This window comes from Bacillus sp. AFS015802 (assembly GCF_002561455.1).
Classification (GTDB): domain Bacteria; phylum Bacillota; class Bacilli; order Bacillales; family Bacillaceae_B; genus Rossellomorea.
Window position 1 is genome coordinate 1 of sequence record NZ_NTUP01000010.1, and the last position, 57,671, is coordinate 57,671.

Genomic DNA, 57,671 nt, shown 5'->3' on the forward strand with positions numbered 1-57,671 from the left:
TCAGTTTTCAAGGTTCAATAAGAGGTAATAAATTGGAGCGGGTGAAGGGAATCGAACCCTCATCATCAGCTTGGAAGGCTGAGGTTTTACCACTAAACTACACCCGCATATGAGATTTTGATGGTCGGGAAGACAGGATTCGAACCTGCGACCCCTTGGTCCCAAACCAAGTGCTCTACCAAGCTGAGCTACTTCCCGTCAGAAAAGCAATATGTATACCGTGAGTACGACACTCGCTAGTAGAAACAAGATGGCGCGCCCGAGAGGAGTCGAACCCCTAACCTTTTGATCCGTAGTCAAACGCTCTATCCAATTGAGCTACGGGCGCAATATGTCTTTGTATTCTTTTGGTGCGGCCGAGAGGACTTGAACCTCCACGGGGTCGCCCCCACTAGGCCCTCAACCTAGCGCGTCTGCCATTCCGCCACGACCGCGTCTTTTAAGCGACAAACACTATTATATCGAGGTGAATCTATTTTGTCAATAACTTTTTTAAAAGAGTTTAAAAGTGCGGGTGAAGGGACTTGAACCCCCACGCCTTGCGGCGCCAGATCCTAAGTCTGGTGCGTCTGCCAATTCCGCCACACCCGCATGAATCTGTACTATTTCGCTCTCGCGAAAATGAATGATAAGATATTCTGCTAATGCAAAAAATCTTTGGTGAGCCATGAAGGACTCGAACCTTCGACCCTCTGATTAAAAGTCAGATGCTCTACCAACTGAGCTAATGGCTCGCTATGGCTGGGCTAGCTGGATTCGAACCAACGCATGTCGCAGTCAAAGTGCGATGCCTTACCGCTTGGCTATAGCCCAATACTTTATTAAAAAGTGACGAGGTTTTAATAATAACATGTCTACCCCGGTGAAGTCAATTACTTTTACGAAAATAATCTGGCGGTCCGGACGGGACTCGAACCCGCGACCTCCTGCGTGACAGGCAGGCATTCTAACCAACTGAACTACCGGACCAGTGTTATAGGCGATGGCATGGTAATGTGGTTCATTATCAGCATCGGCATAATAATAGAAGTAAAAAATGACCCGTACGGGATTCGAACCCGTGTTACCGCCGTGAAAGGGCGGTGTCTTAACCGCTTGACCAACGGGCCACGATCGCAAATGGTATGGCGGAGAAGGAGGGATTTGAACCCTCGCGCCGGTTGCCCGACCTACACCCTTAGCAGGGGCGCCTCTTCAGCCACTTGAGTACTTCCCCATCATAATGGCTCCGCAGGCAAGATTCGAACTTGCGACCGATCGGTTAACAGCCGATAGCTCTACCACTGAGCTACTGCGGAACGTGAAGTGATTTTACGCTTAACTCGTCTTATCGACTCTTTAGATTATAATGACTCATGGTTTTCTTGTCAACTACTTTCAGGTACTTTTTCACAATCAAAAAACGCATGGGACGGCATCATCTTCAGGACTGACGTTCTTCTGACACGACTTCTTTAACTAATCGAAGTTTCCCTCTGCAGCGGCCACACACATACTTGCTCGTATTGATCCTTCTTCTTCTTTGAAAATTCAACCCACACGTATTGCAGACATAGACCAGCACCCGACTTCTTCTGCTTGCACTTGATAATGAAGAACAGTGCCTGGGTCCCCCCACCTTGTTGAGCAGGTTCTTAAAATCCCGGTCCCCATGTTTATAGCCTTTTCCTTCTATGTGCAGATGATAATGACACAGCTCATGTTTGATGATTCCGATTAATTCATCCATGCCGTGCTCGTCTAAATATTTACGGTTGATATCGATGTCGTGGCTCCCGAGCATATATCTTCCGCCAGTGGTTCTTAACCTCGGGTTGAAATACGCCTTATGAAGGAAAGGCTTCTTGAATGATTGCATTGAAATTTTTTCAACTAATTGTTGAAGCTCGGCATTCGTCATATAAAATCCTTCTTTCTAAATGAGAACATGACAACCCATTATAGCATAAAATAGGTATCACCCTTAATGTTTAAACCTTTCAAACTACTCAGGGAAATGCCATTACAACTGGTACTTCCTTAGAGATAAGGAGGTTCATCCATGCCTAATTGGCTTGTCAATCAATTGAGGAAAGCTTATCTTGAGAAGGATCGCTATCAAATCAAACTTCTCAATCAATGCTGGTACTTTTATCGTAAGAAGAACTGTTCTTAATGATTATCTACCATTCGCGAATCCTTCCATCACATATAAAAAAGAGCTGACTTCTGATAGCTCCCTATCAACCCGTCAGCTCCCATCATTTTTTACTGAATCATCGTCAGAGCGACTCTTCCTTTTTGGACATCCACACTATCTACCCAAACGGTCACCACATCCCCGACAGAAACCACATCCAATGGATGCTTCACGAAACCGTTTCTCAGTTTTGAAATATGGACAAGCCCGTCTTGTTTCACACCAATATCCACAAATGCTCCAAAATCCACTACATTCCGGACAGTCCCTTGTAACTCCATTCCTTGAGATAGATCCGTAAGTTTCAGGACATCCTTCTTCAGTAACGGTTTGGGGAACTCATCCCTGGGATCCCGCCCAGGCCGGATCAGTGAATCGACAATATCTTTCAGAGTCAGTTTCCCTATTTCAAGTTCTTCGGAAACCTCGTTTAAGTTCAATTGATTCAATGCCTGCTTTAATTCTTCTGATCCTATTTCATTGACTCCCATATCGACTTTATGAAGGAGCTTCTTCACGTCACCATAATTATCAGGGTGAATCGGCGTCCGATCAAGGATTTCTTTTCCGTCTACGATTCTAAGGAACCCGATGCATTGTTCGTACGTCTTAGCTCCAAGCCTCGGTATTTTCTTCAGTTGGGCTCTCGATTGAAACTTCCCATCTTCTTCTCTCTTTTTCACAATGTTGTTTGCCACAGTTTTCGAAAGGCCGGCAACATATTGCAGTAAAGAGGGTGAAGCTGTGTTGACGTTGACTCCTACCTGGTTTACAGCTGTTTCCACGACGAAGGTTAGTGATTCATTTAACTTCTTCTGTGAGACATCATGTTGATACTGCCCCACTCCAACAGATTTGGGGTCGATTTTCACTAATTCTGCTAAAGGATCCTGTAATCTTCTCGCGATGGAGACAGCACTTCTCTCTTCAACCTGAAGATCCGGAAACTCTTCTCTTGCCACTTCGGATGCAGAATACACACTCGCTCCCGCTTCGTTGACAATCAAATAAAAGATATTTTCATCCATTTCCTTTAACACATCAACAACAAATTGTTCTGTTTCCCTGGAAGCAGTTCCATTTCCGATGGCCACTACCTCAATGGAATGTTTCTTCATAATCCCTTTGATTACTTCTTCCGCCTTCGCTCGTTGAGATTTAGGAGGATGGGGATAGATCACGTTTATATCAAGGGTTTTCCCTGTTTCATCGATGACAGCCAGCTTACATCCCGTCCGGAAAGCAGGATCCACACCCAGCACCATCCTTCCTTTCATAGGAGGCTGAAGCAGTAGCTTCCTTAGATTTTCAGAGAAGATATGAATGGCTTGGTCCTCTGCCTTATCCGTTAACTCATTTCGGATTTCCCTTTCCACTGATGGTTGGATAAGCCTTTTATAACTATCCTCCACTGCTTCTTTCACAAGCGGGACGGAAATGGAGTGAACGTTTTTAATGACCTGCTTTTGAAGATATTGTTGAATTCCTTCTACATCAGCCTGGATATTCACCTTTAATATGTCTTCTTTTTCCCCTCTATTCATTGCCAGTACGCGGTGAGGGACTACTTTGTGAATAGGTTCCTGATAGGAATAATACATTTCAAAAACCTTTTTTTCATCTTGTTCTTCTTTTTTGACTTTCGACTCTATTAACCCTTTTCGGAATGTGTGTCTTCTTATGTAGTCCCGGTAAGCTGCTTCATCGGATATATACTCGGCAATGATATCCTTTGCTCCTTGCAAGGCTTCTTCAACTGTCGTCACTTCTTTTTCTTCAGAAAGATAGTGAGAAGCTTCTTCTTCAAGGTCGCCTGCTGTCGGGAAGGTAAGGATCCACTCCGCAAGTGGTTCAAGACCTTTTTCTTTTGCAACGGTCGCCTTGGTTCTTCTTTTCTGTTTATAAGGGCGATATAAATCTTCTACCGTTTGGAGCTTATCGGCGTTCTGAATGGCTTTCCTTAATTCTTCCGTTAACTTCCCCTGTTCCTCAATCAAACGAACAACTTCTTCTTTACGCTGTTCCAGGTTTTGCAAATAGTTCCACTTGTCCATGATATTTCGAATCTGGACTTCATCCAGGGCACCGGTCTGCTCTTTCCGGTAACGGGCAATGAAAGGAACCGTGTTCCCCTCCTCCAGCAGCGAGATGACGTTTTTCACACTTTTTATGGACAGATCTAATTCTTTGGATACTCTGTTAAGTAGTGGTTCTTGATTGGTTAATGTTGCGGTCATTCATCATACCTCCATGAATAGGATTCTTTACTATTTTATCATAACCATCCTTTGGGATTGAAAAGGCTCTGTTGATCAACAGCCTTTAGGACAGGGCTTGCAAACAAAAAAACTTACCCTAAGATTGTTAGAGTAAGTTTCCTATGATATATGTTGTATCGTCTGATGTACCGTCGACAAGTGATTGAATATCACCCAGTGCCCCATGGAGCGTCGGGTACCGTTGAAGGATATTCTTTACACCGGAGATACTCAGACCATCCGAGTGAATGAGGAATCTTGAGTTTGGATCATATTTAAATCGTTGGGTTTTATACGTTTGCGGTCTTCCGGATAAGTAACCCGTAACCGGTAAGGGATACGTCATCTTTCCTTCAGGTGCATACATATAAAAACGGATATTTCCTACACAGCTATACACAAATTCTTTGGAGTGGTAATAGGCTTTGATGATCGCCACTGCAGCGCCGCGTTTTTTCTGAAGAGCCTCATTACAAAGACTCATGAGGGTTTCAACATCCTCATGATGATGCTCTTCTACAATTTCCACGACCACCTGTGACGATTCATAAGCGAACTTACCACTGCCTAAACCATCGGCGAGGACACAGATAAAGTAATCGTTTGTGGATGTATAGAAGTAACTGTCTCCACAAAAAGGATTTCCATTTTTCGATACTTGTTCTGCATAAAGCTCTATATCATTTTGTTGAAGATAAGCCATTAATAATGACTCTCCGAATCGCTCATCTCTTCTTGAATGGCTTCCCTGAGCTTTTTAATCGCTCTTCTTTGCAGACGGGAAACATGCATCTGTGAAATACCGAGCTTTTCACCAGCTTCTTTTTGGCTTAAATTCTCTAAATACGTATGTTGTATAATAGCTTTTTCCCTATCGGAAAGAACATGAAGGACTTTCTCCAGTACGAGTCTCTGATTGACCTTCTCATACCCCTCATCCTGATCTCCTACGATATCCAATATCGTTACCGTGCTTCCCTCCGAATCAGCCTCGATGGAATGATCGACAGACAACGCCTGATAACTTCTGCCCATTTCCATCGCTTCCAGGACCTCTTCTTCACTCACTTCGAGATACTCGGCAATTTCATGGACCTGAGGGGAACGTTCCAAGCGATTGGTTAACTCTTCAACCGTTGATTTGATTTTCGGACCAAGCTCTTTAATTCTCCGGGGAACATGTACACTCCATGTCTTGTCCCTTAAGAACCTTTTAATCTCCCCGATGATGGTCGGTATCGCGAAGGCCTCGAATGATCTGCCGAAGGATTCATCGTATCTTCTGATTGCACCAAGAAGCCCGATCATCCCTACCTGGATAATATCCTCGTGGAAAGACCTTCCCTTTGAATATTTCCTTGCGATGGACTCGACAAGGTTTTGGTAGTGAAGGATCAGTTGACTCTGTGCATCATCATCTTGATTTTCCTGATAGTCCTTGATCCATTGAAGTACTTTTTCTTTTTGGGCCTGCTGGTTAGGTTGAGATAGTTTTTTCATCCCTCTCCACCTGCTCCCCTGATAGGAATTTAGTCATGAAGACTGTCACTCCCTCCTTGTGATGCACTTTTACATCATCCATAAGGCTCTCAATAAGGTAAAGACCTAACCCACCTTCTCTTAAGAACTCAACGGAATGATCGGCATGATAAGGACCAACAGCACTGCGAATTTCTTTAAAATCAAAGCTTGCACCGTGATCTGCCACCATTACTTCCAGACGATCCTCATACAGCGCAAATCCAACGACAACTTCTCCGTCATTGTCCTTGTACGCATGCTGTACGGCATTGGTAATGGCTTCACTTGTAGCAATCTTCAAATCCTCAATTGCATCATAATCAAACCCCATACGGCTTGCAATTCCCGAAAGCGTCAAACGAATGACCCCGACATATTCCGGCTTTGCGGGGATCTTCATCTCGATGTAATCAAAAGCTTGCATCATTCCACGCCACCTTCTACCTTGGAATTAATATTCATAATATCCCCTAAACCTGTAATATCAAACAATCTTTGCAAACGGTCGGATAGTCCGATTAGATTAAGCTGTCCGCCGCGCGCCTTAACGGTTTTGAAAAGACCGACGAATACACCCAATCCGGTACTATCCATATATGATACCTCTGAAAGATCGACAGTTATATCTTTATTATCGGCTTCAGCAGATGGTTGAAGCGTTTCTTTAAGCTTTGGAGCTGTATATGCATCAATTTCACCGGCCACTTTAACGAGCAGCTCGTTTTCTTTCTCTTTCATATCTATTGATAAGTTCATAAAAAGACCACCTTTTTGGCAACATTATAATAAGTCTCTATACATTTACCCTATTTGAGATAAAATTAAACTTTTTTACGAATTTCTTTTTATGATGATCAAGGTGAAATCGTCCCTGAGCTCAAAATGCTGGAGCTTCTCAAGTTGCTTATACACATTGTTAACGATCTCCTGTGTGGGAAGATGCGTATATCGGCTGATTAATTGGACTAAATCCTCTCTCTCAATGAAGCCTTCTTCCGTGCGGCACTCCGTCACCCCATCAGAAAGGAGGATGATCATGTCCCCGACTTCCACCCGTCTTTCATACTGTCTGTACTTCGCTTTCTTATCGACGCCCAGCAGAAGGCCCTTGGCATCAAGGTCCTCATATTCATTGGTTGATGCCCTATAAAAAAAGCCAGGTTCATGCCCAGCTGATGAGTATGAAAACAGATGCTTCTCAGTATTATATACACCGTAGAACATCGTGATGAACATACTTGCATCCACGTTTTGTTCTACTACCCTGTTCAAGCTTTCCAGCACCGCATTCGGTTCATGGCGATACTCCGGTAAACTGTCCATCGCGTATTTGATCATGGACATACAAAGGGCCGCCGGTATACCCTTTCCGATTACGTCGGCGATAGCAACACTTACGCTGTCATTTTCATCTTGCACAAAGTGATAGTAATCCCCGTTCATCTTCTTGGCGGGGACACTCACCGCTCCTATATCCAATCCTTCAACGGCAGGGATGACTGTCCCGAGAAGGGTCTGCTGCATATTGGATGCTACATCTATCTCGTTATTCAATTCTTGTTGTTTGGTTCGCAGGCTTTGATGTTCACGATAGGCAAAACCGTAGCCTATCATGACTTCCAACAGGATGTCGAAAGAGTGCAGCACCTGATGTGGTATGTCCGGTTCCATTTCCAGAATGACGTTCTTATGGAGACTGATGATCTCTTCCGGAGAGACGAAATGCTCAATCGATTTACGGCTGAATTTCTGCCCTAAATAAAGAGCCTTCTCATCCTGGTCGTTTAGGTAATGCTCAATTATTTCTCTATATTTAGAATCCATCAAATCTCTGAAATTCATTTAACTCCCCCTAGCGGAGCCACTTAGTCGCTCTTATATCTGTCCCTTCACCCGGTACAGATTCGACGTTAAACTCGTCCATTAAACGTTTGACTCCAGGCAAACCAGCTCCTAATCCGCCTGATGTGGAATATCCGTCTTCCATTACTTTTCTGATATCGGCAATCCCGGGACCTTCATCCAAAGCGATAATACGTACGCCTTTTTTCCCGGCATCGAATAATTTTTCAATGCATATCTGACCATAGCCAGCATATAAATAGATGTTTCTTGCTAATTCGCTGATAGCCGTAGTGATACGAGCTTGGTCAACTGTGCCGAATCCGAGCTCTTTCGCTACATTCCTCCCTAACTGGCGGGCAGCAACGATGTCCCATTCATTCGTGATCTTCACGCAGGATTGGCTATCCATACCTAGTCCCCCAGTTCCAATTGTAATTTCTCCAGACCTTTTTCCAGGTCCAAAGCGGTTAGGACGTCCTCTAACCTGATTCCGAGCTCGATCAACGTAATCGCCACAGCCGGCTGTATGCCTGTGATGACCACTTTAGCACCCATCAATCTGGACATGTTGATTACATCTCCAAGCACTTTGGCGATAAAAGAATCTATAAAATCAATGGAAGTAATATCGATCACCACTCCCCTTGCACTCGTTTCATGAATCTTCTGAAGAAGATCCTCTTGAAATTGAAGGGCTGTTTGATCATCCAGCTCCCACTGAATGGAAATCAACAAACAATCATGCAGCTTTAAAATTGGTATTCTCACTCTAATCCCTCCGCCGAAACTATTTTTCGATTTGTCATTTCAAGAGCCTTTTCGATTCCTTTTCTTAATGTACTATTTGTACTGAACTGGTTAAGATCAATTCCTAAATTGACGATCGTCTGGGCAATCTCCGGTCTGATTCCCACCAGCATGCACTTCGCCCCGACCAGACGCACAGCTTCTGCTGCCTGGATGATATGATGGGCGACCATTGTATCCACTACCGGAACCCCCGTAATATCAATCAGGACGACCTCCGCCCTGTGCTTCACCACACCATTTAACAGGTTCTCCATGATCAGGCGGGCACGTTCCGTATCGATTGTGCCGACAAGGGGCATGATGGAGATTTTTTCAAACACCGGAATGAGAGGTGCAGATAACTCCTGTAATGCTATCTTTTGAAGAGAAACCGTTCTTTCCCATGATTCTGTATAAGCTTTCACGACTCTGTTATACATCGGTGTCAGCCATTGATCAAACTTCTCAACCTGAGTAGCATGATTTTCATCTGTGATCAACCGATCCTTGGTCATACCTTCGTAAACCACTTTACCAAATGTGCCTAGAGCCGTCGTGACAAATGTCAGGGGCCATCCTAATCTGACAACCTTCTCAGCGAAATCTTCCAGGCGGCTGTTGAATTCTTTCGAATCTCTCAAGTTGGCAGCAATCATTTCTACAAACTCATGGCTTGTCCTGGTAAAGACCTGATCTGAAACGACCTGAAGAAACTTCTCGTCCGCTTCATTTTTCATTCGATCCATCCAAATACTAGTGATTTCTGATTTATTGTCCTGAATATAAGCCGTGACTTCACTAAACATTTAGTTCTCTCCATTCTATCATATGAAATTTATCTTCAGTATTTATGCCGCGTCCTGTAACCCAATTTTAACGTAGTTTACATCTATGGCCGAAAATGACGTAATTACCCTAATAGTAACAAATAAACATGGAAAAGAAAAAGTCTATGCCTTTTTGGGTATTTTTTGTTTCTTTTCCCATTATAAATTGTTTACCTTGTTTTGTCATAAAATTGTCTATATTTCCATTATCCAGATTCTTCATTGAAGGGTGTCGGATTCCTATGATACATAAAAAAGGCAAAACAAAAAGGCTTAATGATCAAAATGGTGTTGATCAGCAAGCCTTCTGGTTTGCAGTTATATTGTCCCTATTGTGAACGTGATCATGGATGAACACAATGATCATTTAAAACTGGATCAGACCCACACTGATTTGCAGGGCGTCATCCACCTTCTCCATCATTTCATCATCCAGATGTGTAATCTTATCGGTAAGACGTTGTTTATCAATCGTTCGAATCTGTTCAAGCAAGATAACGGAATCACGTTCAAAGCCATAACGTTTTGCATCAATTTCAACATGAGTAGGCAGTTTTGCTTTTTGAATTTGTGCGGTAATGGCAGCTACAATAATTGTGGGACTAAACCTGTTCCCTATATCGTTTTGAATAACAAGTACCGGCCGAACTCCGCCTTGTTCCGATCCTACAACAGGAGAAAGGTCTGCAAAATATACGTCACCACGCTTTACAATCAAAGGATTAACCCCCGCTTACTAAGCGTTCGACTGTATGTTCTGCCTCATATTCTGCTTGAATCGCTTCAGAAGCGATCGCGAGATTAATCTTCGCCATTTCCATATAGCCGCGTCTCATAGATTCACGTAATTGTCTCTTCTTACGCTCTCTTAAATACATTTTGGTTGCACGATAAATAAACTCATTGCGATTCACATTTTCTTGATCTGCAAAGCCGTCTAATTCTGTAACGAGCTGTTGCGGTAGACGAATTAAGATTTCTGTTGTTGCGCTGGATTCAGACACAAACTACACCTCCACAATCACTACATACCGTTTCGTTCATTAACATATTTATCATACCATCAAATAAGGGGAATGAAAAGTTAATTTATCAATCTCTTCTATTATCCACCATTTAAAATACTAATTATTCATCCGGTTGCCCGTAATTTTCCTTTGGCACGTGAACCCCTGAAGGTAAAAGCTTATTCGACACTTCCGCCGGCTTCCCATTCCGTATATAAATACGGGGCACCCTTGTGGAGATGATACAGGGGATCTCATAGTTGATTGTATCAAGCTTTCCAGCGATTTCATCCATGGTGATCTCCTCCTCTCCCTGTTTGCCGATTAACGTGGCACGGGTACCGGTCGCACGTAATCCCGGGAGACGTATCATGCATTGATCCATGCAAATCCTTCCAACAATTGGAACTCTCTCTCCGTCCACTAATACGTCCTGACCTTGTAGTTTTCTCAGCCAGCCATCAGCATATCCGATCGGAATCGTCCCGATCCACTCCGGTTCGCCCGTTTCATACGTCGCTCCGTAACTGACTTTCTCTCCCGCTCCGATTTCCTTCGTATGAATAAGTCTGGAATGGAGGGTGAAAACTTCCTTCAACGGAAATGGCAGTTCCGGTTTCATCTCGATGGATGGAGTCAGGCCATACATGGCAATCCCTACCCGAACCGCATTAAAGTGGGCTTTCTTCTTCCTTAACGTGGCGGCACTATTGGAAGAATGAATATAGGCTGGAAGTGACTCCAATTGTTCAAGCATTTGTTCAAACCGCCGCAATTGTTCATCAAGATAATCATCGTTCAGCTCATCCGCAGTGGCAAAATGGGTAAAGATTCCCTCAAACCCGAATTGGGGTTGATTCATGATGTACTCTTCGATACCCTTTAATTCTTCCACAGTGCGAATGCCTATCCGCCCCATCCCGGTATCACACTTAACATGAAGATTCACATGATCTCCTGTTGACAACTGTCGTTCTGCTTCCACAAGCCATTCCTTCTGAAAGACCGTCAACGAAATGTCCAATTGGGCGGCAATCTGCACATCTTTTGGACGCGTAGCCCCCAATACAAGGATCGGGGCGGTGATACCGCCTCTCCTTAAAGAAATCGCTTCATCCAGGAAGGCAACGGCCAAAGCGTGGGCCCCTGCAGCGAGGGCCGTCAGAGACGTTTGTACATCCCCGTGTCCATAAGCATTTGCCTTTACAACCGCAAATACCTTTACATCATCCGGGAGATGACTCTTAATATTTTTTACATTTTCATATAAATGATCCAAATTGATTTCAGCCCATGTATCACGAAAAAATTGCGTCTGGGTTTCCACTCTGTTCACTTCCTCATATCTTTACACAAAACATTGTCATTCTATTCAAGAATACCATGGATTATTCATATTATCATTGATTGTGGTAAATAGAATTTCGGGGGAGGGGTGCCGTGTTTTACAATAGAGGGAGGATTTACCTTCAAATGAAAAGAGGCGGACCTTATAGGCCCACCCCGATCATTGACTTATTTCACCATTGAACCTTGTACGGACTGTGCCACCATCACCATTTCTGATGGAGTCAGATCGTTTGAAGCAAGCATGTAATCCACGCCATTATTCGTCCACCTGATCGATTGATCGGTCATGGCCGCTACCGTGAAGCCAAGATCGACCAACTCACCTTTCAGTGAAGTGGACACGGTCATCGTAGGGACGACAGCAGATTTCTCTTGTACGATCGTGAAGGATTTTTCACCATCATATGTCAAGATGACGCGTTTACCTGTATCCGTCGCCATTTCTTTTTCCTCTATTAACTCAGTCCCTGTGATTTCTGACATTGGATAAAGGACGGTGAACTCTGTATCCTGTACGTTCGCTGTCACTGGAACCTCAAGCCGGGCACCTGTCATATTTTTCTTCATGTCGAAGTCCTTCTTATCAAACGCCGCTTTCATATCCATCTTAGAGAACTCTACTTTAACAAGTGGATTTTTATCTGAATCCAATACATTTACGGATGCCGGAGTCAGGTCTTTTTTGTTAAAGGCAATCTCCTGAGTTGGAAGCATTTGGCTGTTTTGATAACGTGTTTTCGTCGTGAAGACGTAGTGACTCTTCGTTTCTTTGAAGGTGGCTTCTTTGTCTTCCAGCACATCTTTCACAAGCGATTCATACAAGTATGCCTGACTGCTATTTTCAGGCCAGTTACTCTGGAATCGGAAGCTTTTGTTCAAAGCCGGGGTGAGGACGAACACTCCCTCATCATTCCGCAGGATCATCTGGCTTTGATCCTTCGTAGCGTTCTTCAAAGCTACACGATAGTAATTAGGGTCATTATGCCATACTTCCACATCATAGGTCTGGGGTTCATCACCCACCTGCAGGGTCATTTTCGCATCTGCTTTATACCCTTTCATATCTTCTACCTTTGCCTTAAGGTCCTTCGTAACATCCTCTTTCGATTTCTGTCCACACGCAGCGAGCGCAAACACCGCTAACATGGCCATCACTAGTATCACTAGCTTTTTCTTCATTTTTTCAACCCCTTTTGTCCCAGGATATACGTAATTGAGAGAGGGGAAGGCCAGCCGTCAAAGAATGGACGATCCTTGAAAGAATGCCCGTTTCCATTCGCCAACGAACCGCGATTGTTAGACAACCGGCCTTGTCTCTCCTATTGCACTACTGAATATATGAGACAACCTGAGGGATTATGCTAGTGAAGATGACAAGCTTGAAATTTAATTACTCTTCGATGATGACCTGGGCAGCCGCAAATTCCCGGCTATGGGTGATGGACAGATGAGCCGTCTCTCCCTCCGGCTTTGAAAAATAAGGCTTGCCGTTTCCATCCTTACTGATTTCAATATCCTGAAACGAAAGCGCCGTCCCAATCCCGGTCCCATTCGCTTTGGCGTAAGCCTCTTTCGCAGCAAAACGCCCCGCCACATATTCAACCCTCCGCCGTTCATTTAATGAAAGGGACGCATCCTCTTCCCTGTCCGTCAGGATTCTCTTCACGAACTTCGGCTGCCGTTCCATTAATTCCCGTATGCGCCCGATCTCCACAATATCCAATCCTATTCCTTTAATCATATGTGATTCCCCTTCTACTCTTGTCCTATCTTGCATAATTTAATATTGGACCCCACTCGAGATTTTTTGCATTTTCTTATACTATAGTACTAACCGTGTTTTTCATAAAATGATTTATAAAAAGTTCCAGCCTATCTAGGAGGATACAATATGTTTGTACGGACTGAAAGTTTTTCTCAATTTTTGCGGTTCTATCCTATTATTTCCTTGATTGTACTGATTCATATCGTCCTTTTCACAGTGAGCACCCTCCCTATTTTCCCTCAGTTGTGGGTGTATGAACAGCTGGCAGGTGTGAATGTATTCATCAAAGAGGGGGAATGGTGGAGGTTGATCACCCCGATCTTCGTCCATATGGGATTCGCCCACCTTTTATTCAATTCGTTTTCCCTTGTATTATTCGGGCCGCCACTGGAAAAACATCTCGGAAAAGCAAAATTCCTTGGTCTTTATTTAGCAAGCGGCGTGTTTGCGAATATCATCACGTATATGATCAAACCCCTCACTTATAGCCATGTGGGCGCATCAGGAGCCATATTTGGATTATTCGGCTTTTATATCGCCATGATCGTCCAGAAAAATCATTTCATCACCAGGGAAAGTCGACAGATCATCCTCCCTATCGTCATCATCGGGGTTGTGATGACCTTTATGCAATCAGGCATTAACATCACCGCTCATATCTTTGGATTGATCGCGGGATTTGTCATCGGATGGATCTCGGGTAGGAAGTAACGAAAGAAGCGGCCCGCATATGCCGGCCGCTTCTTCTCTTACTTACCATGGGAAAACCAGGAAGCGATCCTTTGTACATCGTCTTGATCAAGATCCCTGACAGGACTCGCATAGCCCGCAACTCCCGATTTCACTGTGGTCGTAAGACTCCCCAGTTCTTTTCTCTTTTGGAACCAGCTCACTTTCGCATCCAGTGACTGAATTCTGCTTTTTTTCATATACATGGTATTCTTCAGGACGCCTCTATAACGTAACGTTAATTGTCCTCCATCAATCCTAAAGCCTCCTGCGCGGTATTGAAAGTAGCCGAGAACACCAAAGGGCAGGGCCAATAGAGCCGCCCAAAGGCCATATGGCCAATAGAAATAACTCAGAGCGGCGGTAGGCACCAATACCCATGCGGTTTGTCTAAACACATACCTTCTCATGGAGTGTCCCGGCAGCCCCTTGAAATCATTTTCAATGATATAGTCAGGAAACAAACCTGCTAACAACTCAGGTACCCGCTCCTTCTTTACAATCGGGAATAACTTTATACTCATGCTATCTTTCTCCAAAACAGATCCGCCTGCATTTTCAATATGCACGGTACAATAGCCGATCAGCTGCCTGACCGGATTCTCCACAATCCTGATTCCCTGAACCCGATTAAGGGGAACCGTCACCTGCTTCTTCTCAAGGAGCCCCCTGGTGATCACGATATGATCATCGACTACCCTGATCTTAAAATCACCATAAATAATGAATGTCCAAATGATCGATAGCAACCAGGCAAGAAGCAGTCCGATAAATGCAGTCAATGCGACAATGAAAATCCCGCTTTGGATAAAAACGGACACTTCTTTATACACGGCCTCATACGGAATAAGTTCATTGAATTGCGACAGGAAGATGGCTACACCCGAAATGATGACACCTACTCCACCCGAGGTCGCCGCCAGTACCCAGATGTCTTTAGTCCCCAGAGTGAAAACGGGTTTCTCATTCCGCTTTTCAGGTTGTTCTACCGGAAGATCCCCTGTAACCTTTTGGCCCTTTTTCTCCTGATAAATCATCTTTTCTAAGTCGGCTGCTTCTTCTTTTGAAATGGCCGTCAGTTCTGCTTCTGATTCCCTGGAGTTTGAAGAACCGGCTGTTTCAACCTTCACCTTTACAAGACCAAATGGACGATGAAGCACGCCCTCGGAGAAATTCAGGCTCTGGATCCGGTCAATCGGGATATACCGCTTTTTCTTTACAAAAAGCCCATATTCAATCCGGAGCTCACCCTCTTCTACACGGTAAGTAAATCGCAGCCATTTAATGATCCCGAATACGAGGACGATGACGAGAACGACAGCCATGGATAAAAGCGGGAGATAGTCCCAAAACCCGTTCTTCTCTCCCCGGTTGTTTATGACAAACAGAAACACGAAGGGTACAATCAAATCCTTTAATTGCTTAATGAAACTCGCCACTGCCGAAATGGGATGAAGACGTTTGTGCTCAGACATCATCTTCCGCCACCCTCGCCAATTGTGAGATTGAATTCCTCAGCTCATCCGCTTCTTCCATATTCAATGCCGGAATCTCATGAACGGTGGCTGCCGTCGATATCGTAATCGTCGAGAGCCCATACCTTTTTAAAATCGGCCCCTGCACGGTATCCACGTGTTGAACCCTCACCATAGGAACCAGCGTACGCTTTACAATGAAGATTCCTCGCTGCAGTTCAATTTCCTGCTCCCTCACTTCATAGCGCCATCTCTTCCATTTTATCTGCGGCAGCAAATGAGCAAACACATATGTAAAAATAATGAAGACCGATACTGCTATAAACGTTACCCACCCGGGCCACTCAAATATGTAAGTGAGGACAATGGCCCCTGCTGCAAGCAACGCCACCACCAGCGATTCCAACACCCCATAAATTCTCCATACCTTCAAGGCCATGGGTGATATTCTCTTTTGCGGTTCCCCTATCATTTAAATCCCCCTCACGTCTCTCTTACTAAATCTTACAGTATATATATACGATTTGGAACAGAGATGGTTTCAGAGAATGTCATCAGCTATTTTAAAATAAAAGAACTCTTATCGAGCCATTCGATCCCTTCCCTCCCCTGTAAATCTTCCACCAGCCTGAACAAGGCGTCATCCTTTTGTTTCGCTTCGATCATACAATCGATTTCTTCGACCGATCCCTTTATTCCGTGAAGGAAATCCAAAAACATCCGTGAATCAATATAATCCGCATGAGCTTTGTATTCTTCTCGGGACCTGGGACTGGATATATGCATCTTCACTGGGAGCGGGGACTCACTCCACGTCCCAATCACTCTTTCCCAATCCAGTAACCAGTCCCTTTCGTGATAGGCTAGATGATGATGATAATCAAATACAAGGGGGACCCCTAATTTTTCACACAAATACAGGGCATCGGCGGCACTGAACACCGTATCGTCATTTTCAAGGATGATCATCCGCTGAAGAGAGACAGGCGTCAGCCCCCAATTGTGGATGAATTGCTCAAGTGCCTTTTCTTTATCCTCATACGCCCCGCCCACATGAAGAACACAGCGGTGGGTCGGATCGATCCCCATCCCTTTCAACAATGCTTCGTGCATATTAAGCGTTTTAAGCGTGTTCTTCAACACATCCACATCACTGGAATTCAAGAGGACAAAATGATCAGGATGAAAATCGACCCTCATGGGGTGCAGGGTTAAATACTCTTTTATTTCATTGAGCTCTTCCTTTAAAGGAGAGATGAAATCCCATCCCTTTAAGTCCGGATGATTCGCAAGGGGAATTAATTTTGAACTGAATCGGAAGAAGTGGATGTCATTCAGGACATTATGTTTTAAAAGACGCAGGCAATTATTTAGATTCGACCGGGCAATCCGCTCTAACTTATGGATTGCTGCTTCCCGATCCTTAATACCGGAGAATTGCTTATAGGTCATCGTTTGGGAGGGTGAGGCATTTTGCAGATTCACGCTCATGGCCACATAGCCGAGTTTTACGAGTGTCATGGGTGGTGGACTCCTTTTTTGGGTTAGTATGTGCGCTCTTGCTGGGAATTATCTTGTGGTTTTTGAATAGATGACCGATTTTGTGCATCCTTCGGTTTGGAGCTGAAAGGATTTCAATAGTTTGTAGGCTGTGTTTCTTGAGTGCAGGTGGAGGAATTTTCTTAGTTCGCTATTGGTGAGGTGGCTGTTTATCAGTAAGAAGTATTCTTCAATTGTTGTGATGTGTGCAGTCTTAGAAGAGTGGCGGCACTTTGAGCAGGACCAGGATGCACTGACACGGATCATGGGGATGTGGCAGCAGTTATCGCAGCGTACACCGGTGAGAATGTCGCTTTTTGTGAGGGAGTAGGCCGTTAGAATATCTATTTCGGGTTCTTCGTGCTTTTTTAGTATGAGTCTTTTTAGCTTTAAAAGTTCTTTATCCGTAACGGTTGGGGTTTGGTTTTTCTCATTCAATTCCTTCATCTTAGCGATGATATTTTGAGCATGGATAATCTGTTTGTAAGGATCGTCCGGTGCAGGGTATACAGTGTAATTCAGTGTGGTTGAGGGGTTGCTGAATACGACGAGGTGTTCGATTGGCGGATGCTTTATTTTGTGGGTAATGAACCATTTTTGGAGTAATAATTTATATCTTTGCACTTGGGATACCGGGTCGACGAATCCTTCTGTCACGCCTTTATGAGTCCGGGTTAGCTGTTTGATGATCGGATCGATGGTCACTGTTCCTGATATGTTTTTTACTTCGATGATCAAAATATAGGATGGAGTGAGGATGAGAAAGTCCATTTGGAAATGGTTTGATAAGATGGGGAGTCTTACATTATGAAAGACCTTGTATTTTTTGTCCTTTAGAAAGGTAAGGTGGTAGTAAACCGTGGATTCTCCATTGTAGCCTGCCCTTCTTTTTCTTAAATCTTTTTCTATGAGGGGGATCTTGGGATGATGATAGACGATCCGAACTGATAATGCTTCGGTTTTTTCAAGAATAATCGGGATTTTTAGCTCTTTGCAGATCAATTGATCACTCTCCTTTTAGCGGTCTTGGATATTTAGTTCTCCTCAGGTTGAGAAATTCCTTCTTCAGATTGGAAATATTAGCATATTAATATTAATTGCGTCGTTTTGGGGCCTGATTGCGTCATTTTCCGAATAATTGCGTCGTTTTTTTATTTATTGCGTCATTTTAAGTGATAATTGCGTATTTTTACATAAATTGGAATTTTAATTCAACACCCCACCCCTTCCAAACCCATCCCAACAAAAAAACACGACAACCCAAAGGTCATCGTGTTCCATTCAATCATGAATTGTTATAAGATTTACGTTTGCTTGATGATTGTGGTCTGCCGCCGCCAGTACGGTTGCGATCTCCGCCACGGCTTCCGCCTCCGCGATTTCCACCGCTGCTGCGTGGTGCTCCACCACGGCTGCCGCCTTTACCACTGCGTGAACCGCCTTTGTATCCACCGCCGCGATTTCCGCCGCCGCGATTTCCACCTCTTGATGGTAATGGACGCTCTTCCGTGATTTCAACTGGTGTTGTATCAGGCTCTTTTGTCAATACACGGATCGCTGCCGCTACTGCTTGAACAGGATCGTGATCTCCAAGGAATTCTTCCGCTAATGGATAGTAATCTTTAAGATCACTTTCCTTTGCTGCTTCAACAAGCTTCTCTAATGCCAGGCGCTGCTGGCCTTCAAGAGCTTCGTTTAAGCTAGGTGGCTTAAGGGCCGTCATTTTCTTCTTCGTTGTTTGTTCAACAATCTTCAGGTAACCCATTTCTCTTGGTGTGACAAAAGTGATGGACATACCCTTCTTACCTGCACGACCTGTACGTCCGATACGGTGAACGTAACTTTCAGGATCTTGAGGAATATCAAAGTTGTATACATGCGTTACGCCGGAGATGTCCAGTCCACGGGCTGCAACGTCTGTTGCGATCAGGATATCGATGCGGCCTTCTTTGAACTTCTTAAGGACCGTCATACGACGGGCTTGAGAAAGATCTCCATGAATACCTTCAGCAAGGTAGCCGCGGATGCTTAAAGCACGTGCTAATTCGTCCACTCTGCGTTTTGTACGGCCGAATACAATCGCAAGTTCAGGTGATTGTACGTCGATTAAACGGGAAAGTGTATCGAATTTTTCTTTTTCGCTCACTTTTGTGAAGTATTGTTCGATATTTGAAACCGTTACTTCTTTTGATTTCACCTTGATGACTTCCGGCTCTGTCATGAAACGGTTCGCAATGCGACGGATCGGATCCGGCATTGTGGCAGAGAATAGAAGTGTTTGTCTTGTGCTTGGAACAGTCTCAAGGATGCTTTCGATGTCTTCGATGAAGCCCATGTTCAGCATTTCGTCCGCTTCATCAAGTACAAGCGTTTCAACGTTTTCAAGGTTAAGTGTTTTACGTTTGATATGGTCAAGAAGACGACCAGGTGTACCTACGATGATATGAGGGTTCTTTTTCATCGCGCGGATTTGACGCTGGATGTCCTGACCTCCATATACGGATAGTACGCGGGCACGCTTGTCAGCTCCGATTCGGTATAACTCTTCAGAAACCTGGATCGCAAGTTCGCGGGTTGGTGCAATGATCAGTGCCTGCACTTTAGGGTTCTTCACATCGATCTTCTCGATCATCGGAATACCGAATGCTGTCGTTTTACCTGTTCCTGTTTGTGCCTGACCGATGATGTCCTTACCTTCTAAACCGACTGGGATCGTACTTGCCTGAATTGGTGTTGCTTCTTCAAAGCCCATACGTTTAATTGATTTCAACGTAGATGCGCTTAAGTTTAAATCTGCAAACTTAGTCAATGTTACATTCTCCTTTAATTTACATCTTTTATAACTAATCAATATCTGATTATATTTTTAGGTCGGAACGAAATCTTACCCACCGAAAGACTTCGGTATCTAATCTAAAACCGTCTATATGAGATGTTTAGTTTTATGTTTGGTACAAAAAAATACACTCTTCAAAATAGAAGAGCTAGCACGTCCAACAAATTAAGAACTATGTTGTAGTTATGTTACCACTTCTAGAAAGGAATTTCAATCTAATGTCAAATAGTCACTCTATTCACTTTGCAGGAATTGGTAGATCTTATCAAAAAGATCGTGCTTGTCTTCGCTGTGACAAATCAAGTGTTTTGCTTCTGGGGAATAAAATAGGTTTTTCTCCTTTGAGGAAATAGTCTCGTATATATATTTCGCTGCTTTAGGGGGGACTATTCCATCATTCTCTCCTTGGGCGATGAAGGTGGGGATGCTCACCTTACGAAGGAGTGGACGAGCAATACGGACGACTTTCCTGAATTCGTTTGTGGACAGAATCGGGGTTTGGGTCACCTTGGATTTGTATCGTTTGTACAGCTCGTTTTCAAGGATATTTCCTTGTATTCCTTCTTTGATTAAATTTCCAATATCTTTCAGCAACTGTTTAACATTTATATAGTAAGCCGCCGCACTTAAGAGCACAAGCTTATCTATATCGTATTTCACCGAAAGGTAAGAAGCAATCAATCCACCCATTGAGAAGCCGATGACGTACACCTCATCGCATGTATCCAACAGGGCCTGAAGCTCAGATTCAGCATGTTCGATCCATTCGATATGTTTGATCCCTTTCAGTTCAAGGGTTTCCCCATGACCAGGGAGTGTTGGTACGACGATTTCCCAATCGGTCCGTTCTTGAAGGAATTCTGCCAGTGGTTCCACTTCAAATGGGCTTCCTGTAAAACCATGGATTAATAAACAACCGATCATGTTATCCCCACTTACTTATCACAAAGTAGGGAGCGAGCCTCACTCCCAACATGTACAGGCTCATTTTGCTCATTTTTTTAAAGGTTTAAACTTATGCCTTCAATCCATCGATGACTTCTTCAAGCTTCATCCCTCTGGAGGCCTTGAATAGAATTAATTCATCCCCTTTAATGATGGATGACAGCTTCTGAGTCAGGCTCTCTTTATCCGTAAAGGAGTGAACCCGGTCTTCAGGAAAATTCTCCAGGGCCCCTTGTGCGATGACGGCTCCCAATTGACCGAATGTAAATACATGCTGAACCTTCTCACGATCGATCAAACGTCCGATCTCCTGATGGAATGCTTCCTCATCATCCCCAAGCTCCAGCATATCACCAAGCACAAGAATCTTGGTACGGAACCCTTCAAGTTCCGAAACAAGCCCAATGGCCGCTTTCATGGAAGTCGGACTCGCATTGTAGGCATCGTTGATGATGCTTTCACCTTTCTTCCCTTCCACCATTTCCATTCTCATTTGCGTCAGCTTTAACGACTGTAAGCCTTCTTTCATCTCATCTACGCTGAGACCGAAGTGACGCGCGATCAGGATTCCGGCCAGGGCGTTATGGATATTATGCTGCCCTAAGACAGGAAGAAAGAATGTTTCGCCTGCAGCGAGAGAGGTTTCAAAAGAGCTTCCCTGGTTATTCATCTCGATTTTTGTCGGGTAAACCGTATTGGATTCGCTTCTCCCGAATGTCTCCACGTGATTGAGGTCGAGTTCCCGGACACCTTCCTGTAAGAGAGGTTCATCTCCGTAGTAGGCAAACAGCCCATCCGGCTTCAGGCCTTTCACGATTTCCAGTTTGGCTTTCGCGATTCCTTCCCGGGAGCCGAGATCCTGAAGATGGGATTCACCGATATTTGTGATGATGGCTGCATCAGGCTGGGAAATTTCCGATAGAAGTTCGATTTCCCCGAATCCGCTCATCCCCATTTCAAGGACCGCCACTTCTGAATCCTGCGGGAGGGAAAGGATCGTCAAGGGAAGACCGATGTGGTTATTATAATTCCCTTGCGTTTTATGAACCCGGTATTTGACGGACAGTAGATTGGCCACAATGTCCTTGGTGGTCGTTTTCCCGTTGCTTCCCGTTATGCCGACGACCTTTAGATCAAGCTCATGGCGATACTGATTCGCAAGCGATTGAAGGGCAAGCAGGGGATCTTCCACTACCAGCACAGGAATATCCTTCGGTGGATGAGGGACATTCGCATCCCACAGGGCGGCAGAAGCTCCATTTTCGATCGCCTGTCTGACAAACCGGTGACCGTCCACGTTTTCCCCTTTGAAGGGAACAAAAAGATTCCCATCCTCGATTTTTCTTGTATCAATGGAAACCCCCTTCACGATCACCTGGTCAAACGCGGAAAGATCGTTTTTCACATCTAGCATCGTACACATCTCTTTAATCGACTTTTCAAACATTCGTTTACTCCTTTTACTCATTTTTTCAAAATGAACAGGGACTGCCTTTAGACGGTGAATCCTCTGGTCAGTCCCTGGTTGACTACATCGTATGTTTAATGGTCTGTTTGTCTTGATAGCGTTCCAGGCCAAGCTCCACGAGTTTCCCGATCAAGTCAGGATAATCGACTCCCGTGTGCTTCCAAAGAAGAGGGAACATACTGAATGGCGTGAAGCCGGGCATTGTGTTCACTTCATTCATAAAGATTTGACCATCTTCCGTCAAGAAGAAGTCTGCACGCACAAGCCCTGAACAATCAAGTGCTTTGTACGATTGAATCGCAATTTCCTTCATTTCGTTGTAAATGCTTCCCTCTACCTCAGCCGGGATGATGAGGGCTGTATCCCCATCCTCGTATTTCGCTTTGTAATCATAGAAATCTTTCTTAGGTACGATTTCACCTGCCACCGAGCATTCCGGCTGGTCGTTTCCAAGGACGCCAAGCTCGATTTCACGGGCCTTCACGCCTTCCTCGATGATGATCTTGCGGTCGAATTGGAACGCTTCAGAGAAAGCCCTATCCAATTCTTCACGGGACGTACACTTACTGATCCCGACAGATGAACCAAGATTGGCAGGTTTCACGAAGCAAGGGTAACCAATCTCCTCTTCCACTTGTTTGTAAGCGGCTTCCGGGTTCCCCTTCCATGTGCTGCGGATGAACCACGTGTAGTTGACTTGTGGAATGCCCGCCTGAGCAAATAAGTTCTTCATGATGACTTTATCCATTCCGGCCGATGAAGCGAGGACGCCGTTTCCGACATACGGAAGATTCAGGAGCTCAAGCATCCCTTGAACCGTCCCGTCTTCGCCGTTCGGTCCGTGAAGCAATGGGAAGATCATGTCGTAGCCTTCCGATTCAGAAGGAGCAATGGATGTACTCAATGCATTAGGGGCGATCTCTTCTCCTTCTTTGAACTGCAATGCTTTCACATCATCAACGGGTGCATCGAGCTCCGGGCCTTTGATCCACTGCCCTTCCGTCGAGATAAAAATAGGATGGATTTCATATTTATTTAGATCCAGGGCACCGATTACGGCCTTGGCTGTCTGCAAGGATACATTATGTTCAGCGGATTTACCGCCGTACAGTAAACATAACTTCGTTTTCATGTATTTCGTTACCTCCAATATTCACAATAGATGTTTCTATTTTATCACTTTCACCGGAAAGGGAAAGAATGATTCCTTTGAAAATAAAAATTACCACATTGGTCTTGATTCAAATGGCATTCGAGGAACCGCCCATTATATATGTATGCAAGTGAAAACCAGTCCGGCGACACTTTTACCATTATTATTCTGAATACACTTAAGATTCCGCCTTTTTGAAAACCTATTAAAATATCACTCTGCAAGGTGTATAATCCTCCTATCAAAAACATTTGTATTTTCAAGGAGGACACCCAGATGAGAAAGTTCGGTTTACTGCCTAAGATCCTTTTAGGTATTGCGTTAGGTATTGTTATCGGAGCATATGCACCAGAATGGTTTGTTAAAATCTTCGCTACATTCAATGGATTATTCGGTAATTTCCTTGGGTTTGCGATTCCGCTGATCATCATCGGCTTTATCGCTCCGGGAATCGGCTCCATGGGTAAAGGGGCAGGGAAACTCCTTGGATTGACCACTGCTCTCGCATATGGTTCGACGGTGCTTGCGGGTTTACTCGCCTTTACGGTTGCGAAGTCTATTTACCCAACTTTACTCGCAAATCAAACGTCCCAATCATTTGAAAATCCCGAAGAAGCTCTCCTCAAAGGATTCTTCTCAGTGGACATGCCTCCTATCATGGGCGTGATGTCGGCACTTCTCATCGCGTTCACCATCGGACTTGGAATGGCCGCCATTAAAGGGGACACCCTCCAAAAGGGCATGGATGAATTCAGGAACATCATTGAACTTGTCATTGAAAAAATCATCATCCCACTCCTGCCGATTCATATTCTTGGAATCTTCGCCAATATGACGCAGGGTGGACAGGTAAGTGCCATTATGTCTGTATTCGCGAAAGTCTTTGTCATGATCATTCTCTTACATCTTATCTTTTTAGTTATTCAATATACAGCTGCCGGTACACTGAGAAAGCAAAATCCGCTATCCATGATGAAAGGGATGCTTCCGGCATACTTCACGGCACTCGGAACACAGTCTTCTGCATCAACCATTCCGGTGACCCTTGAACGTTCCAAGAAAATCGGTTCCAGAGAACGGATCGCCGACTTCTCTGTCCCGCTTCTTGCAACGATTCATTTATCAGGAAGTACCATCACCCTTGTCAGCTGCGCCATGGCGGTCATGTTCATCCAGGGTGAAGCACTTCAGTTCACTCAACTATTCCCGTTCATTTTGATGCTCGGCATCACAATGATCGCGGCACCCGGCGTTCCAGGGGGAGCTGTAATGGCAGCCCTCGGATTACTTGAAACGATGCTCGGATTCGGACCGACTATGACGTCCCTCATGATCGCCCTTTACCTTGCACAGGACAGCTTCGGAACAGCCTGTAACGTAACGGGGGACGGTGCCATCACATCCATCGTAGACAAACTTACTCAAAAGAAGAAAGCTAGTGTATCTTCTATTAAAGCAAGCTGAGCTTACAGAGGTCCGTCCCTCACTTTAGAGGGACGGACCTCTGTTTTTTATTATCATCGATTCTGATTATTCCTTATATTTTCTGTATAATGGAAATAGTAACATAATAAAGGAGTGCTCATGAATTGAAATTAACCGGTCGGCGTGTAACACTTAGACAAATAGAAGAGAGAGACCTTCCTGCCCTATGGGACTATATTTATGGTGATCCATCACCCGAGTGGAAAAAGTGGGACGCCCCCTATTTTGAACATAAGTATGTTCCCCTTGAAGAGTATATAGAGTCATCCATCCGGAATAAAAATCGCAGCGATGAATTTCAGCGCATCATCGAGGTCGACGGAACAATCATCGGAACCATCGGATATTACTGGGACTACGAGCCAACCAGATGGCTTGAGGCAGGGATTGTCATATATGATCCGGCCTACTGGAACGGCGGGTATGGAACCGAAGCCTTATCCCTTTGGATCGACCACCTTTTCACCACAAAGGAAATCGGTCGTGTCGGCATCACGACGTGGTCAGGAAATGAACGGATGATGAAGGCCGCGGAAAAAGTCGGCATGCAGCTTGAAGGACGCATGCGAAAATGCCGCTATTACAATGGCGTCTATTACGATTCCATCCGCATGGGCATGATCCGGGAAGAGTGGGAAGAAAAACGCGCTCTCTAAAAAAGGAGATCCTTAATGAAGACAATCATCCTGGTCGGTGGCGGCCATAGTCACCTTCACTGCGTAAAAAAAATAGACCCCAAAGAAGAAAAAGTGAAGTGGATTCTCATTTCCCCTTCCCGCTATCAATACTATTCGGGAATGTTTTCGGGATACACGGAAGGGATCTACTCCCTGGAAGAAACCCGGATTGATTTAAAGAATTTGTGTGAGAGCTCAGGCTGTGAATTTGTCGAAAGAACCGTGCTCTCCATCGATCCCGATCAACAGCATCTCCTGACAGATAAAGGTGACATTTTCACATACGACTTTGTTTCCTTCGACATCGGTTCCAGAAATGACTCAATGGAAATCGAGGGCTTGCATGAACACAATCTAGCCATTAAACCGAACTACCGTTTTCCTGAACAGATCGAAAAGCTGCATAACTGCCGAAGAACCGTCTTTATCGGTGGCGGAGCGGCGAGTATTGAAATGGCTTTATCTCTGAAAGCATGGAAAATGGACAAGGGATATGGCGACCACTCCGTAGTGGTGGTCCACTCTTCTCCCCTTTTAGAAAAGGCCGGTTCCTTTTCATCCAAAAAGATGACGGGCGCCGCTCTTTCAAAAGGCATTGAGTTGCACCAAGGGCGGGTGACAAAGATCGAGGGTGCTCGACTGCATACAGATGAAGACGAGATCCTTGACTATGACGAAGTGATCTTCTTAGGTGGACCTAAAGCGCCTCCCCTATTTGGAAGCAGCGTGCTGCCGACAGATGAAAAAGGCTTCCTGCTCGTGAACAGCTACCTCCAGTCAGTGGCATACCCGAACGTATTCGGAACCGGGGACTGTGCGACTTCACAAGACTTCCCCGACCTTCCCAAAAACGGGGTCACGGCTGTCCGACAAGGTCCTGTTTTGTGGAGAAATCTGACCGGTGCAGCGGCGGGTAAAAAGATTGTTCCATTTGAACCACAGAAACGATATTTGGCGATTATGTCCCTTGGAAATAAGCAAGGTTTCTTAACATACGGTTCATTTTCGTTGGTCAGCGGATGAGCTTGGCGGTTGAAGAATTGGATTGATCGGCGGTTTATTGGAAAGTATGGGGGGTGAGGTGGCAGGTGTTGGTGGTGCCTGTGGTGGGGAGATTCATAGAGCTTAGCATATTCAATGCAGTATCCCTGGATTTGAGATGAAGAAACACTCTCATTTGTCGGTTGCGGGACATGATCCAATGAATGAAGCTTTATTAGTTGCCGCACTTTTTCACTTTGTTGCGCTACTTTCGGCGTTTATTGCGGCACTCCATATTCCACAAAAAAAACACGACCACCTCATCAGCAGTCGCGCTCTCCAACCAACATCCTTATCGAAACAACTCCACATATTTCTTACTCAACACAGGCAGTACGCCGTCAAACAGTTTCTCTCTCCAATAAAGGTCTGCGGTCTGCTGTACGGCTGCTGCGTGATTCGGGTACGGATAGACCATATTGGACAGGGCACCGATCTTGCTTCCCTTTTCCATGGCGAATACGACGGATTGCATCCAGTCACCTGCACCGGAACCGACTGCGTGGGCACCGAGTATTTTACCGCTAGGGTCTGTGATGATTTTGACAAGCCCTTCTGTTCGGTGATCGGCCACGAAACGGTCGACCTCGTCCAATGTCGTCTTGTAGATTTTATATTCTATTCCTTTTTCCACGGCCTCTTCTTCGGTTAATCCGATATGAAAGATTTCCGGTGTCGTATAGGTGGTCCATGGCAGCTTATTGTAGGAAACCTTTCGTTTCAATCCAAATACGGCATTTTGGACGACGAGCTTTCCTTCCATTCCGGCTCCGTGGGTGAACGGGTAGCGGCCGTTCACGTCTCCGATGGCGAAAATATGGGAATGATTCGTTCTCAGTTCATCATTCACTTTAATGAAACCACGATCGTCCACTTCCACTCCGGCAGCGGATAAGTTCAAGGATTCTGTGCCCGGTTTGCGGCCGGTTGCCAAGAATAACAGGTCCCCTTCAACAGATTGCTCCACTCCGTCCTTCATATAGTGAACGGTCTTCTGCCCACTACCGTGCTTTGAAACCCGTTTGATTTCAGCTCCGTACACAAACTGAATATCCTCTTCCAGTATGCCTGTTGCCACTTCACGGATTTCCTTATCTTCTTTCACTAAAATCTCTTCATTCTGTTCAAGGACAACGGCCTCAGACCCCAACTGGGAAAACGCCTGGGCAAGCTCAAGCCCGATCGGACCTCCGCCGATGAACACAACCCGTTGCGGCAGTTCCTCCACTTCAAATACGGTTTCATTCGTGTGGTATTCCACTTCGGACAGGCCATCGATATCCGGCACGTTGGGACTTGATCCAGTCGCCACAACAATCCTCTTCCCTGAAATCCTGTCTTCTTTCTCCACCAGAATCGTGTGAGAATCAAGGAACTCGGCTCCTCCGAAGTAGATATCGACCCCCATTTGCAGGAACCGATCGGGATCATCATGCTGTTGAATATGTGATATGGCGCCCTTGACTCTTTCTTTCACCTTTTTCATATCGACGGTACCTTTGGTTTCAAATCCAAGGGCACTTCCATTCCGGATGGTCGAGACTTCTCTTGCTGCCTGAATGAAGGCCTTTGATGGGACACAGCCCACGTGCAGGCAGTCTCCGCCGAGAAGGCCGCTTTTTTCGATGAGTGCTACCTTTGCTCCAAGGGAAGCGGCTCCCGAGGCGACGGTCAATCCACCGGCCCCTCCACCTATGACAATTAAATCGTATTGATCCATCTTCATCTCTCCTTATGAAAGTAGTCGTTTCGCTTCTAGAAATCGTTGGATCCCCGTGTACAATTCCACTGCAAAAAACAATAGGGTCGTCCACAGGACAATGGATGGAAATACCATCATGACGCTGAACAGGATGAACCCTTCTGTCCTTTCAGCCAGTCCAGCCTGGTAATAGAATGACTTCATACCCTGCTTCTCTGATACGGCTCCGACTGTAAGGAAAATGGTCATGGAAATGATGATGGACACGCTCAGTAAAAGGAGGGCCCACATGATATCGGGGTGCAGGAAAGCAACGCCCAGAATGACGCTGATCTCGACAATTCGATCAAAGGTCACATCCATGACGGTTCCAAAGGGAGACGGCTTGGTTAATCGGGCCATGGTACCGTCCACTGCGTCCAGGAATCCTGACAGCCATAACAAGATGACGGCCAGGATGGGGAATCCAAGGTAATAGACCAGTCCAGTGGTGGAACCCACTATGAAAGCTGTGACTGTCACTTGGTTGGCCGTTAATCCCTTTTTCAGAAACAGCTGTGCCGCTCCCTCTATACTTGGTTGAACCCACTTTCGGGCATGCGTATCTAACATGTTCGTTCCCATCCTTTACTTATCTTCTTTATCCGATAACCCAAGCCATGCTTTCATCTTCTTTTTGAAAATGATCGGTACAATGATCATGACTAAGAAAAATGCGATGGCAAAATATAAATTCGTTCGGTCTTCTCCTACCAAGCTTGACCCTAGAAAGACATAACCAAACGTACCGGGTAAAATTCCGATGGCCGTGGCAAGGATGAATGGAACATATCTTACCTTCCCCATTCCCGCAAGGTAACTGATCAAGTCGAAGTTCAGAAATGGCACAAGCCGTAAGAGCAGGACATAGAAGAAGCCCTTTTCCTCCATCTTTTCCCGTATTTTCGCCATGCGTGGAGATGGTCTTTTTAAAAGTTTCGCCCCCAGGAAGCTTGCTGCGTAATAGGCGACCGTTGCCCCGCCGAGCGCTCCGATGAAAATATAGATAAAGCCTTCCACAGCACCGAAAGCGAGTCCTGCAGCAAGGGATAGAACGGAAGCCGGGAATAGGATCAAAGGCCGCACCGTGTAGGCGACCATAAAGACGATTGGTGCCCAAACGCCAAATGACACAATCCAGTCCCTGATTTCACCGGGTTTTACATGAAAGAAGTTCCGGCTTAGCCACATGAGGAACAACAATACCGCGATGAACAGCAAGATCCTGCCGATTTCTTTCTTCTTCATTGTTCTTCCCTCCTATCCCTCTTTGTGAAACGTTTGGATGTTTTCTTCCTTGGCATACAGCCAGACCGTGTCGTTTATAGAGCCCCCTTCAAGGGGCATCTTCAGTTTCTGATTCAGCTCCTCCACCCATATTTCATGGATATCCGTTCCGGCTACAAACAGCTTCTGCAGCACTGTCCCCTTCCATTTCGGAAGAGGAAGATCCTGATTCGAGGGACTTACGTGCAGATGAGAAGCGTGTATGAACCTCTTTTGCTGCAGGATGAGGCCGTCGCTCATGAATGATGCGACAGAGGGGGTTCCCGGGCGGTAATAGATTTCCTCCGGGGTACCGATTTGCAGGAACCGTCCTTCGTGCAGTACGGCCACTCGGTCCCCCATCTCATAAGCTTCATCACGGTCATGGGTCACGAAGAGGACCGTGGTTTCTTCTTCCTTCAGCATGCCCCGGACCCATTGTCTCAGCTCTCTCCTCCGCTGCAGATCAAGACTGCTGAATGGTTCGTCAAGAAGCAAAAGCTTCGGCTTCAGGATGAGGGATCGGATAAGGGAAACCCGCTGCTGCTGACCACCGGAAAGTTCTGAAGGATAATGATGCATAAACTCCCCTAAACCGACTCTTTCAATATAGTCCCTCGCTCTCTGCTTACTCTCACTTTTCTTCGCCTGCTTCATCTTTAACCCGTACATGACATTTTCAAGAACATTCATATGAGGGAATAGCAAAGGCTGTTGAAAGACCATACCTATGGGGCGGTTCCGGGGCTTGACGGAGGAAATATCGTTCCCTTCTATTACCACCTTTCCCTTTGCAGCAGATTCTAAGCCTGAGAGGATGCGCAGCAGGGTTGACTTCCCCGACCCGGATGCTCCTACCAACGAGAGGATCTCTCCTTTTTCCAATGAAAATGTCACGTCTGTTAAAATCTCTTTCTCTTTAAATGCTTTACTTACTCCATGAATCTCTATAAATGAACTCATAGCTTCTTCCTCCCTCTTACTTGCTGATAAGGGAGCATGAATTTCAGACACCCTTCAAGAATGATGTATAACAGGATGGGGATAAGGGCGAACACGATGGAGAATGCTGCCATGACCGCTTCATCCGCCGTATCGGTAAACGGGTAGTAGACCATCGCCAGGGTGACCACATTCCCCCCGCCGATGATCGCGGTCAGGACGTATTGACTTAGCGAGATGACGATCGTCAGGAACAAGACACTTCTGATGGTCGGAAGAAGAAGGGGCAATTCAATGTGGTACAGGCGCTTGATGCCGCTTCCTCCAAGGATGGTTGACTGTTCGAGGAGTTTCGAACCGATCCGCTCATAACCAGTTTTAAACATTTTCATGCTGTAAGGAATGGTTGGGACCAAATGGACAAGGGCGACCCCGAGCCAGTGATCTGAAAGACCGTATCGTATGAATGTAATATGAAGGCCGATGGCGACAACCAGTACAGGAATGAAGAGCGGCAGCATCATGAGTGCTTCGATCACTGATTTCCCCTTGAAAGAAGACAAGGAGAACACTTTTCCCCCTGTGATACCAATCAGAAAATTGAGAGCCAATACGATGATGGCAATCCACAATGACGACCGTATGGAATCCAGGAACTTCCCTTCGTTCATCAAGAGCTCCCACGCTCTAACGCTTGGATTATGTTGAATGGGGCTCCCCCATACCCAGACGCCGAAAAAGCTTTTATAGACCAAAAATAAAAGCGGGAAAATAAAAAGAATGAAGGATATGCTGTAAAACGACGATTTTCTCATGGTAACACCTCTAATTCCCTATCCCTTTAGTGATGTGCATCCGTTTCTTGTTCGTGAAATAAAGAACGAACCACATGAAGATCCCGATCCCAAGACCTGTCAGTACCAGTGAGGCAAACGCTAATGGACGATCACTCCAACTGCCGCTGTAAAACCAGTCGTATGCAAGGATGGCAAGCATTTGCGGAGACGTCACCCCTAACAGCTGCGGAACCTCAAAGGCGGTAAAAATGAAGGCAAACAGGATCGCCCCGGTTTCGACGAGGACTGGAAAGATAAAGGGCCATTCCGCTGCCCGGAATGACTGATAGGCGCCCGCTCCCAATAACGAAGCGACCTCTTTATACCTTTTGGAAAGGGTGGCATATACAGGTAACAGCATCAGAGTCACAAAGGGAACTTCCTTCCAGACATACGTCACTATGATACCGACCCCGTTCCGGTCCTGAACCATTATCGGAAATTGACTGCGATCGTCAATCAAACCGAGCATACCGGCGACATTCGAGAAAAATCCGCTCTGATTAAAGAGCAGATAGACGAGATACGCCCAAACAAAATGGGGTACAAGCATCGGGATCCACACCAGCAGTTTATGTTTGTTCTCCTTTAACAAAGGAGAGAAGGCCTTTACGATCCCCAAGCCAATGATAAGGGAGAGGATGGTGGAAATGGCCGTCACCGTCAAACTGAACAGGACGGATGCGATAAAACGGTCCTGTTCAAACAACTCACGGTAATGCTCGAATGTGATGATTCCCCCGCCACTTACACTCTCAAAAATCGCAAGGACAATCCCAAGTCCGGGAATGAGGAGGAAAAAGAGAAGGCCCGGGAGGAGAAGCAGCGCGTTATTGACCTTCAGCCACTTCACGGGTCCAGTTCTCCTTTAACCATTCCACATAGGCAGCATCTAGCTCTCCTATGAATTGTTCTTCGAGTAGAGAGGCGTCCAGTACGCTTTCACCGCGATCGATCGCCATAAATTTCTGTCTCCATTCTTCATCCAGCTTCTCATATGAAATAGGTGAGCTCTCTCCCCAATAATCCGGCTTCAGCTTCTCATACTGTGCTTCAGGGGAAAGGAACTCATTGATCGCCACCATGGCCCCTTCTTTATTGGGGCTGTTGAAAGGAATCGCAAGGAAATGAGTGTTCCCGATCGACCCGACGTCCTCCAATAGGAAAGACTTTGTGCTCTCAGGGAACACTCCATCCTTGATCATATGCTCCGCTCTTGCTTCGTTATATCCCATCGTCATCCACACCTCTTCCTGGCTGTATAGCCTATCAAGATCTGTCAAGGTGGTTGGATACGTCTCTCCTTCCCTCCATAAGTAAGGCTTCATGGCGTTTAATTCGTCCCAGACATCCGCTCCCAGCTCTTCCGCCTTCTCTTCATCAAATCCGGCCTTGGCGGGATTTGAATCCGTTTTCGCATAAAGAAGATGTCTCAGAAAGGCATTTCCCGTGAAGTCACTCGGGTTGGGATAGGTGAATTTCCCCGGGTTTTCTTTCATGAATGTTTTAAGCTCCTCAAAGGTGGATGGTGGATTCTTCACTTTTTCATCGTTATAGAAAAAGACGAATTGGACCTTTCCCCACGGCGCTTCAAATCCTTCCGTTTTCGTTCCGAAATCGTATTGAAAGGCATCACTGTCTGTATCGTAATAGGTTGTATAGCTCGGCAGCTTATCCGTGAAAGGGCCTGCCAACAGATCATTTTCTTTGGCATTTTTAAAGTTTTCACCGTTGATCCAGACGATATCGATCGTCCCTTTTTCTTTCCCCGCCCGTTTCTCGGTTTGCAGCTTTTGAAGGATTTCGGTCGTATCTAAAGGGACGCGATTCAGTTCAATATTCTTTTTTTCTTTTAGCATGGGAGCCATGACCTCATCGATATAGCGATTAATCCCGTCGTCTCCTCCCCACATGAACATATTCACTTTGGTCCCTTCCGCTTTCGTTGCGATCGTCTCCCAATCCCCGTCAGGAAGTTTCCCTGTATCGGTTGCATTTGGAGAACTGCAAGCGGATACTATTAGTAAGGAAATCATGCTGATTATAGCTAACCATTTTTTCATCCCATTTGCTCCTCTTCGCTTTTGTATAATTCTATTGTACTGAACCGGATAATATAAAAAAGTAATCTGCCTTACATATGTAACTGAATGCCCCAATAGATAGGGAAAGAAACCAGTAGAACACATTCCGCTGGGTGTCCATATTTAGTGAGGCTTGTAACCTTTTGAATCAAACGTTGTCTAATATGATAAGGAGGTGACTTTAACGTGAAGGGATTGATCATGATCACAATCATTCTTATGGCGGGGATGTCCGGCTGTGGAACGGCTGATGAGAACAGCAATGAACCGGTGAAAAATGGGACAGACCAAGGGGCTGGTGAAGATATTTCTGTACAGAAAGGAATTGTCGCAGGCGAAATGGTACCTTCAATAACAAAACAAGATGGTGATGGTCAGAATATTTATATATATACAGTGAAAAATCAAACAGAGCAGGAGAAAACCTTTGTTTTCTCATCGGGTCAGACAATCGATTACGAACTTCGAAATGAAAAAGGCGAGGTCGTATACAAGGATTCAAAAAATAAAATGTATACCCAGGCGATACAGGAAATCACCGTGAAGCAGGGGGAAGAGTTTTCTCAGAAGATTGTCCTTCCTAAGCTTGAGAGCGGCTCTTATACGTTGACCGTCTGGATGACCGCCAAGGGAGAGCAGGACTATAAAGCGACGGCTGAAGTGTTGGTGGAATAGAGATAAAAAGGATTAATCTTACAGGAACTGTGAGATTAATCCTTTTTTGTATATACAGGTATGGATCCATTGAGGGAAATGCGTTCAGGCGTGACGTTGCAGCTTCTTCCGAAAAAACGGACGCCATGGTTTGCGGCTTCTTCCATGACCCGGGCAAAATGGGGATCGATTTCAGACGCTGACGTGATTCCCCGCAAATCTGTACGCTGGGCGATGAATAAGACCGCTGTTTGATAGTTTCCCGTCATCTGCAAATGGGTCAGCTCTTCTACATGCCTCGCTCCCCTTGCTGTGACGGCATCTGGAAATTTCCCCATTCCGTCCTCGGCCATCGTGACACTTTTCACTTCGAGTAGTAACGTATCATCATTTCGTTTATGGGTGAGCAGGAAGTCAAAGCGCGAGCCTCCTACCTTATGTTCGGCTTTTTCCAGGCGCCAATCCTTCAGCTCCTCAAGTATTTCCAACCGTAAAGCTTCCAGTACCAGCCTGTTGGGATATTGAGTATTTAATGAAACATAGATATCGTTTGTGCGATCATAGGTCATAACCGCTGACCATTTTGTTTTCCTTTTTGGATCCTTGGATTCCTGAAGCCAAATCGGTCCTCCCGGTACCAGCAAGTCCTTCAATCTGCCGGGATCGGGTAAATGGACTTTTTCTATTGAACCTGAAGGAAGCTCGCACTCTAACACAAACCGATTGAGTCGTTCCAGAAAGACCCCTTGGACCAGGGTGTCATGGAATGGTATAGCTACCAAGACTTCAACTCCTCGCTTCCTTTATCTCTCATTTAAGCAGAGCACTCCAGCTCTTCGTTTTGCGGTCAAAGGATAATAAACCGTTCGCAGGTGATTTGCGGATCTGTTTATAATCCTCGGTCATCTCATCCATGTCATAGTAATCACCGATCACCCAAATGGGAATCTCGATCTTCCCCCTGCTTAGTATGGCCTTTTCAAGGGAGATGACCATTCCTTCTTTTAATTTATCTTTAAAGGAATGGATGACTTCCTTCCCGATCACGGGGTAGGGTTTCTCCTTCTTCATGCCGAACAGGCCTTTTCCCCCCTTGACCGTGCTGAGCTTGGAAGAAAGGGTCGCCCCCAGCATATGATAGAAGTCCTCGAAGTCCCGGTAATACACCTTATTGAACCAGCCGTCATCATGGGAAAGATAGGCGTAGCGATTATTCAGCTTGGAATAAAAAGGAGGATGCAAAGGCTGTTTGATATGACCCATATAAAGAAGTTCGGCGATTTCCTGCCCGTTCAATTCATCCACGCCCACTTCTTCTTCAAAATCAATCCAGCAGAAGTCGCCATAGCTCTGAACCTCATCCTGCATGATCTTCTTCATTTCGTCCTGTTCGACATATTCCATATGGGTATGTATATTGAAAGCACCATGTTCGTACTGATGCTTTATAAGAAGTAAGTTCTTTAAGGGTTTGCGGGCATTCATTGCAAACTCATTGAAATGAATGCCGTACGAAACGACATATTGACGATCCGGATTCTTGTGAACATAGATGATATCTTTAACCTGATTATTTGCCTTCAAGAACATTCCCTCCATCTGATTAACACGGTGCACAGTTCATACTTTCTATTTTAGCAAATATAGAACTCAGTTGTTCTTTTCTATTTCATTTCAAAATGATGACAAAAGTCGCAGGGATTTGTCGAAAATAGTCATATTTCAGTACCAGTAGCTGTATTCATTTAAAATGATCAGCATCTTCAAGAAGAAGAAACCATCACCATTATGTAATAAATGGTAGTTTGGATCTATATTCCTCCAACCAACCCCTCTTCTATCAGCATTTTCCTGACTTCATCTCTACAATAGATTCGAAGTACCTCCCATATGTCGACAGAAGTTCGGTAATTTCTCCGGTCATGAGTAGAAATTTCCCTTCATTTCTATTAGACTAGGGAATGTGAAATCTTTAGAAATTCAGGTGAATAGAATATGGAAACTCGCCAGCGATTTGCTGATAAGATCGATTGGGGTCTTCTCTTTTTATTAATGCTGTTCTTCATCGTAAGTGCAATGGGAATCAGCAGCGCCCAGACCTCAGGACAATATGGAACAAACTTCGTCATTAGACAAGCATTTTGGTATGTAGTGGGTGGAATCATTATCGGGGCAGCCTTATTCCTGGATTCAGATCAGTATAAGCGGCTTGCCTGGTACATATACGGCGCGGGAATTTTCTTGCTCGTTTTGTTATTGATCTCACCGGAGAGCATCGCACCTCATCGGAATGGGGCCAAAAGCTGGTTCATGCTGGGGCCGCTTGGGTCCATACAGCCTTCAGAATTCATGAAGACATTCCTGATCCTTGCTCTGGCCCGCATCATTACCAACCATCATGAACTCCATCCAAGAAAAACAGTACAGACAGACTTTCAGTTATTGCTTAAAATCGGCTTGACGACCCTCCTTCCGCTTGCTTTCATCATGCAACAGCCGGATTTAGGGACATCACTGGTGATACTCGCCATCATGACGGGGATCATTCTCGTTTCAGGAATTACGTGGAAGCTGATCGTTCCTATCTATGCTTCTATCGGAGTGTTAGGTGCCGGCATCCTTTCACTGGTGATTTGGGCACCACAATTATTGGAAAAGTACTTAAACGTCAAACCCTATCAATTCGGACGTATTTATGCCTGGCTTGATCCGTATAATTACGCAAAATTAGAAGGATTCCACTTAATCAACTCCCTTAACGCCATTGGTTCCGGCCAGATTTTTGGGAAAGGGTACAGTGACCGGGAAGTATATATCCCGGAAAACCATACCGACTTTATATTCAGTGTCATTGGGGAAGAATACGGGTTCATTGGCGCAAGTGTCGTCATCAGCTTATACTTCCTCCTGATTTACCATTTGACCAAGACGGCTCTCGACACTAAAGAACCTTTCAATGCCTATGTGTGTGCAGGGATTATCAGTATGATCACGTTCCATGTGTTCCAGAACATCGGAATGACGATTCAGCTATTGCCGATCACCGGTATCCCCCTTCCGTTCATCAGTTATGGAGGGAGCTCCCTCATGGGGAATATGCTGGCCCTCGGACTCGTGTTCAGTATGAGGTTTCATCATAAGACGTATATGTTTTCTTCAGAAGATTCTTAATTACAGGTTGCATTCATCCCTGGGATGTGTAAAATAATAGTAATTAGATATCGAACATTCTATGAAGAAGAGAGTAGTCCTGACGTGAATCAAAAAGCGAGCCGGGGATGGTGGAAGCCCGGTGTGAAGCCTTGGATGAACCGCACTTCCGAGAAGTTTTTCTTGAAATCAGTAGGGAAAAACCGGGATCTCCCGTTATTCAATGAGTGTCCTTTTGGGAATAAGAGTGGTACCGCGAGCTTAAACTCGTCTCTATGTTAAAAATAGAGGCGGGTTTTTTTGTGTTTACTATTAATGGAGGTGGATCTAGATGGAATTGAAATCACTATTTGCACATGAATTAAAGTCACAGCTACTCTTGTCTGATTGGAGCGAGAACGACATCTGCGATTTGATTGAAACACCAAAGCATAGTCACTTGGGAGACCTGGCTTTCCCATGCTTCCAGCTTTCGAAAACTTTGAAGAAAGCTCCTGCCCGGATCGCCGCTGACATTGCGGGGAGCCTTTCCTCCCCGCTTTTCTCCAAGGTGGAGGCAGTTGGCCCTTATGTCAATATTCATTTCAACGGGGCAAAAGCCGGGAAAGAAATCGTGTCGGATATCCTGGCGAAAGGAGAGGATTATGGAACTCACACGTTCGGAGAAAACAAAACCATCGTATTAGACATGTCCTCTCCCAACATTGCTAAACCTTTCTCTATGGGGCACCTCCGTTCAACCGTCATCGGAAATGCCATCGCCACCATTGCCGAAAAATGCGGTTATGCAACCGAGAAGATCAATTATATCGGGGATTGGGGTACCCAGTTTGGAAAACTGATCGTCGCTTTCAAAAAGTGGGGAGAACCCGATAAGGTCAAGGAGAACCCAATTGCCGAATTGTTTGTTCTTTATAAGAAGTTTCATGAGGAGGCAGAACTCGACCCGTCCCTGGAGGATGAAGGAAGAAGAGCTTTTAAGCTTCTGGAAGATGGGGATGAAGAAGTAACGAAATTATGGAGATGGTTTAAGGATGAATCACTCGAATCCTTTAAGAAAATCTACTCTTTACTTGGCGTCGGGTTCGATTCCTATAACGGGGAAGCATTTTTCAATGACAAGATGGGAGAAGTCGTGACCTTGCTGCAGGAACAGCATCTTCTTGAGGAATCCCAAGGGGCTCAGGTCGTTCGGATGGATGAGGGGAATCTGCCTCCCTGCCTCATTAAGAAATCCGATGGGGCTACTCTTTATGCCACCCGGGATCTGGCCGCTGCCCTCTTCCGCAAGCGTCAATATGCCTTCGAAGAAGCCCTTTATATCGTCGGCCAGGAACAGACCGTCCATTTCAAGCAAGTCGTGAACGTGTTGAAAAAGCTTGGGTTCAACTGGGCGGATGAAATGAAACATATTCCTTTTGGCCTCTATTTAAAGGATGGGAAGAAGATGTCTACTAGGAAAGGCAGGGTCATCCTCCTGGAAGAAGTGCTACAAGAAGCCATTAAGATGGCCGAAGGGAATATCAAGCAGAAAAACCCTGACTTAAAAAATGCTCACGCTGTTGCAAGGGATGTAGGGGTCGGGGCTGTCCTATTTCATGACCTGAAAAATGACCGCCTCAATGACATTGACTTTTCTTTAGATCATATGCTCACGTTCGAAGGGGAAACAGGCCCCTATATTCAATACACATATGCGAGAGCCCAGTCCCTTCTCAGAAAAGCGGGAGATCTCCATCCCCTTACATTCGATGGCCTGGACGACGCTGAAAGCTGGGAAGTGGTAAAGCAGCTGCGATTATTTCCGGAAATCATTGAAAGAGCATGGCAGCATTATGCTCCTTCCATCATCGCAAAGTATCTGATTGATACCGCACAAAGCTTCAATCGTTATTATGGTAAAACGAAAATCATTTCAGAAGACACCCAACAAAGTTCCCGCCTGGCACTTGTTCATGCCGTCGGAATTGTCCTTGCCGAAGGATTGCGCTTACTTGGAATGAAATCTCCTTCAGAAATGTAGAATCATCAGGAATTCTGTCACTATTTCCCGAGAAATAGAACAATATGAATGGGATATTTCATGACTCCCCATATGAAAAGTGATATACTTTCTTATGTTCTGTTAAATTTGAAAATAACGCTTTATTCATAAAGGAGAGTACTATGTCTGAACTACTTCACACGTTCGAAGCCTGGTTATTGGATTATGGTGTATGGGGACTGATTCTTGTTTCATTCGCTGATTCATCTTTCTTCCCTATCCCACCTGATGTGTTACTGATCCCACTCGCAATTGCCAACCCGGGCAGCGCATTGCTTTACGCCCTTTATACGACAATCGCTTCTGTCATCGGGGCCCTGTTTGGATGGTTGATCGGGAGAAAGCTTGGACGACCGATTCTTGTACGTCTATTTTCTGAATCACGAATACAAAAAGTAGAAGAATACTTTACGAAATTCGGACCCATGGCCCTTCTGATTGCCGGTCTGACACCTGTTCCTTATAAGATTTTTACCATTTTCGCCGGAGTATCCGGAGTGAGGATCCGCGTGTTAGTGATCTGGTCGATTATCGGCAGGGGGATTCGTTTCTTTCTGGAAGGCGCGATCATCCTGACCCTCGGAGCAAAGGCAAAACCATTTATCGAGCAAAACTTTACGCTCCTCACCCTTGCAGCAGGTGGAGTGTTGATTGTTCTATATGTTGTCTACTTAGTCATAAAAAAGAAAAAACGAACACCTTGATGCATTGACACAAAAGAGAGCATGGGATACGACATTCGTACCCCATGCTCTCTTTTATTCGGATGCCCCCACTATAAAGCGCAGATGCTTCTGTAATACGTGTAGGGACTGCCCGCTTCCTTCATAGAGCTCTCCGTCCATATCGAGCTTTTCGTTTTGACCGAGTTCAATGTGGGCTTCCCTGGCTTGTATGTGCATGATATCGTCATATTCCTCGCTGATATTGCCCGTACTTTTAATGACGAGAAATTCCTTTAACAAAGGAAATCCGCTTTTCTTCACGATATAAATATCCATCAACCCGTCGTCCATATTGATACAGTTCGGCAGTGGATTGGACCCGATGGAACGTCCATTGGCGACCAACAGCATGACGACCTCTTCTTCCACTGTCTCTTCTTCTGTTGTAACCTTCACACGTAAGATAGGGGAATCCTGAATCGATTGGAAAGCACTTATATAATAGCTCAGTTTCCCAAGGACACTCTTTGATCCCACATCTATATTATCGCTGGTCTGTGCAACCAGTCCCGTTCCCCAGAAGTTACTGAAATACCTTTCCCCTGCCTGGACAATGTCGATTTCCTGTTCGTAAGGATGTTCGGTGATGAGACTGACGGCTTGTCCAATATTCATCGGTATACGCAGGGAACGGGCAAAATCATTGCATGTCCCACCCGGAAGGATTCCCACCAGCGGACGATTTTCGAGAACAGACAGCCCGTTGATGGATTCATGGATCGTACCATCCCCGCCCATGATCACCACCAGCTCATACCGACTCCCCGATTCCTTACAAACCCTTTCGGCATCACCTTTTTCTTTTGTTTTGTGAATGATCAGGTTCTCGCAAATATCCAATAAAGGGGGGACTGCATCCTTTAACAGGACCTCCAGCGTCCCTTGACCTGCCTTGCCATTGCATATGAGTAATATATCCGAAAATCTTGCCATGAATATCGTCACCTAACTTATAGATTAGTGTAGCAAATAAAAAGAGGCTGACCCAAAACGATGAGTAAATATCATCCTTAGAGGACCAGACCATAATTTCAGAGTCTATATTTATATCTGTGGAATTCTTGGCTTAGAATCCGATGGATCTTGGGTCAACCTCTTTTATGCCGTATTGGAATCTTCCTGAGGGACTTGGAGTACAGATCGACAGGCAATCCCGAGACGTCCTTTGATATAGCTTTGGGGATCATAGGGAATATGCTGATTCTGCATGCGATGGAGTTCCGTTTCCGCAAACATGGCAAGGGCACGACACACCTGATCTAAGGCCATGCTGAGACGGTGTGGATCTGGCTGATCCCGGCTCATACAGTAGTATGAAATCTCATCTGCCTTCTTTCTGATTTCCTTCAATGCCTGTAAATCAAACATCATTCTCTCCATGCCTAACCCTCCTCTTCACCTTACCTATAGTATATAGGGAATGAAGGGGAAATATGTCTGTCCACCATTTCGCTGCGGTTTAAGAATCTTGTGTTAACGTCTTAGGTAATGGTTGATACTGCTTTAGTGAATGAAGTATTTCACGTCTTGATTTCGTTTTTGAAATATTCACACCGACGTTCGACAATTTCGTTATCACTTTTTTAAAGCGATCGTTCTCCTTTACCACGTTATTCACCTCTTTTTAAATGATCGTTACCTATTTGTACGTTTGACTCTGTAAAAGGTTTCACTTTATGTTATATGGTTTCCCTTTTCCCTAAAAATGAAACGATAATCCTACTTTTGCACATTTCAAAAGAATAATTTGTTCCGAATTACACAATTTATACTCATGAAGACTAAACTATCGCTCATCCTTATCACATCGTCCCTATTCTTTAGTCTATTTGATCTACATATAACAAACGCTGAAAGTACGTATACAGTAAAAAAAGGAGATACATTTTGGACCATTTCCAGGAAGTTTCGAATCGGGTTGTCTGAACTGATCGGTGCAAACCCCCAAGTATCAGATCCCAACATCATTTATCCGGGACAGAACGTGACGATTCCAGGTTTCCAGTCAGAAAACTCATTCGAAGGCCAAGTCACTGAATTAACCAATCGGGAACGCCACAAAAAAGGCCTCCTCCCTCTTCAGATCGATATGAAGCTCTCCCAGGTCGCCCTGTACAAGTCCCGAGATATGAGAGATGCCGGTTACTTCTCTCACAGAAGCCCGACATACGGATCTCCTGATGAGATGATGAAACGTTTCCACATTTCGTATAACATGGCTGCAGAGAATATTGCTGCCGGCCAGATGAGTCCGGAAGAGGTCGTAAGGGAATGGATGGGAAGTCCCGTTCATCGGAAAAATATCCTCAACCCGGCCTATACACATATGGGTGTCGGTTATGCCAAGGGCGGCACTTATGGAACATACTGGACTCAATTGTTTTGTGCTGAATGATGAGAAAGTAACGGTGAAGGTCCGTCCCTCAAAATTGGAAATTCATCGTAAGAATAACTGGGGAGATCTGTCGGATAATAAACGTGTACTGCCAATCATGATCAAGGGGGAATGTTTCATGCAAGTACGTGATATTATGTCGACAAATGTGGAAGCCGCTTCTAACCAGGACTCACTTGAGAGCGTCGCTTCTAAAATGAGTTCAAGAAACGTTGGTTCCGTTCCCGTTGTTGAAAACGGACAGGTTGTCGGGATGATTACCGACCGTGATATTGCGACTCGTGGACTGACTCAAGGTGCACAAGGAAATGTCTCTCAGGTTATGTCCCAGCAGGTCGTGACCATTTCTCCTGATGCTTCTGTCGAGGAGGCATCGGCCATGATGTCCCAGCACCAGGTGCGCCGTTTACCGGTTGTGGAAAATGGACAGCTTGTCGGGATGCTTGCTCTTGGGGATCTGGCAGTGCAGCAGAAATCCGACCAAAGTGCCGGAAGCGCCCTTAGCGGAATCTCTCAAAATCACCTTCGCTAAAAAAGCGGAAGGGCACTACCTTCTAAGCTTTCTCGTGTCGAATAAGGGGCTATTGCATAGCCCCTTATTTGGCATTTGGAGAGGTCCGTCCCTCAAATCGACTGATTACGACGAAGAGATAGGGATATCGTCATTATTTTCATTTAGAGGGAGGATTTTCTTGATTTGTGACGAATATGTGAGTAATACAAATGGTGTCCATGGAGGAGGAGGTTTTGTATGAGTCGTGCTGCACGATCGTACCGCAAGGAAGTTCGTCATTTTAAACGTGAGAACCGCAAAAGAGTCTTCGCCGACAGCATTCTTGATTTCTTATTTATGCTATTTGGAATATCAATGATTACGGGTATTTTATTATTTGTTTTAGGGTTTTGGAATTTTTATTAACTCGATTATAGTCGCTATTCCAATTCATATGAAAGATCAAGCTGTTGCCATGGGTTTCTATGGCTTTTTTTTGTGAGTAAATCTCTGACTTATATTATCCTCATAGACCGACATATATTATCTTAAAATAATAATACGTCCCAGTACTTTTGTCTTGATACCCTTTGAAAACCCTTAATTACTATGACACAATAGTTCGCTCCCCTAAATACTTATTGGTAATATTTTAATATTCAGATAATAACTTGACTTTTATTTGAAATTTTCAGATAATATTACATGTAACCGACACAAATTTTTGAGGGGGTTATCATGGATATTTTAAATCATTTAGTCACGGAAGCAAATTCAATCTTGTGGGGGTATATTTTAATCGGTGTACTCCTCATTTTAGGATTATATTTCACGATTGGTTCAAAATTCGTGCAAATTCGCCACTTAGGTGAAATGCTTCGATTATTAGGTGATAAGGATGTTGTCGAAGCAGAGGGAAAAAAGCAGATTTCTTCCCTGCAGGCATTCTTTATTGGAGCAGGTACTCGAATTGGTACAGGTAATTTAGCAGGAGTAGCCATTGCCTTAGCAATTGGGGGACCTGGAGCGGTCTTCTGGATGTGGCTTGTTGCCATTCTCGGAGGAGCCAGTGCCTTTGTCGAAAGTACATTGGCCCAGATTTATAAAGAAAAAGATGAGGTAGGTTTCAAAGGCGGCCCCGGCTACTATATGAAGAAGCAGCTCGGCAAGCCATGGATGAGTTCGATCTTTGCCGTCACCATCATCCTATCCTTTGGGACAACCTTTAATGCCGTTCAAAGTAATACGATTGCAACGGCCTTCAGTAATTCATTTGGTATCAACACACTTGTAATCGGCATTGTATTAGCCGCCTTGACTGCACTCATCATCTTTGGCGGAGTTAAACGTATAGCCAATTTTTCATCTTTCATCGTACCGATCATGGCCGGCTTTTATATCGTACTGGCACTATATGTCGTCATTACGAATATCACTGAAATGCCCGGCGTCATCGCCCTTATTTTCAAAAGTGCCTTTGGCTTTGAACAGGTCGTCGGCGGCGGGATCGGTGCCGCCATCATGAATGGCGTGAAGCGTGGACTATTCTCCAATGAAGCCGGTATGGGTAGTGCACCGAATGCTGCCGCTACGGCATCTGTATCCCATCCTGTTAAGCAGGGGTTCATCCAGGCACTTGGAGTATTCTTTGACACGATCCTCGTCTGTTCCGCAACGGCCTTCATCATTTTGACATCTGATGCCTATGGATCAGGATTGACGGGAATCGAGCTTTCACAGGCAGCCATGTCGGAACACTTCAACTCATGGGCCGGTATATTCCTGGCGATCGCCATCTTTACCTTTGCCTTCAGTTCCATCATCGGAAGCTATTATTACGGGGAAGCGAACCTCCCATTTATCAATAAGAGTAAGACCGGACTCCTCATCTATCGCTTCATTGCACTTGGAATGGTAATCTTCGGATCTGTTGCGAGTCTTGATATTGTCTGGAGCCTGGCTGACTTTTCAATGGCCTTGATGGCCCTTACGAACTTGGCTGCCATCGGGATTCTGGCCCCGATTGCCTTTAAAGCCCTGGACAACTATATGACTCAGCGTCGTCAAGGATTGGATCCTGTCTTCTATGCAGATGACATACCCGGTTTAAAGAATGTCGAATGCTGGCCAAAGCGCCAAAGTGACATCCCTAAAAAAGCAGTAAATGAATAAAACCTTCCACTAAAGAGCAGGAGCAGGTCCCTGCTCTTTTTTTCTTGTCATTTTTTTCTAATCCATTCTCAGGTATACTATTTATAGAAAGTTAGTCAAAGGAGCCTTAACATGATGAGTATCCTATCTATTCTTCTGGGGGTATTATTTTTCCTTAACCTGATCCTTGCCTCCGTTATCATCTTTTTAGAGCGGAAAGATGCGGGAGCGACATGGGCCTGGCTGATGGTATTGTTTTTCATTCCATTGCTGGGGTTCATCCTTTATCTGATTTTCGGGCAAAACTTAAGCAGGAAACGGTTGTTTGATTGGGATGATATGAAGAAAATCGGGATAGAAGGGTTGATTCAGAATCAGATCCATTCGTTGAAAGAACATCGTTTTCCTTTTAAAAATGAAATATCCTCTCAATATCAGGATCTTATTTATATGCATCTGATCAACAATGAAGCACTACTGACACAGGATAATGAGGTAACATTGTTCACACACGGTGAAGACAAGTTTGAGGCGTTATTAGCGGACATAGAAGCCGCGCATGATTCTATTCATATTCAGTATTATATTTTCAAGAAAGATCAGTTAGGAAAACGGATCTTAGAGAAGCTTACTGAAAAAGCGAGAGAAGGCGTAAAGGTCCGGGTCCTCTATGATGAAATGGGGTCCAGGCGTACGAGGCGGGGCTTCTTTAAAGGCCTCCTCTCTGCGGGTGGTGAGGTGGAAGTGTTTTTCCCTTCGAAGATTCCCTTTATCAACCTTCGCTTAAATTATCGTAATCACCGAAAGCTGGTGATCATCGACGGGAAGGTCGGCTATGTAGGTGGCTTTAACGTCGGGGATGAGTACTTAGGCTTGAATCCGAAGTTCGGGTATTGGCGGGATACCCATTTGAGAATCGAGGGCAGTTCAGCTCTGGCCATGCAGACCCGCTTCATACTGGATTGGAATCAGGCCAGCCGTTCAAAGAAGATTTCCTATGACTTGCGGTACTTCCCCCTCTCATCATTCACGGGAGAGGCAGGGGTGCAAATTGTCACATCCGGGCCGGACTCTGAATGGGAACAGATTAAGAACGGCTATATTAAAATGATTTCGTCTGCCAAGAAGTCCATCTTCATTCAGACACCTTATTTCATTCCGGACGTCAGCCTCCTCGACTCATTGAGAATCGCCGCCCTTACAGGGGTGGATGTCCGGATCATGATCCCGAATAAACCGGACCACTTATTTGTCTACTGGGCCACATACTCCTACATCGGGGAGCTATTGAAAGCGGGAGTGAGGATTTATATTTACGATAATGGTTTCATACATGCGAAGACGATCGTCGTAGATGAAGCCATTTCGTCTGTCGGAACAGCCAATATCGATGTTCGGAGCTTCCGCTTGAATTTCGAGGTCAATGCCTTTCTATATGATCGCACACTCTCTGAAAACTTAAGTTCCGTGTTTATGGACGATAGTGAAAAGAGCAGGGAATTAACAATGGAAGGGTATCATCAGAGACCTTTGATGATCAAGGTGAAGGAATCTATATCAAGGCTCTTGTCCCCCATTTTATAGAAGGGGCGATTGGACATTGCCATAAGCAGATGGAAAAAGGCATAATAGAGATAATGCGTTATAGAGAGAGAGGGATTTAGATCATGAGTGTTCACAAAGAAATTTCCAAGCATTCCAACAAACAAAATCAGCTTGTTCAACAATTTATGATACTGGATGAGCAGAGGGAAAAAGCGATTGACGAAGTGGTTCAGCTTTGTTCTGCCGGAAAACCTTTTACAACGGACCGCATTAATTACATAACAAATGAAATCAATGACCTTGCAAGACGTGGGGTTGTCCCGCAAAGAAAGCTCGTTACGGCAGAAATGGTGAAGGAATATGTAGCGAGATTATCATAACCCATCTTCTACTTCAGGCAACACAAATAACCCTGATTCGTCTATTTCCACTCGGATGGTGAAGGCGGTTCAGGGTTATTTTAATTGAAAGAAGAACTCAGGCTTTTAATGCGCTATTCCACCCATCATATACAAACACGGGTTGTGAATCATTTTCGGCTCGTTCGATCACCACATAATTTTTATGGGCAACAACGGTTTGATCATCGGGTAAGTCCAGCGTCTTCGCGATTTCCCTATCCATTTTGACAATGACCGTATTTTCCCTAAGGGTTGTGACGACGCCATTGATGACATGTTTCTTTCTTCTGAATTGAACCGTATCCCCGAGATTGGCATTCTCTTTTGAGTAAACGAATGTATTTTCCATTTTCAAATCCCCTTTTTTAGTATAGTAAGAGTTCTCTTTTTAATTGAAAGAATTTTCTAATAATATTATTTTAACTTGTATTTATATAAATATCAATGAATGACTTATCGACTTATCCTTTTTGTACCACAATTTTATGAAGTCAAAACCTTTTGAGGTGTCTTTTTTTATTATGGATGTTTGCTGTGGCATCCATGGTCTTATATATACTTAGACATAAGATAAGGAAAATCCTTCCTTTTCTTTTATTTTGCATACAAAAAAGGCATCCAGGTGACAACTGGATGCCTGAGGAAGCTTTATTAATAGGCCAATGCGTTCTTTTTCTCTTCTTTCATGAGAACGAAGCAGAGGAAGATCCCTAATAGGGACAGTACGGCGAAGAATAGGTACACCGTGTATATCGAGTATGTTTCATAGATGAATCCGCCGACGAAGGTGCTGAACCAATTCCCGAGTCCGTTACCGATGGCCGAGTAGACGGTAACGGCGGTGGCCGTGATGTGAGCCGGTGTGATTTCTTTAATGTAACGAAGGCCGGCCGGAATGAATAGGCCAATGGCAAGACCCTGCATCACTGCTGAAGAGTAAACGAGCCATAGACTGGGTTCCGTAAAGTAGAAAAGCCAGCGGATCATGGAAGCGGCACCCGCTAATGCTGCTACGGTCAAGAGGCCGAATTTATCGATCCATCCTCCTGCGATCCTCATGAATGGCACTTCAGATAATACGGCGATCAAGAACGCGAGACCGATCCCGGCGTACGTACCACCTGAATCTTCCACAAATAATCCGAAGTACACATTGTTTGCAAGATTGGGGCCGAACACGAGGAATGTGACGGCCAGGAAGATCAGGAATTTTTTCATCGTGAATAATTCCTTCATCCCTGCTTTTAAATCAAGCTTCGCTGCCGCTCTCTCTTTAGGAAAACGGAAAGAGAGAAATCCGGATAGGACCAGGCAGATAAAGAAAGAGTAGAATATGATGGTCGGCCCGATGAATCCCTCCGAAAGCCTTCCCATGATAAAGACCGCAATACCGAATCCCAATGATCCGAACAGACGGATATTTCCGTAGTTATAGCGGACCTTACTCGTGTACTTCAAGCTGATGCTATCCGATACAGGGATGATGGCGCTTTGGAAGATCGCAACCAGAATCGCGACGATTAGCAACCCGTAGTAGAAGTCCATGAATAAGTAACCAAGTGCAAAGATACCCGCTATTAAAGAAGTCATTCCTAACACGAGGGTTGGACGATTCGTTGTGTCACTGACCATCCCCCATATCGGCTGGAAGAAAATCATCATGATGGGGCCCACAGACATGATGGTTCCGATCTGATATCCATTCAAGCCTACGCTTTCGCTCAAATAAACGCTGAGTAAAGGATATAAGCTGCCGACCCCAAAGAACGTCAATAAATAAAACCCTTGTAATGTAAAAATTTGATTTCGTACTGTTCTTTCCACTACCGTATCCCCCAAGATGTTTTTGTCTATCTTATAGTAGACCTTGACCGTTCAATTGTCTATGAGTTTATGCCTTTTTATGGATAAACTCATCGTTTTTAGCGGTGCTGGTGGCGAAAAAAGAGCATTCATGAGAGATTTCCGTTTGACTTTTTCGATTAAACCCTTTAAAGTATGGAAGTATATTTTAAATCAACTAAATAACATATCTTCTTATCCAGAGAGACGGAGGGACTGGCCCTGTGATGTCTCGGCAGCGGACTCGTTATGAGTGCTGTGCCACATCCAGCAAGCGTTATGCTTGAAAGATAAGAGGAGTGTTTCGTTTGAATGAAACCTCTTCTTATGTTGGAAGAGGTTTTTTTATTTGATTTTGACGACAAAGGAGTGTTAGGCATGCATCAAGAAAAAGGAAATTTACTGGCTTTATTGCCCTTGATCATATTTGTAGCACTGTTCCTCGGAGCAGGCATCATTTCAGGAGATTTTTATGCATTTCCTGTCCTTGTATCCATCATCATTGCAGCCGTTGTAGCCCTGTTGATGAACCGAAAAGAGACGTTGACGGCTAAGATTGAACGGTTCGCTAAAGGAGCCGGTCATCCCGATATCATGATTATGGTCTTTATCTTCTTATTGGCGGGAGCATTTTCAGGTGTGGCTGAAAAGATGGGAGCCGTTGATTCAACCGTCAACTTTGCCCTATCCGTCCTTCCAGGGAATTTAATCATTGTCGGTCTCTTCATCATTGCCGCTTTCATCTCCCTTTCTATGGGAACATCGATGGGAACGATCGCTGCCCTTGCACCGATCGGAGCAGGGATCAGTACTGGAACGGATATTTCAATGCCCCTGGCGATGGCAACCGTCATCGGGGGAGCGATGTTCGGAGATAACTTATCGTTCATCTCGGATACCACGATTGCAGCTGTTCGCACACAGAAAACGGAGATGAAGGATAAATTCAAAGTGAACTTCTTCATTGTACTGCCGGCAGCCATCATCACCATGGTGATCCTGTTGGTGCTGACAATGGGGAACCCATCCTCTGTCGGCGCGGAAAGCTACAATTGGATCAAAATTCTGCCTTACGTTGGAGTCATTATTGGTGCCCTTGCAGGATTGAACGTATTCGTTGTTCTATTAGGCGGTATCCTGTTAGCGGGAATCATTGGGTTTGTTGACGGAAGCTTTACGCCTGCCAGTTATTTCGGCAGTGTAGCCGATGGGATGACGGGAATGGCAGAAATCGTGATTCTATCGATCCTGATCGGGGGAGTGGTCGAACTCATCCGTCATAATGGAGGAATCCAGGCAATTCTTTATCACGCCACCCGCCGGATCAAGTCTCCCCAGGGAGCACAGCTTGCTACGGCAGGGTTGGTCAGTTCGACGAACCTATGTACAGCCAATAATACCATTTCAATCATCATTGCAGGTCCGCTTGCCAAGACACTAAGCGAAAAGTATGGTGTGGACGCCCGTAAATCAGCCAGTATCCTGGACATTTTCTCCTGTGCCGTCCAAGGCTTGATCCCATACGGGGCCCAGGCGCTGCTCGTGGCAGAGGTAGCCGGCATCTCACCGATCAGCATTATTCCATATGCTTTCTATCCTGTATTGATTGCGATTTGCGGACTGATTGCGATTCAATTCGCCCTTCCGAAGTTCACCCGTAAATCAGTCGCTGATGGAGATCCGGTTCAATCTTCATAATATGTTAAAAAGAGACAAATCCGTTTGGGTTTGTCTCTTTTTATGCGTCAGAGGTGATGAAATCGCTTGGTTCCAGGGTGACTTTCGGTTGTTGCGGCACTTTTAGATTTTATTGCAGAACTAAAAAAAGCAGATCCCGTCCCCGGGAGTCTGCTTTTCTTTTATAACAAATCATTCACATGATACAGCTTACCGCTTTCAATGTCCTTTTCCGTAACGAGATTCAATAGTGCATTCGCAACGGTATCCGTGCTGCGAAGCATCCCTTCTTCTTTGTAGCGCTGGAATGATTCGACGTCTGCGAATGCCTCTTTAGAGGAAGAACGGATCTCTCCCTGCATATCCGTATCCATCACCCCTGGACTGAAGGCAATGACCTGATGACGACTATGCTTGTGGGTAAGCTCGACGCTCACCGTCTCAGTCAGCATGTTAATTCCCGCCTTAGTCGCACAGTACGTACTCCACCCGTAAACGGGACGGCTCCCTGCCCCAGAGCTGATGTTGACCATGATCATTTTGGCGTCAGAACCTTTGGCTGCTTTAATCAATTCATTAGTGGCGATCATGGGAGCGAGCAAATTGACATGCACACTCGTCTCAAGTGCCCCATTATCCACTTCACCCGACGGATTGATCGGGTTCACCACTCCAGCATTTTGTACAACATATATTCTTTTGGCTTCAGAACCAAATACTTTTCTTCCGGCTTCACGGAAAACGGCTTCTGTTTGATCTGGTTGCGAAAGATCACAAGAAAGAAATTCATATGCCACTTCTTTTTCCCTGGCAAGCTTTTGCAAGCTGTCATTTTCCGAACGGGAAATATTCAGGACGCCGATGCCTTTATCTATAAAGAGCCTCGCCACCGATTCCCCTAAGCCTCTCGTTGCTCCCGTCACGATTGCATAATCCATATTGAATCATCTCCTTCTTACCTATTGATTATAAGGGAGAGTGTTCTTTACACAAAAAATTAAGCATCGGGTTAACAAAAGATTTACGAACGACCGATGATCAAGGCATGCTCTCATCAATTAAATGATACTCCGGTATCAAATCTGACAGTGGAACGATTGATGCTTTTTTCTCATAAAGGGGAAGGAACTCTTTTAACATGGTCGCCACCTTGATTCCTGTTACCCCGACATGTCCGATGGCTATCGTCGCTTCATCACTGTCTAATTCTTTTGAAAGGAGCCTCGCCTGCTTCCCGATGTGGTGGATCGTGTAGACGTCATCAAAAAACAATTCGTTTTCAAGATACGGTACCCCCAGCTCTTTCGCAAGCTTAGGGATGACGCTCTTCCCCGTCGTTTTGCTATCCAGGTAAAATAAACCCTTTTCTTTGCATATCTCCAGGACGATCCGCATGACCCGCTCATCCGCTGTTGCCTTCGAACCCATATGATGATTGACGCCCACTGCATAAGGCACTTCTTCTATCGCACCCTCCACTCTCTTTCTGATCTCTTCATCTGAAAGAGAAGTCGTGATCGCTCCCGGTCCCAGCCAGCTTGCCTTCCCGGACACCGGTTCCATGGGAAGATGGACGATGACCTCATGCCCTTTTTGATGGGCTTTTTCAGCGTCTGCTCTGGTCGTCGGCAAGAACGGCATTACAGCGATCGTCAACGTGACGGGCAGGCTCAGAATTTCTTCCGTTCCTTTCATGTCGTTACCCAAGTCATCGATCACGATCGCAAGCTCATTGTGATGAGCGGGAAGGGGAAGAATGTTTCTTGCTGACACTGTCGTTTGAATCGAAAAAGTCATAACTAAACAAATAAGCAGGATTTTCATCTCGTCACACTCCTTTTCCCTTTATGATGTCCATTTTGGGTAGGATATACGAATGGAGGTCCGTCCCTCTTATTTCATCCATAAAGAAAGCCCGGAAGCGTGGTTACGCTTCCGGGCTGGGAATGTATGAGGTCCGTCCCTATTCATCCCATGCTTTGGTGGGGCGGTCGCCTGGGTAGCCGTGAGTTTGTCGGTATGTTTTTCTTTGGGTGGTAAAGTCCCACCAGTTCTTGGTGCTTGATGGATGGTTGGCGTGGTGGACGACACATCTGAGGGAGTCTTCTACGCAGGGGTCCATCCAGACGCCGTATTTCTTTTCTAAATCGATGATGAGGTCTTCTCCCTTCTCATTCCTTATTTCTTCGAAGGTATAAAATCCAAGATCTTCTACGACATTGTGGGCCATACTGGGTCCAATGGAAGGGATCTGTTGAAAGATGGACATGCCGACTAGGTAACGGGATCTTTCCAACGAGATGTTCAGTTTATCTTGGAGACGTTCAGGTGAAAATCCATGGATATCTCCCAATCGTATCTTCTCTTTACGAAGTGCCGCTCTTTCTTTATCAGTCAGTGGAAGTTTCGGACTTTTTCTACTCACGCTCGTCTCCTCCTCTAGCCCTTGAATGTTTGCCTGCGGATGAATTGAAAGTCTTCGACGGCTGGACTTAGGGCTTTCTTTTTTACCAGTTTATGTTTCGTCTTGATCGGTTTGTTGTTTACCAGCACCCCGACTTTTGTTTGCTGGATTTCCTTGACCCCCTGTACGATCAGCTGCATGGCGATGATTGCGATCATGAAGGCAACCAATGGTGCGATGACGATCCAGTACTTGCCGGTCATGAGAGAATTCTTCGTGGAACTGATCAGGCCGGACCATTCAAACGTCCCTGACTTCGGTGGATCCGGCACCAGTCCGCCGGTTATGATCGTTCCCCCCAGGAAGAGATGGAATAAACCGAGATGGACGAGGATGAGCAACGTCTGGATGAACTGCTGCCCCCATATAATAAATAGTCGCGGAGCCAGATGAGGGAAAAGATGGGTCCAGAGCAGATGCTTATTGCTTCCCCCAAGAAGCTTCGCTGATAGCACGAAATCCTGCTTTCCCAACAGTTTCAATTCATTCCCGATTAATACGGTGGTCAAAGGCAATACGAGGATGGTTAAGACTACCGCTTCAAACACAAGTCTTTCTAAAATGGAGTGATCCCACCCTAAAACGGGCAACCCCCATAACACCGGTCTTAATAGAAGATACGCGATAAGACTCAGAGGCAGAAAATGAATGGAATCCACCATGCGGTCCAGCCAATTCTTCCTGCTTTCTTTCAGGTGAAAGTGATAGGCAATCCCGAGATAGAACCCGCCGATCACCCGCATAGAAGCAACAATCAGGGCAAATAGCAGGGTATACTTGGCTCCTACAATAAGCTGATCAAGAATACTATAACCAAAGAAGTCCGATCCGAGGATCATGTCCCCGAATGGTTTATGGGGAGGGGCACTGATGATCCTGCCCTCGTCATTTTTCATGAATTGAATTTGCTTTATCGGTTCTTCTTTTAACGTTGAATAGAGGAAACTAGCTGCAATCAAACCAAATATCACGCTGAACCCGATGGCAAACTTACCGTTATGCATATGCTGCCACCACAGCCGGCGGATGGTCGCAAGAAAGCGCCATATCTTCCATTCCGTCCATTTTGTTTTATCTCTTTTATATTTCGTGTGATCTTCACTGCTCTCATGACTGATCCACAGATATACTCCCTGATAGACAACAAAAAAAGGGGTGTAGATCATGATCAATGAGATGGCGATCACCATTGGCCTGAAATCTTGAATGATGTAATAGGTAATGCCTTTCATATTGAAAATCGTTTCAATGATGAATAGACTGGACAGCATTCCCCAAATGATCAGCTTTCCATGGTAAAAAAGGCTTGGTGAAATATTTTTCAACACATGGAAAAAGAGAATCCGCCCTTTCGACATCCCCTTACTCTGGGCAAATTCAATATGAGGCTTAAGCAGTTCCTCCTCCATAATGAACAGGAGGATACGAAAGAATGAAATCATCGGTATGATGGACAACGTAATCATCGGGGCAAGGAAGACCTTCTCTTCCCCATATTCTGCAAAGTTCATGAGCTCCACACCGAAATATTTAAAAACAGAGACGATCAGAAGCTGAAGCATGAAGGCGAACATCAAATCCGGCACCGTCTCCAAGAGGTTTAACACTTTCTTAAGGGCAGATGTAAGCGGGCGTGGTAAAAATATGGTGAAGACGGTCAGAATAAAGGCGATGCCAAGCCCTATGCCCAAGGCCCCTCCTATAATCTGGAGAGAATACAGATAAGGCCCCCAGAGCATATCAAGAAAATCAACGGTGACCCCCTTATATGAATAGCTCCAATTTGTCCCATCGAGGAAAACAAAGATAAATTTGATAAACTCCTCCATGTACCCTACAACATTATATAACCCTCTCTCCCTGAACACTTCAGGCGCTATACTTACAGCAAGAATGCCGATCAGGCCGAGAATATAATAAAAAATAAATCTAATTGGAAAGGCGAGAAGCTTCATATTCCGGTTCCCCTTTTTTCTCTTTTTCCTCAGTTTAATAGATATGTTAAAATTTTTCAATTTTATTTCAAGTCTGACAATTACATAACAAATAAAGCGACTCTTTTGATTTCAGAGTCGCTCTTCCACTTTTAAGCCAACAACCGGCTGGGCCTTCCTAAGTAAAAGCCTTGTCCGATGGTGATACCGATTTCCCTTGCCACCTGCATATCCTGCTTCGTCTCGATCCCCTCGAGGACGATCAAGGTATCTTTACCGTAAAATTGGCTGAAAAACGAGAGGAACCGCTGTTTCTTTTCATCCTGTGCCAGGTTAATGGCGAAATAACGGTCAAGCTTGATGATCTCCGGTTCATACTCGATCGATTTCTTTATGGAGGACGTACCTTGCCCGAAATCATCAATGGCATACCAGACACCAAATTGCTTCAGTTCTTTCAGGGACTCTTTTAATAAAGGGTTTTGCCAAAGCTCTTCCGCACTTGATTCATTAATCTCCAGCACAAGTCGTCCCTTGATGTCAGGGTGGCGGTTCATCAGATTTGAAAAATAAGTGTGAAAGCCCGGATGAAGGATCGTCGTAATATAAATATTCAGAAACAGCTTACAGTCCCCGATCCCATTTTCCGAAAAGCTTTCAATGGCTTTAGAAATCGACAAAGTATCCAGCTTGTACAGGATATTAGCCTTCATGGCCGATTGAAAGACACTTTCAGGATTTTCGTTATATTTATTCCGTAACAGTCCCTCATAAGCATAGAGGGTTCGATGCTCACCCATATCAAACAATGGCTGAAAATCATGATAGATTAAGTCGTCTTGAAAAATAGTAAAGATGTTCATAGGACCCCTATACTCTCTCTTTATTTTTTTTGCCATAAAAAAACCACACAAAAACGCATTCCCTCGCGTTCGCATGTGGTCGGTTGCGCTACTAGCTCCCCTAAATGTAAGCGCCCATCTATCATTTAGGTTCAAAGCCCCCAAGTCGAATTGTCAGTTTATGATGATATATGTCTTATAAGAAAAATATACCACAAACCTGGTACTTATGGGGTATATTTTCTTTAAATTATTAGAAAATTCATAAAGGAAAGGGTTACCTTGATACAAACGGATTGTCGCTAACCCAAAATCGCCACGGATAATCCCTTGCTTCCCCCGTGTTATCTATCCCTATCCGTTTTCCTTCTGAAATGCTGTCGGGCTGGTACCCTTTTGTGATCATGAGCGGCGGCTGTAAGAAGCTCCCTCCATAATCCTCCATGGTGATGCCTAATGCCTTTGTCAACTTGCCGGGTCCATTCGTCCAATTCTTCTTCACATGCCCGGGCCTTCTCGCTTCCATAAGCTCCTGCCCGTGAAGAGGCTCGACGGCTCTGATGAGGATCGCTTCAGGTTTCTCCCTCTTTCCGCTCACTACGTTCACCAGGCAGTGAGTATGCATGACGTATGTATAAATGCGGCCAGCTTCATGGAACATCACTTCCGTCCGTTTTGTGCGCCTGTTCCCGTAACTATGGGCGGCCCTGTCTATCGGCCCCATATATGCTTCTGTTTCCACTATATAACCTGAAGCGATTCCTTGCTCCGTTTCTTTCACTAACACACAGCCGAGCAAAGACTTGGCAAGCTCCAGTGTGGGCTGCTCGTAAAAGGAGGGGGGCATTGGTGTTTCGTTCATGACGTTTCACTTCCTTCTCAACGATGGTTCGGTCTCTATATAGCTATACCCCATCCTTACTGAACTAAATCTGAACACAATTCCAACCTATTTTTAACAGGATAAAGAATCCGACGGGCGTACATATTAAAGACTGTTACCAGCCATCTTTTCTTAGGCAAAACCATGTAAAATGGAGGAATCTTCATGAAAAAACGACTCTTACTATGTGCCGTCATCCCTTTTATGATGATGACTGGCTGTAATAACGATACCAATGATACACTCACTGATACCGAAAACGTGAATTACGATCCGGTTTCCTTTGGAAACGACTACCGGGAAGGAAGGGATGGATCTCAAGGAAATCAAACGGCCCTTCACCGCTTTATGGCTCCGATTGATCCAAACGGAGACTTGCGTGAATTCACCCATTTAGATCCTGGTGAAGAATACAGATTCGGTAATGAAGGGACACCTCAGCCGAACCAACCTGCCGGGGAGCCGGATACAGCCCAACCCGAACCTCCTGCACAGCAGCCCAAACAAAATGCTCAAACTTCAGATGCAAGCGGTTTTCAAAAGCAAGTCATTGACTTAACCAACCAGGAACGTAAGAAAAATGGACTCAACCCGTTAAAGATGGATGGTGAGTTAACCAATGTAGCTGAAATGAAATCTGAGGATATGAAAGAGCATGACTATTTCTCCCATACCTCTCCAACGTACGGTTCCCCGTTTGAGATGATGGAGAA

At 45.0% G+C, this 57,671-nt stretch carries 61 protein-coding genes, 11 tRNA genes, 2 riboswitches and 1 other annotated feature (1 of these 75 running past the window's edge); of the genes, 17 read left to right on the forward strand and 55 right to left on the reverse strand.

The annotated features are described in order from the left end of the window. Positions 1-33: 33 nt before the first annotated feature. From CN378_RS06220 to CN378_RS06275, 12 genes are all read right to left on the reverse strand, one after another. A tRNA-Gly gene (locus tag CN378_RS06220) sits at positions 34-107 on the reverse strand. A 14-nt stretch (positions 108-121) separates the two neighbouring features. Continuing rightward, positions 122-198: transfer RNA gene (locus CN378_RS06225), tRNA-Pro, on the reverse strand. A gap of 53 nt (positions 199-251) precedes the next feature. Next, positions 252-328, reverse strand: a tRNA-Arg gene (locus tag CN378_RS06230). Positions 329-348: 20 nt separating this feature from the next. Beyond that, positions 349-434, reverse strand: a tRNA-Leu gene (locus CN378_RS06235). 75 nt (positions 435-509) lie between these two features. Further along, a tRNA-Leu gene (locus tag CN378_RS06240) sits at positions 510-591 on the reverse strand. 67 nt (positions 592-658) lie between these two features. Continuing rightward, positions 659-734 (reverse strand) — tRNA-Lys (locus tag CN378_RS06245). Positions 735-738: 4 nt separating this feature from the next. After that, positions 739-813, reverse strand: a tRNA-Gln gene (locus CN378_RS06250). 79 nt (positions 814-892) lie between these two features. Beyond that, positions 893-969: transfer RNA gene (locus CN378_RS06255), tRNA-Asp, on the reverse strand. Between the two features lie 68 nt (positions 970-1,037). Continuing rightward, positions 1,038-1,109: transfer RNA gene (locus CN378_RS06260), tRNA-Glu, on the reverse strand. A gap of 16 nt (positions 1,110-1,125) precedes the next feature. Then, positions 1,126-1,216 (reverse strand) — tRNA-Ser (locus tag CN378_RS06265). Positions 1,217-1,223: 7 nt separating this feature from the next. Continuing rightward, a tRNA-Asn gene (locus CN378_RS06270) sits at positions 1,224-1,298 on the reverse strand. 125 nt (positions 1,299-1,423) lie between these two features. Then, complete coding sequence (locus CN378_RS06275) at positions 1,424-1,900, reverse strand: SprT family protein (protein ID WP_098351061.1); 477 nt, start codon at positions 1,898-1,900, stop codon at positions 1,424-1,426. A gap of 141 nt (positions 1,901-2,041) precedes the next feature. Here CN378_RS06275 and cmpA point away from each other — a divergent pair, with 141 nt between their 5' ends. Then, on the forward strand, positions 2,042-2,155 hold the full coding sequence (gene cmpA / locus CN378_RS06280) for a cortex morphogenetic protein CmpA (protein ID WP_098351062.1): 114 nt from the start codon (positions 2,042-2,044) through the stop codon (positions 2,153-2,155). A gap of 92 nt (positions 2,156-2,247) precedes the next feature. Here the strand turns inward: cmpA and CN378_RS06285 are convergent, their stop codons facing one another. From CN378_RS06285 to acpS, 15 genes are all read right to left on the reverse strand, one after another. Next, a complete protein-coding gene (locus tag CN378_RS06285) occupies positions 2,248-4,416 on the reverse strand; it encodes a Tex family protein (protein WP_098351063.1) in 2,169 nt (722 codons plus the stop codon). A gap of 127 nt (positions 4,417-4,543) precedes the next feature. Then, a complete protein-coding gene (locus CN378_RS06290; RefSeq protein ID WP_098351064.1) occupies positions 4,544-5,140 on the reverse strand; it encodes a PP2C family serine/threonine-protein phosphatase in 597 nt (198 codons plus the stop codon). Then, the gene (gene sigB, locus CN378_RS06295) at positions 5,140-5,937 is read right to left on the reverse strand and encodes an RNA polymerase sigma factor SigB (RefSeq protein WP_098351065.1); all 798 of its coding nucleotides are present in this window, start codon (positions 5,935-5,937) and stop codon (positions 5,140-5,142) included. Before sigB ends, CN378_RS06290 begins: the two co-directional genes overlap by 1 nt. Further along, on the reverse strand, positions 5,915-6,382 hold the full coding sequence (gene rsbW / locus CN378_RS06300) for an anti-sigma B factor RsbW (protein WP_276607984.1): 468 nt from the start codon (positions 6,380-6,382) through the stop codon (positions 5,915-5,917). The genes sigB and rsbW overlap by 23 nt, the downstream gene beginning before the upstream one ends. Then, positions 6,382-6,714 carry an anti-sigma factor antagonist gene (locus CN378_RS06305; protein ID WP_098351067.1) on the reverse strand — a complete coding sequence of 111 codons (333 nt, stop codon included), beginning with the start codon at positions 6,712-6,714 and terminating at the stop codon, positions 6,382-6,384. The genes rsbW and CN378_RS06305 overlap by 1 nt, the downstream gene beginning before the upstream one ends. A 75-nt stretch (positions 6,715-6,789) precedes the next feature. Further along, positions 6,790-7,800 carry a PP2C family protein-serine/threonine phosphatase gene (locus CN378_RS06310; RefSeq protein WP_098351068.1) on the reverse strand — a complete coding sequence of 337 codons (1,011 nt, stop codon included), beginning with the start codon at positions 7,798-7,800 and terminating at the stop codon, positions 6,790-6,792. A 10-nt stretch (positions 7,801-7,810) separates the two neighbouring features. Next, the gene (locus CN378_RS06315) at positions 7,811-8,212 is read right to left on the reverse strand and encodes an anti-sigma regulatory factor (protein ID WP_034763056.1); all 402 of its coding nucleotides are present in this window, start codon (positions 8,210-8,212) and stop codon (positions 7,811-7,813) included. A gap of 2 nt (positions 8,213-8,214) precedes the next feature. Beyond that, the gene (locus CN378_RS06320) at positions 8,215-8,571 is read right to left on the reverse strand and encodes an STAS domain-containing protein (protein WP_034763058.1); all 357 of its coding nucleotides are present in this window, start codon (positions 8,569-8,571) and stop codon (positions 8,215-8,217) included. Further along, positions 8,568-9,398 carry an RsbT co-antagonist protein RsbRA gene (locus tag CN378_RS06325; protein WP_098351069.1) on the reverse strand — a complete coding sequence of 277 codons (831 nt, stop codon included), beginning with the start codon at positions 9,396-9,398 and terminating at the stop codon, positions 8,568-8,570. Before CN378_RS06325 ends, CN378_RS06320 begins: the two co-directional genes overlap by 4 nt. Positions 9,399-9,786: 388 nt before the next feature. After that, positions 9,787-10,137, reverse strand: coding sequence for a type II toxin-antitoxin system endoribonuclease NdoA (ndoA, locus tag CN378_RS06330; RefSeq protein WP_034763063.1), 351 nt, complete (start codon positions 10,135-10,137; stop codon positions 9,787-9,789). 4 nt (positions 10,138-10,141) lie between these two features. Continuing rightward, on the reverse strand, positions 10,142-10,423 hold the full coding sequence (locus tag CN378_RS06335) for a CopG family ribbon-helix-helix protein (protein ID WP_032085355.1): 282 nt from the start codon (positions 10,421-10,423) through the stop codon (positions 10,142-10,144). Between the two features lie 124 nt (positions 10,424-10,547). Then, on the reverse strand, positions 10,548-11,753 hold the full coding sequence (gene alr / locus CN378_RS06340; protein ID WP_098351070.1) for an alanine racemase: 1,206 nt from the start codon (positions 11,751-11,753) through the stop codon (positions 10,548-10,550). Between the two features lie 188 nt (positions 11,754-11,941). Beyond that, complete coding sequence (locus tag CN378_RS06345; protein WP_098351071.1) at positions 11,942-12,955, reverse strand: LolA family protein; 1,014 nt, start codon at positions 12,953-12,955, stop codon at positions 11,942-11,944. Then, positions 12,952-13,080 (reverse strand): hypothetical protein, encoded by a 129-nt coding sequence (locus CN378_RS22865; RefSeq protein WP_257141034.1) that lies wholly within the window; start codon positions 13,078-13,080, stop codon positions 12,952-12,954. Before CN378_RS22865 ends, CN378_RS06345 begins: the two co-directional genes overlap by 4 nt. 86 nt (positions 13,081-13,166) lie before the next feature. Beyond that, positions 13,167-13,517, reverse strand: coding sequence for a holo-ACP synthase (acpS, locus tag CN378_RS06350; protein ID WP_098351072.1), 351 nt, complete (start codon positions 13,515-13,517; stop codon positions 13,167-13,169). 150 nt (positions 13,518-13,667) lie between these two features. On the opposite strand from acpS, the gene CN378_RS06355 reads away from it, so the two are divergent. Beyond that, complete coding sequence (locus CN378_RS06355; RefSeq protein ID WP_098351073.1) at positions 13,668-14,252, forward strand: rhomboid family intramembrane serine protease; 585 nt, start codon at positions 13,668-13,670, stop codon at positions 14,250-14,252. A gap of 38 nt (positions 14,253-14,290) precedes the next feature. On the opposite strand, the gene CN378_RS06360 is transcribed toward CN378_RS06355, so the two are convergent. From CN378_RS06360 to CN378_RS06395, 8 genes are all read right to left on the reverse strand, one after another. Beyond that, positions 14,291-15,745 (reverse strand): PH domain-containing protein, encoded by a 1,455-nt coding sequence (locus CN378_RS06360; RefSeq protein ID WP_098351074.1) that lies wholly within the window; start codon positions 15,743-15,745, stop codon positions 14,291-14,293. Further along, positions 15,738-16,217 carry a PH domain-containing protein gene (locus CN378_RS06365; RefSeq protein WP_098351075.1) on the reverse strand — a complete coding sequence of 160 codons (480 nt, stop codon included), beginning with the start codon at positions 16,215-16,217 and terminating at the stop codon, positions 15,738-15,740. The genes CN378_RS06360 and CN378_RS06365 overlap by 8 nt, the downstream gene beginning before the upstream one ends. Before the next feature lie 86 nt (positions 16,218-16,303). Continuing rightward, positions 16,304-17,266 carry a UV DNA damage repair endonuclease UvsE gene (uvsE, locus tag CN378_RS06370; protein WP_098351076.1) on the reverse strand — a complete coding sequence of 321 codons (963 nt, stop codon included), beginning with the start codon at positions 17,264-17,266 and terminating at the stop codon, positions 16,304-16,306. A gap of 48 nt (positions 17,267-17,314) precedes the next feature. After that, positions 17,315-18,286, reverse strand: a complete 972-nt coding sequence (locus CN378_RS06375; RefSeq protein ID WP_098351077.1) for a nuclease-related domain-containing protein — start codon at positions 18,284-18,286, stop codon at positions 17,315-17,317. Between the two features lie 283 nt (positions 18,287-18,569). Beyond that, positions 18,570-20,093, reverse strand: coding sequence for a degradosome RNA helicase CshA (cshA, locus tag CN378_RS06380; protein WP_098351078.1), 1,524 nt, complete (start codon positions 20,091-20,093; stop codon positions 18,570-18,572). 261 nt (positions 20,094-20,354) lie between these two features. Next, on the reverse strand, positions 20,355-21,044 hold the full coding sequence (locus CN378_RS06385) for an alpha/beta hydrolase (protein WP_098351079.1): 690 nt from the start codon (positions 21,042-21,044) through the stop codon (positions 20,355-20,357). Between the two features lie 91 nt (positions 21,045-21,135). Further along, the gene (locus CN378_RS06390) at positions 21,136-22,512 is read right to left on the reverse strand and encodes a UDP-N-acetylmuramoyl-tripeptide--D-alanyl-D-alanine ligase (protein WP_098351080.1); all 1,377 of its coding nucleotides are present in this window, start codon (positions 22,510-22,512) and stop codon (positions 21,136-21,138) included. Between the two features lie 82 nt (positions 22,513-22,594). After that, positions 22,595-23,665 (reverse strand): D-alanine--D-alanine ligase, encoded by a 1,071-nt coding sequence (locus CN378_RS06395; RefSeq protein WP_098351081.1) that lies wholly within the window; start codon positions 23,663-23,665, stop codon positions 22,595-22,597. A 297-nt stretch (positions 23,666-23,962) separates the two neighbouring features. On the opposite strand from CN378_RS06395, the gene CN378_RS06405 reads away from it, so the two are divergent. From CN378_RS06405 to CN378_RS06415, 3 genes are all read left to right on the forward strand, one after another. After that, the gene (locus tag CN378_RS06405; protein ID WP_098351083.1) at positions 23,963-25,150 is read left to right on the forward strand and encodes a dicarboxylate/amino acid:cation symporter; all 1,188 of its coding nucleotides are present in this window, start codon (positions 23,963-23,965) and stop codon (positions 25,148-25,150) included. A 125-nt stretch (positions 25,151-25,275) separates the two neighbouring features. Further along, the gene (locus CN378_RS06410; RefSeq protein ID WP_098351084.1) at positions 25,276-25,827 is read left to right on the forward strand and encodes a GNAT family N-acetyltransferase; all 552 of its coding nucleotides are present in this window, start codon (positions 25,276-25,278) and stop codon (positions 25,825-25,827) included. Positions 25,828-25,842: 15 nt separating this feature from the next. Next, the gene (locus CN378_RS06415) at positions 25,843-26,871 is read left to right on the forward strand and encodes an NAD(P)/FAD-dependent oxidoreductase (RefSeq protein WP_098351085.1); all 1,029 of its coding nucleotides are present in this window, start codon (positions 25,843-25,845) and stop codon (positions 26,869-26,871) included. Positions 26,872-27,181: 310 nt separating this feature from the next. On the opposite strand, the gene CN378_RS06420 is transcribed toward CN378_RS06415, so the two are convergent. The 7 genes from CN378_RS06420 to CN378_RS06450 all read right to left on the reverse strand — a co-directional run bounded on the left by CN378_RS06420 (position 27,182) and on the right by CN378_RS06450 (position 33,737). Beyond that, complete coding sequence (locus CN378_RS06420) at positions 27,182-28,609, reverse strand: dihydrolipoyl dehydrogenase family protein (protein ID WP_098351086.1); 1,428 nt, start codon at positions 28,607-28,609, stop codon at positions 27,182-27,184. Positions 28,610-28,621: 12 nt separating this feature from the next. Further along, positions 28,622-29,203, reverse strand: a complete 582-nt coding sequence (locus CN378_RS06425) for a CDP-alcohol phosphatidyltransferase family protein (protein WP_098351087.1) — start codon at positions 29,201-29,203, stop codon at positions 28,622-28,624. A 15-nt stretch (positions 29,204-29,218) separates the two neighbouring features. After that, positions 29,219-29,878, reverse strand: coding sequence for a TVP38/TMEM64 family protein (locus CN378_RS06430; RefSeq protein WP_098351088.1), 660 nt, complete (start codon positions 29,876-29,878; stop codon positions 29,219-29,221). A gap of 12 nt (positions 29,879-29,890) precedes the next feature. Continuing rightward, complete coding sequence (locus tag CN378_RS06435) at positions 29,891-30,859, reverse strand: ABC transporter ATP-binding protein (RefSeq protein WP_098351089.1); 969 nt, start codon at positions 30,857-30,859, stop codon at positions 29,891-29,893. Further along, complete coding sequence (locus tag CN378_RS06440; RefSeq protein WP_257141036.1) at positions 30,856-31,509, reverse strand: ABC transporter permease; 654 nt, start codon at positions 31,507-31,509, stop codon at positions 30,856-30,858. Before CN378_RS06440 ends, CN378_RS06435 begins: the two co-directional genes overlap by 4 nt. A gap of 154 nt (positions 31,510-31,663) precedes the next feature. Then, complete coding sequence (locus tag CN378_RS06445; RefSeq protein ID WP_098351091.1) at positions 31,664-32,527, reverse strand: ABC transporter permease; 864 nt, start codon at positions 32,525-32,527, stop codon at positions 31,664-31,666. Next, positions 32,505-33,737 carry an ABC transporter substrate-binding protein gene (locus CN378_RS06450; protein ID WP_098351092.1) on the reverse strand — a complete coding sequence of 411 codons (1,233 nt, stop codon included), beginning with the start codon at positions 33,735-33,737 and terminating at the stop codon, positions 32,505-32,507. Before CN378_RS06450 ends, CN378_RS06445 begins: the two co-directional genes overlap by 23 nt. Before the next feature lie 207 nt (positions 33,738-33,944). On the opposite strand from CN378_RS06450, the gene CN378_RS06455 reads away from it, so the two are divergent. Then, positions 33,945-34,433 (forward strand): BsuPI-related putative proteinase inhibitor, encoded by a 489-nt coding sequence (locus CN378_RS06455; protein WP_098351093.1) that lies wholly within the window; start codon positions 33,945-33,947, stop codon positions 34,431-34,433. A 35-nt stretch (positions 34,434-34,468) separates the two neighbouring features. Here CN378_RS06455 and sfsA read toward each other — a convergent pair whose 3' ends face one another. Continuing rightward, entirely contained in the window at positions 34,469-35,194 is a 726-nt protein-coding gene (gene sfsA / locus CN378_RS06460; RefSeq protein WP_098351094.1) for a DNA/RNA nuclease SfsA, read from the reverse strand. A 28-nt stretch (positions 35,195-35,222) separates the two neighbouring features. Then, the gene (locus CN378_RS06465; protein WP_257141037.1) at positions 35,223-35,996 is read right to left on the reverse strand and encodes a hypothetical protein; all 774 of its coding nucleotides are present in this window, start codon (positions 35,994-35,996) and stop codon (positions 35,223-35,225) included. Between the two features lie 411 nt (positions 35,997-36,407). Between CN378_RS06465 and CN378_RS06470 the strand changes: the two genes are divergently transcribed. The 3 genes from CN378_RS06470 (at position 36,408) to CN378_RS06480 (ending at position 40,310) form a co-directional block, all read left to right on the forward strand. Then, positions 36,408-37,583, forward strand: coding sequence for an FtsW/RodA/SpoVE family cell cycle protein (locus CN378_RS06470; protein WP_098351096.1), 1,176 nt, complete (start codon positions 36,408-36,410; stop codon positions 37,581-37,583). A gap of 52 nt (positions 37,584-37,635) precedes the next feature. Then, positions 37,636-37,840: a binding site (T-box leader), on the forward strand. Positions 37,841-37,893: 53 nt separating this feature from the next. Then, positions 37,894-39,585 carry an arginine--tRNA ligase gene (argS, locus tag CN378_RS06475; protein ID WP_098351097.1) on the forward strand — a complete coding sequence of 564 codons (1,692 nt, stop codon included), beginning with the start codon at positions 37,894-37,896 and terminating at the stop codon, positions 39,583-39,585. Between the two features lie 143 nt (positions 39,586-39,728). Next, positions 39,729-40,310 (forward strand): YqaA family protein, encoded by a 582-nt coding sequence (locus CN378_RS06480; RefSeq protein ID WP_098351098.1) that lies wholly within the window; start codon positions 39,729-39,731, stop codon positions 40,308-40,310. Between the two features lie 54 nt (positions 40,311-40,364). Here the strand turns inward: CN378_RS06480 and CN378_RS06485 are convergent, their stop codons facing one another. From CN378_RS06485 to CN378_RS22870, 3 genes are all read right to left on the reverse strand, one after another. Continuing rightward, the gene (locus CN378_RS06485) at positions 40,365-41,264 is read right to left on the reverse strand and encodes a diacylglycerol/lipid kinase family protein (protein ID WP_098351099.1); all 900 of its coding nucleotides are present in this window, start codon (positions 41,262-41,264) and stop codon (positions 40,365-40,367) included. Between the two features lie 165 nt (positions 41,265-41,429). Continuing rightward, entirely contained in the window at positions 41,430-41,711 is a 282-nt protein-coding gene (locus tag CN378_RS06490; protein WP_257141038.1) for a hypothetical protein, read from the reverse strand. Between the two features lie 79 nt (positions 41,712-41,790). Then, complete coding sequence (locus CN378_RS22870; RefSeq protein ID WP_306471845.1) at positions 41,791-41,949, reverse strand: Lmo0850 family protein; 159 nt, start codon at positions 41,947-41,949, stop codon at positions 41,791-41,793. Positions 41,950-42,105: 156 nt separating this feature from the next. Between CN378_RS22870 and safA the strand changes: the two genes are divergently transcribed. The 6 genes from safA (at position 42,106) to CN378_RS06520 (ending at position 47,295) form a co-directional block, all read left to right on the forward strand. Next, positions 42,106-42,726, forward strand: a complete 621-nt coding sequence (safA, locus tag CN378_RS06500; protein ID WP_098351101.1) for a SafA/ExsA family spore coat assembly protein — start codon at positions 42,106-42,108, stop codon at positions 42,724-42,726. 118 nt (positions 42,727-42,844) lie between these two features. Continuing rightward, a complete protein-coding gene (locus CN378_RS06505; protein ID WP_257141039.1) occupies positions 42,845-43,258 on the forward strand; it encodes a CBS domain-containing protein in 414 nt (137 codons plus the stop codon). 219 nt (positions 43,259-43,477) lie between these two features. Next, entirely contained in the window at positions 43,478-43,645 is a 168-nt protein-coding gene (locus CN378_RS22545; RefSeq protein ID WP_156030145.1) for a hypothetical protein, read from the forward strand. 312 nt (positions 43,646-43,957) lie between these two features. Next, a complete protein-coding gene (locus CN378_RS06510) occupies positions 43,958-45,391 on the forward strand; it encodes an alanine/glycine:cation symporter family protein (RefSeq protein WP_098351102.1) in 1,434 nt (477 codons plus the stop codon). 114 nt (positions 45,392-45,505) lie between these two features. Further along, complete coding sequence (gene cls, locus CN378_RS06515; protein ID WP_098351128.1) at positions 45,506-46,954, forward strand: cardiolipin synthase; 1,449 nt, start codon at positions 45,506-45,508, stop codon at positions 46,952-46,954. An 83-nt stretch (positions 46,955-47,037) separates the two neighbouring features. Continuing rightward, positions 47,038-47,295, forward strand: coding sequence for a YpbS family protein (locus CN378_RS06520; protein WP_098351103.1), 258 nt, complete (start codon positions 47,038-47,040; stop codon positions 47,293-47,295). Between the two features lie 97 nt (positions 47,296-47,392). On the opposite strand, the gene CN378_RS06525 is transcribed toward CN378_RS06520, so the two are convergent. Further along, positions 47,393-47,665: a DUF2187 family protein gene (locus CN378_RS06525; protein WP_098351104.1), complete on the reverse strand. Its 273-nt coding sequence runs from the start codon at positions 47,663-47,665 to the stop codon at positions 47,393-47,395. A gap of 302 nt (positions 47,666-47,967) precedes the next feature. Beyond that, positions 47,968-49,140, reverse strand: a complete 1,173-nt coding sequence (locus CN378_RS06530; RefSeq protein WP_179884828.1) for an MFS transporter — start codon at positions 49,138-49,140, stop codon at positions 47,968-47,970. A 210-nt stretch (positions 49,141-49,350) separates the two neighbouring features. Continuing rightward, positions 49,351-49,455, forward strand: a riboswitch (SAM riboswitch). Between the two features lie 81 nt (positions 49,456-49,536). On the opposite strand from CN378_RS06530, the gene CN378_RS06535 reads away from it, so the two are divergent. Next, positions 49,537-50,856, forward strand: coding sequence for a Na+/H+ antiporter NhaC family protein (locus tag CN378_RS06535; protein ID WP_098351129.1), 1,320 nt, complete (start codon positions 49,537-49,539; stop codon positions 50,854-50,856). 161 nt (positions 50,857-51,017) lie between these two features. Here the strand turns inward: CN378_RS06535 and CN378_RS06540 are convergent, their stop codons facing one another. The 6 genes from CN378_RS06540 to CN378_RS06565 all read right to left on the reverse strand — a co-directional run bounded on the left by CN378_RS06540 (position 51,018) and on the right by CN378_RS06565 (position 56,937). Then, positions 51,018-51,773, reverse strand: a complete 756-nt coding sequence (locus tag CN378_RS06540; protein ID WP_098351106.1) for a (S)-benzoin forming benzil reductase — start codon at positions 51,771-51,773, stop codon at positions 51,018-51,020. A gap of 100 nt (positions 51,774-51,873) precedes the next feature. Continuing rightward, a complete protein-coding gene (locus CN378_RS06545; protein ID WP_098351107.1) occupies positions 51,874-52,659 on the reverse strand; it encodes a divergent polysaccharide deacetylase family protein in 786 nt (261 codons plus the stop codon). A gap of 139 nt (positions 52,660-52,798) precedes the next feature. Further along, positions 52,799-53,260 (reverse strand): helix-hairpin-helix domain-containing protein, encoded by a 462-nt coding sequence (locus CN378_RS06550; RefSeq protein ID WP_098351108.1) that lies wholly within the window; start codon positions 53,258-53,260, stop codon positions 52,799-52,801. Between the two features lie 14 nt (positions 53,261-53,274). Further along, complete coding sequence (locus CN378_RS06555; RefSeq protein WP_098351109.1) at positions 53,275-55,254, reverse strand: ABC transporter permease subunit; 1,980 nt, start codon at positions 55,252-55,254, stop codon at positions 53,275-53,277. A 131-nt stretch (positions 55,255-55,385) separates the two neighbouring features. Continuing rightward, positions 55,386-56,132 (reverse strand): EAL domain-containing protein, encoded by a 747-nt coding sequence (locus CN378_RS06560; RefSeq protein WP_179884829.1) that lies wholly within the window; start codon positions 56,130-56,132, stop codon positions 55,386-55,388. A 32-nt stretch (positions 56,133-56,164) separates the two neighbouring features. Then, positions 56,165-56,246: riboswitch (cyclic di-GMP riboswitch) on the reverse strand. Positions 56,247-56,352: 106 nt separating this feature from the next. After that, the gene (locus CN378_RS06565) at positions 56,353-56,937 is read right to left on the reverse strand and encodes a DNA-3-methyladenine glycosylase (protein WP_098351111.1); all 585 of its coding nucleotides are present in this window, start codon (positions 56,935-56,937) and stop codon (positions 56,353-56,355) included. 186 nt (positions 56,938-57,123) lie between these two features. Between CN378_RS06565 and CN378_RS06570 the strand changes: the two genes are divergently transcribed. Next, positions 57,124-57,671, forward strand: partial view of a CAP domain-containing protein gene (locus CN378_RS06570; protein WP_098351112.1) — the 5' portion only. The gene runs 199 nt beyond the window's last position; only the first 548 of its 747 coding nucleotides appear in the window; its start codon is at positions 57,124-57,126; its stop codon lies off the right edge, out of view.

Coding starts and splice junctions, on each gene's coding strand:
- CN378_RS06325 (WP_098351069.1), bottom strand. CDS start 9,398: ATGTTTAGTGAAGTCACGGCTTATATTCAGGACAATAAATCAGAAATC.
- rsbW (WP_276607984.1), bottom strand. CDS start 6,382: ATGCAAGCTTTTGATTACATCGAGATGAAGATCCCCGCAAAGCCGGAA.
- CN378_RS06415 (WP_098351085.1), top strand. CDS start 25,843: ATGAAGACAATCATCCTGGTCGGTGGCGGCCATAGTCACCTTCACTGC.
- sigB (WP_098351065.1), bottom strand. CDS start 5,937: ATGAAAAAACTATCTCAACCTAACCAGCAGGCCCAAAAAGAAAAAGTA.
- CN378_RS06535 (WP_098351129.1), top strand. CDS start 49,537: ATGCATCAAGAAAAAGGAAATTTACTGGCTTTATTGCCCTTGATCATA.
- CN378_RS06420 (WP_098351086.1), bottom strand. CDS start 28,609: ATGGATCAATACGATTTAATTGTCATAGGTGGAGGGGCCGGTGGATTG.
- CN378_RS06285 (WP_098351063.1), bottom strand. CDS start 4,416: ATGACCGCAACATTAACCAATCAAGAACCACTACTTAACAGAGTATCC.
- CN378_RS06315 (WP_034763056.1), bottom strand. CDS start 8,212: ATGGATAGCCAATCCTGCGTGAAGATCACGAATGAATGGGACATCGTT.
- CN378_RS06275 (WP_098351061.1), bottom strand. CDS start 1,900: ATGACGAATGCCGAGCTTCAACAATTAGTTGAAAAAATTTCAATGCAA.
- CN378_RS06405 (WP_098351083.1), top strand. CDS start 23,963: ATGAGAAAGTTCGGTTTACTGCCTAAGATCCTTTTAGGTATTGCGTTA.
- CN378_RS06360 (WP_098351074.1), bottom strand. CDS start 15,745: ATGTCTGAGCACAAACGTCTTCATCCCATTTCGGCAGTGGCGAGTTTC.
- CN378_RS06425 (WP_098351087.1), bottom strand. CDS start 29,203: ATGTTAGATACGCATGCCCGAAAGTGGGTTCAACCAAGTATAGAGGGA.
- CN378_RS06565 (WP_098351111.1), bottom strand. CDS start 56,937: ATGAACGAAACACCAATGCCCCCCTCCTTTTACGAGCAGCCCACACTG.
- CN378_RS06555 (WP_098351109.1), bottom strand. CDS start 55,254: ATGAAGCTTCTCGCCTTTCCAATTAGATTTATTTTTTATTATATTCTC.
- CN378_RS22545 (WP_156030145.1), top strand. CDS start 43,478: ATGAGTCGTGCTGCACGATCGTACCGCAAGGAAGTTCGTCATTTTAAA.
- CN378_RS06485 (WP_098351099.1), bottom strand. CDS start 41,264: ATGGCAAGATTTTCGGATATATTACTCATATGCAATGGCAAGGCAGGT.
- CN378_RS06365 (WP_098351075.1), bottom strand. CDS start 16,217: ATGATAGGGGAACCGCAAAAGAGAATATCACCCATGGCCTTGAAGGTA.
- CN378_RS06480 (WP_098351098.1), top strand. CDS start 39,729: ATGTCTGAACTACTTCACACGTTCGAAGCCTGGTTATTGGATTATGGT.
- CN378_RS06310 (WP_098351068.1), bottom strand. CDS start 7,800: ATGAATTTCAGAGATTTGATGGATTCTAAATATAGAGAAATAATTGAG.
- CN378_RS06435 (WP_098351089.1), bottom strand. CDS start 30,859: ATGAGTTCATTTATAGAGATTCATGGAGTAAGTAAAGCATTTAAAGAG.
- CN378_RS06290 (WP_098351064.1), bottom strand. CDS start 5,140: ATGGCTTATCTTCAACAAAATGATATAGAGCTTTATGCAGAACAAGTA.
- CN378_RS06505 (WP_257141039.1), top strand. CDS start 42,845: ATGCAAGTACGTGATATTATGTCGACAAATGTGGAAGCCGCTTCTAAC.
- cmpA (WP_098351062.1), top strand. CDS start 2,042: ATGCCTAATTGGCTTGTCAATCAATTGAGGAAAGCTTATCTTGAGAAG.
- CN378_RS06450 (WP_098351092.1), bottom strand. CDS start 33,737: ATGAAAAAATGGTTAGCTATAATCAGCATGATTTCCTTACTAATAGTA.
- CN378_RS06545 (WP_098351107.1), bottom strand. CDS start 52,659: ATGAAAATCCTGCTTATTTGTTTAGTTATGACTTTTTCGATTCAAACG.
- argS (WP_098351097.1), top strand. CDS start 37,894: ATGGAATTGAAATCACTATTTGCACATGAATTAAAGTCACAGCTACTC.
- CN378_RS06540 (WP_098351106.1), bottom strand. CDS start 51,773: ATGGATTATGCAATCGTGACGGGAGCAACGAGAGGCTTAGGGGAATCG.
- safA (WP_098351101.1), top strand. CDS start 42,106: ATGAAGACTAAACTATCGCTCATCCTTATCACATCGTCCCTATTCTTT.
- CN378_RS06525 (WP_098351104.1), bottom strand. CDS start 47,665: ATGGAAAATACATTCGTTTACTCAAAAGAGAATGCCAATCTCGGGGAT.
- CN378_RS06395 (WP_098351081.1), bottom strand. CDS start 23,665: ATGAAAACGAAGTTATGTTTACTGTACGGCGGTAAATCCGCTGAACAT.
- CN378_RS06470 (WP_098351096.1), top strand. CDS start 36,408: ATGGAAACTCGCCAGCGATTTGCTGATAAGATCGATTGGGGTCTTCTC.
- CN378_RS06345 (WP_098351071.1), bottom strand. CDS start 12,955: ATGAAGAAAAAGCTAGTGATACTAGTGATGGCCATGTTAGCGGTGTTT.
- CN378_RS06490 (WP_257141038.1), bottom strand. CDS start 41,711: ATGGAGAGAATGATGTTTGATTTACAGGCATTGAAGGAAATCAGAAAG.
- uvsE (WP_098351076.1), bottom strand. CDS start 17,266: ATGACACTCGTAAAACTCGGCTATGTGGCCATGAGCGTGAATCTGCAA.
- CN378_RS06390 (WP_098351080.1), bottom strand. CDS start 22,512: ATGTTTGAAAAGTCGATTAAAGAGATGTGTACGATGCTAGATGTGAAA.
- cls (WP_098351128.1), top strand. CDS start 45,506: ATGAGTATCCTATCTATTCTTCTGGGGGTATTATTTTTCCTTAACCTG.
- CN378_RS06560 (WP_179884829.1), bottom strand. CDS start 56,132: ATGGCAAAAAAAATAAAGAGAGAGTATAGGGGTCCTATGAACATCTTT.
- CN378_RS06510 (WP_098351102.1), top strand. CDS start 43,958: ATGGATATTTTAAATCATTTAGTCACGGAAGCAAATTCAATCTTGTGG.
- CN378_RS06440 (WP_257141036.1), bottom strand. CDS start 31,509: ATGAACGAAGGGAAGTTCCTGGATTCCATACGGTCGTCATTGTGGATT.
- CN378_RS06520 (WP_098351103.1), top strand. CDS start 47,038: ATGAGTGTTCACAAAGAAATTTCCAAGCATTCCAACAAACAAAATCAG.
- CN378_RS06430 (WP_098351088.1), bottom strand. CDS start 29,878: ATGAAGAAGAAAGAAATCGGCAGGATCTTGCTGTTCATCGCGGTATTG.
- CN378_RS06385 (WP_098351079.1), bottom strand. CDS start 21,044: ATGATCGGTTGTTTATTAATCCATGGTTTTACAGGAAGCCCATTTGAA.
- CN378_RS06355 (WP_098351073.1), top strand. CDS start 13,668: ATGTTTGTACGGACTGAAAGTTTTTCTCAATTTTTGCGGTTCTATCCT.
- acpS (WP_098351072.1), bottom strand. CDS start 13,517: ATGATTAAAGGAATAGGATTGGATATTGTGGAGATCGGGCGCATACGG.
- CN378_RS06305 (WP_098351067.1), bottom strand. CDS start 6,714: ATGAACTTATCAATAGATATGAAAGAGAAAGAAAACGAGCTGCTCGTT.